Annotated in this window: 50 protein-coding genes and 2 pseudogenes (1 of these 52 only partly in view); 20 read left to right on the forward strand and 32 right to left on the reverse strand. The window is 67.6% G+C overall.

Translation table 11 applies throughout. The features are described 5' to 3' along the window. Nucleotides 1-638, forward strand: partial view of a tetratricopeptide repeat protein gene (locus ULB03_RS13395; RefSeq protein ID WP_322483586.1) — the 3' portion only. 496 nt of this gene lie to the left of the window's left edge; the window shows 638 of its 1,134 coding nt (coding positions 497-1,134); its start codon lies off the left edge, out of view; the stop codon is at nt 636-638. Between the two features lie 11 nt (nt 639-649). On the opposite strand, the gene cysS is transcribed toward ULB03_RS13395, so the two are convergent. The 3 genes and pseudogenes from cysS to ULB03_RS13410 form a co-directional block, all read right to left on the reverse strand. After that, nucleotides 650-2,023, reverse strand: coding sequence for a cysteine--tRNA ligase (gene cysS / locus ULB03_RS13400; RefSeq protein ID WP_322483587.1), 1,374 nt, complete (start codon nt 2,021-2,023; stop codon nt 650-652). A gap of 57 nt (nt 2,024-2,080) precedes the next feature. Further along, nucleotides 2,081-3,426 (reverse strand): annotated as a pseudogene (gene gltX, locus ULB03_RS13405) (glutamate--tRNA ligase). A gap of 167 nt (nt 3,427-3,593) precedes the next feature. Then, nucleotides 3,594-4,022: a hypothetical protein gene (locus tag ULB03_RS13410; protein ID WP_322483588.1), complete on the reverse strand. Its 429-nt coding sequence runs from the start codon at nt 4,020-4,022 to the stop codon at nt 3,594-3,596. Nucleotides 4,023-4,320: 298 nt separating this feature from the next. Here ULB03_RS13410 and ULB03_RS13415 point away from each other — a divergent pair, with 298 nt between their 5' ends. Together ULB03_RS13415 and ULB03_RS13420 are read left to right on the forward strand one after the other, a co-directional pair. Next, entirely contained in the window at nt 4,321-4,980 is a 660-nt protein-coding gene (locus ULB03_RS13415; RefSeq protein ID WP_322483589.1) for a DsbA family oxidoreductase, read from the forward strand. 53 nt (nt 4,981-5,033) lie between these two features. Next, nucleotides 5,034-5,960, forward strand: a complete 927-nt coding sequence (locus ULB03_RS13420) for an alpha/beta fold hydrolase (RefSeq protein WP_322483590.1) — start codon at nt 5,034-5,036, stop codon at nt 5,958-5,960. A 54-nt stretch (nt 5,961-6,014) separates the two neighbouring features. On the opposite strand, the gene ULB03_RS13425 is transcribed toward ULB03_RS13420, so the two are convergent. The 3 genes from ULB03_RS13425 to ULB03_RS13435 form a co-directional block, all read right to left on the reverse strand. Next, a complete protein-coding gene (locus ULB03_RS13425) occupies nt 6,015-6,815 on the reverse strand; it encodes a hypothetical protein (protein ID WP_322483591.1) in 801 nt (266 codons plus the stop codon). Between the two features lie 183 nt (nt 6,816-6,998). After that, on the reverse strand, nt 6,999-7,967 hold the full coding sequence (locus ULB03_RS13430; protein ID WP_322483592.1) for a 3-keto-disaccharide hydrolase: 969 nt from the start codon (nt 7,965-7,967) through the stop codon (nt 6,999-7,001). Between the two features lie 81 nt (nt 7,968-8,048). Further along, the gene (locus ULB03_RS13435) at nt 8,049-9,578 is read right to left on the reverse strand and encodes an alkaline phosphatase family protein (protein WP_322483593.1); all 1,530 of its coding nucleotides are present in this window, start codon (nt 9,576-9,578) and stop codon (nt 8,049-8,051) included. Nucleotides 9,579-9,801: 223 nt separating this feature from the next. Between ULB03_RS13435 and ULB03_RS13440 the strand changes: the two genes are divergently transcribed. From ULB03_RS13440 to ULB03_RS13460, 5 genes are all read left to right on the forward strand, one after another. After that, nucleotides 9,802-10,035, forward strand: a complete 234-nt coding sequence (locus ULB03_RS13440) for a FitA-like ribbon-helix-helix domain-containing protein (protein WP_322483594.1) — start codon at nt 9,802-9,804, stop codon at nt 10,033-10,035. Further along, nucleotides 10,032-10,466, forward strand: a complete 435-nt coding sequence (locus ULB03_RS13445; protein ID WP_322483595.1) for a type II toxin-antitoxin system VapC family toxin — start codon at nt 10,032-10,034, stop codon at nt 10,464-10,466. Before ULB03_RS13440 ends, ULB03_RS13445 begins: the two co-directional genes overlap by 4 nt. A gap of 148 nt (nt 10,467-10,614) precedes the next feature. Further along, entirely contained in the window at nt 10,615-11,655 is a 1,041-nt protein-coding gene (locus ULB03_RS13450) for a serine hydrolase domain-containing protein (RefSeq protein WP_322483596.1), read from the forward strand. Nucleotides 11,656-11,721: 66 nt separating this feature from the next. After that, nucleotides 11,722-12,138 (forward strand): thioesterase family protein, encoded by a 417-nt coding sequence (locus tag ULB03_RS13455; RefSeq protein ID WP_322483597.1) that lies wholly within the window; start codon nt 11,722-11,724, stop codon nt 12,136-12,138. A gap of 90 nt (nt 12,139-12,228) precedes the next feature. Beyond that, nucleotides 12,229-12,642, forward strand: a complete 414-nt coding sequence (locus ULB03_RS13460) for a VOC family protein (protein ID WP_322483598.1) — start codon at nt 12,229-12,231, stop codon at nt 12,640-12,642. 36 nt (nt 12,643-12,678) lie between these two features. On the opposite strand, the gene ULB03_RS13465 is transcribed toward ULB03_RS13460, so the two are convergent. From ULB03_RS13465 to ULB03_RS13480, 4 genes and pseudogenes are all read right to left on the reverse strand, one after another. After that, a complete protein-coding gene (locus ULB03_RS13465; RefSeq protein WP_322483599.1) occupies nt 12,679-13,971 on the reverse strand; it encodes an O-acetylhomoserine aminocarboxypropyltransferase/cysteine synthase family protein in 1,293 nt (430 codons plus the stop codon). 754 nt (nt 13,972-14,725) lie between these two features. Continuing rightward, nucleotides 14,726-15,436, reverse strand: coding sequence for a hypothetical protein (locus ULB03_RS13470; protein WP_322483600.1), 711 nt, complete (start codon nt 15,434-15,436; stop codon nt 14,726-14,728). Nucleotides 15,437-15,572: 136 nt separating this feature from the next. Further along, nucleotides 15,573-19,267 (reverse strand): annotated as a pseudogene (gene mfd, locus ULB03_RS13475) (transcription-repair coupling factor). A 35-nt stretch (nt 19,268-19,302) separates the two neighbouring features. Continuing rightward, a complete protein-coding gene (locus tag ULB03_RS13480; RefSeq protein WP_322483601.1) occupies nt 19,303-19,605 on the reverse strand; it encodes a succinate dehydrogenase assembly factor 2 in 303 nt (100 codons plus the stop codon). 252 nt (nt 19,606-19,857) lie between these two features. On the opposite strand from ULB03_RS13480, the gene recG reads away from it, so the two are divergent. Both recG and ULB03_RS13490 read left to right on the forward strand, forming a co-directional pair. Then, a complete protein-coding gene (gene recG, locus ULB03_RS13485; protein ID WP_322483602.1) occupies nt 19,858-21,939 on the forward strand; it encodes an ATP-dependent DNA helicase RecG in 2,082 nt (693 codons plus the stop codon). A gap of 94 nt (nt 21,940-22,033) precedes the next feature. Next, nucleotides 22,034-22,366 carry a hypothetical protein gene (locus ULB03_RS13490; RefSeq protein WP_322483603.1) on the forward strand — a complete coding sequence of 111 codons (333 nt, stop codon included), beginning with the start codon at nt 22,034-22,036 and terminating at the stop codon, nt 22,364-22,366. On the opposite strand, the gene ULB03_RS13495 is transcribed toward ULB03_RS13490, so the two are convergent. Further along, entirely contained in the window at nt 22,329-22,739 is a 411-nt protein-coding gene (locus ULB03_RS13495; protein ID WP_322483604.1) for a hypothetical protein, read from the reverse strand. The two genes, ULB03_RS13490 and ULB03_RS13495, sit on opposite strands and share 38 nt — an antisense overlap. Nucleotides 22,740-23,039: 300 nt before the next feature. Here ULB03_RS13495 and ULB03_RS13500 point away from each other — a divergent pair, with 300 nt between their 5' ends. The 4 genes from ULB03_RS13500 (at nt 23,040) to ULB03_RS13515 (ending at nt 32,208) form a co-directional block, all read left to right on the forward strand. Further along, the gene (locus ULB03_RS13500; RefSeq protein WP_322483605.1) at nt 23,040-24,137 is read left to right on the forward strand and encodes a type III polyketide synthase; all 1,098 of its coding nucleotides are present in this window, start codon (nt 23,040-23,042) and stop codon (nt 24,135-24,137) included. Between the two features lie 3 nt (nt 24,138-24,140). After that, nucleotides 24,141-24,671 carry an isoprenylcysteine carboxyl methyltransferase family protein gene (locus tag ULB03_RS13505; protein ID WP_322483606.1) on the forward strand — a complete coding sequence of 177 codons (531 nt, stop codon included), beginning with the start codon at nt 24,141-24,143 and terminating at the stop codon, nt 24,669-24,671. Nucleotides 24,672-24,869: 198 nt separating this feature from the next. Further along, nucleotides 24,870-25,562 (forward strand): Crp/Fnr family transcriptional regulator, encoded by a 693-nt coding sequence (locus tag ULB03_RS13510; RefSeq protein WP_322483607.1) that lies wholly within the window; start codon nt 24,870-24,872, stop codon nt 25,560-25,562. A 532-nt stretch (nt 25,563-26,094) separates the two neighbouring features. Beyond that, a complete protein-coding gene (locus tag ULB03_RS13515; protein WP_322483608.1) occupies nt 26,095-32,208 on the forward strand; it encodes a hypothetical protein in 6,114 nt (2,037 codons plus the stop codon). Between the two features lie 45 nt (nt 32,209-32,253). Here ULB03_RS13515 and ULB03_RS13520 read toward each other — a convergent pair whose 3' ends face one another. The 13 genes from ULB03_RS13520 to ccoN all read right to left on the reverse strand — a co-directional run bounded on the left by ULB03_RS13520 (nt 32,254) and on the right by ccoN (nt 43,763). Next, a complete protein-coding gene (locus tag ULB03_RS13520) occupies nt 32,254-32,691 on the reverse strand; it encodes a PaaI family thioesterase (protein WP_322483609.1) in 438 nt (145 codons plus the stop codon). 25 nt (nt 32,692-32,716) lie between these two features. After that, nucleotides 32,717-33,019 (reverse strand): flagellar motor switch protein FliN, encoded by a 303-nt coding sequence (fliN, locus tag ULB03_RS13525; RefSeq protein ID WP_322483610.1) that lies wholly within the window; start codon nt 33,017-33,019, stop codon nt 32,717-32,719. A 141-nt stretch (nt 33,020-33,160) separates the two neighbouring features. Continuing rightward, the gene (locus ULB03_RS13530) at nt 33,161-34,396 is read right to left on the reverse strand and encodes a GGDEF domain-containing protein (RefSeq protein ID WP_322483611.1); all 1,236 of its coding nucleotides are present in this window, start codon (nt 34,394-34,396) and stop codon (nt 33,161-33,163) included. Between the two features lie 184 nt (nt 34,397-34,580). Continuing rightward, nucleotides 34,581-35,087 carry a mismatch-specific DNA-glycosylase gene (locus ULB03_RS13535; RefSeq protein ID WP_322483612.1) on the reverse strand — a complete coding sequence of 169 codons (507 nt, stop codon included), beginning with the start codon at nt 35,085-35,087 and terminating at the stop codon, nt 34,581-34,583. Between the two features lie 74 nt (nt 35,088-35,161). Next, on the reverse strand, nt 35,162-35,377 hold the full coding sequence (locus tag ULB03_RS13540; protein ID WP_322483613.1) for a hypothetical protein: 216 nt from the start codon (nt 35,375-35,377) through the stop codon (nt 35,162-35,164). 43 nt (nt 35,378-35,420) lie between these two features. After that, nucleotides 35,421-35,585: a cbb3-type cytochrome oxidase assembly protein CcoS gene (gene ccoS, locus ULB03_RS13545; protein WP_322483614.1), complete on the reverse strand. Its 165-nt coding sequence runs from the start codon at nt 35,583-35,585 to the stop codon at nt 35,421-35,423. Then, nucleotides 35,585-37,999 carry a heavy metal translocating P-type ATPase metal-binding domain-containing protein gene (locus tag ULB03_RS13550; protein WP_322483615.1) on the reverse strand — a complete coding sequence of 805 codons (2,415 nt, stop codon included), beginning with the start codon at nt 37,997-37,999 and terminating at the stop codon, nt 35,585-35,587. The genes ccoS and ULB03_RS13550 overlap by 1 nt, the downstream gene beginning before the upstream one ends. 19 nt (nt 38,000-38,018) lie before the next feature. Next, nucleotides 38,019-38,543, reverse strand: coding sequence for a FixH family protein (locus ULB03_RS13555; protein ID WP_322483616.1), 525 nt, complete (start codon nt 38,541-38,543; stop codon nt 38,019-38,021). 30 nt (nt 38,544-38,573) lie between these two features. After that, nucleotides 38,574-40,124 carry a cytochrome c oxidase accessory protein CcoG gene (gene ccoG, locus ULB03_RS13560; protein WP_322483617.1) on the reverse strand — a complete coding sequence of 517 codons (1,551 nt, stop codon included), beginning with the start codon at nt 40,122-40,124 and terminating at the stop codon, nt 38,574-38,576. 315 nt (nt 40,125-40,439) lie between these two features. Next, complete coding sequence (ccoP, locus tag ULB03_RS13565) at nt 40,440-41,309, reverse strand: cytochrome-c oxidase, cbb3-type subunit III (RefSeq protein WP_322483618.1); 870 nt, start codon at nt 41,307-41,309, stop codon at nt 40,440-40,442. An 8-nt stretch (nt 41,310-41,317) separates the two neighbouring features. Further along, a complete protein-coding gene (locus ULB03_RS13570) occupies nt 41,318-41,533 on the reverse strand; it encodes a cbb3-type cytochrome oxidase subunit 3 (protein ID WP_322483619.1) in 216 nt (71 codons plus the stop codon). 7 nt (nt 41,534-41,540) lie between these two features. Then, on the reverse strand, nt 41,541-42,266 hold the full coding sequence (ccoO, locus tag ULB03_RS13575; RefSeq protein WP_322483620.1) for a cytochrome-c oxidase, cbb3-type subunit II: 726 nt from the start codon (nt 42,264-42,266) through the stop codon (nt 41,541-41,543). A 15-nt stretch (nt 42,267-42,281) separates the two neighbouring features. Next, nucleotides 42,282-43,763: a cytochrome-c oxidase, cbb3-type subunit I gene (ccoN, locus tag ULB03_RS13580; RefSeq protein WP_322483621.1), complete on the reverse strand. Its 1,482-nt coding sequence runs from the start codon at nt 43,761-43,763 to the stop codon at nt 42,282-42,284. 361 nt (nt 43,764-44,124) lie between these two features. Between ccoN and ULB03_RS13585 the strand changes: the two genes are divergently transcribed. Further along, nucleotides 44,125-44,949 (forward strand): DUF2189 domain-containing protein, encoded by an 825-nt coding sequence (locus ULB03_RS13585; protein ID WP_322483622.1) that lies wholly within the window; start codon nt 44,125-44,127, stop codon nt 44,947-44,949. On the opposite strand, the gene ULB03_RS13590 is transcribed toward ULB03_RS13585, so the two are convergent. Further along, nucleotides 44,942-45,445 (reverse strand): hypothetical protein, encoded by a 504-nt coding sequence (locus ULB03_RS13590; protein ID WP_145733733.1) that lies wholly within the window; start codon nt 45,443-45,445, stop codon nt 44,942-44,944. The two genes, ULB03_RS13585 and ULB03_RS13590, sit on opposite strands and share 8 nt — an antisense overlap. A 137-nt stretch (nt 45,446-45,582) precedes the next feature. Further along, a complete protein-coding gene (locus ULB03_RS13595; RefSeq protein ID WP_322483623.1) occupies nt 45,583-46,860 on the reverse strand; it encodes an FAD-dependent monooxygenase in 1,278 nt (425 codons plus the stop codon). A 270-nt stretch (nt 46,861-47,130) separates the two neighbouring features. Between ULB03_RS13595 and ULB03_RS13600 the strand changes: the two genes are divergently transcribed. Continuing rightward, a complete protein-coding gene (locus ULB03_RS13600; protein WP_322483624.1) occupies nt 47,131-47,595 on the forward strand; it encodes a hypothetical protein in 465 nt (154 codons plus the stop codon). Between the two features lie 66 nt (nt 47,596-47,661). Here ULB03_RS13600 and ULB03_RS13605 read toward each other — a convergent pair whose 3' ends face one another. From ULB03_RS13605 to ULB03_RS13615, 3 genes are all read right to left on the reverse strand, one after another. Continuing rightward, nucleotides 47,662-48,675, reverse strand: a complete 1,014-nt coding sequence (locus ULB03_RS13605) for a LysM peptidoglycan-binding domain-containing protein (protein WP_322483625.1) — start codon at nt 48,673-48,675, stop codon at nt 47,662-47,664. A gap of 133 nt (nt 48,676-48,808) precedes the next feature. After that, nucleotides 48,809-49,528, reverse strand: a complete 720-nt coding sequence (locus ULB03_RS13610) for a cytochrome b/b6 domain-containing protein (RefSeq protein ID WP_322483626.1) — start codon at nt 49,526-49,528, stop codon at nt 48,809-48,811. A gap of 7 nt (nt 49,529-49,535) precedes the next feature. Beyond that, nucleotides 49,536-50,024, reverse strand: coding sequence for a c-type cytochrome (locus ULB03_RS13615; protein WP_322483627.1), 489 nt, complete (start codon nt 50,022-50,024; stop codon nt 49,536-49,538). Nucleotides 50,025-50,247: 223 nt separating this feature from the next. On the opposite strand from ULB03_RS13615, the gene ULB03_RS13620 reads away from it, so the two are divergent. From ULB03_RS13620 to ULB03_RS13635, 4 genes are all read left to right on the forward strand, one after another. Beyond that, nucleotides 50,248-50,832 carry an LOG family protein gene (locus ULB03_RS13620; RefSeq protein ID WP_322483628.1) on the forward strand — a complete coding sequence of 195 codons (585 nt, stop codon included), beginning with the start codon at nt 50,248-50,250 and terminating at the stop codon, nt 50,830-50,832. A 208-nt stretch (nt 50,833-51,040) separates the two neighbouring features. Next, complete coding sequence (locus ULB03_RS13625) at nt 51,041-52,264, forward strand: NADP-dependent isocitrate dehydrogenase (protein WP_145733743.1); 1,224 nt, start codon at nt 51,041-51,043, stop codon at nt 52,262-52,264. 385 nt (nt 52,265-52,649) lie between these two features. Continuing rightward, nucleotides 52,650-53,420, forward strand: a complete 771-nt coding sequence (locus ULB03_RS13630) for a hypothetical protein (protein WP_322483629.1) — start codon at nt 52,650-52,652, stop codon at nt 53,418-53,420. 19 nt (nt 53,421-53,439) lie between these two features. Continuing rightward, a complete protein-coding gene (locus ULB03_RS13635; protein ID WP_322483630.1) occupies nt 53,440-53,826 on the forward strand; it encodes a hypothetical protein in 387 nt (128 codons plus the stop codon). A gap of 108 nt (nt 53,827-53,934) precedes the next feature. Here ULB03_RS13635 and ULB03_RS13640 read toward each other — a convergent pair whose 3' ends face one another. The 3 genes from ULB03_RS13640 to ULB03_RS13650 all read right to left on the reverse strand — a co-directional run bounded on the left by ULB03_RS13640 (nt 53,935) and on the right by ULB03_RS13650 (nt 57,339). Beyond that, nucleotides 53,935-54,885 carry an alpha/beta fold hydrolase gene (locus tag ULB03_RS13640; protein ID WP_322483631.1) on the reverse strand — a complete coding sequence of 317 codons (951 nt, stop codon included), beginning with the start codon at nt 54,883-54,885 and terminating at the stop codon, nt 53,935-53,937. 238 nt (nt 54,886-55,123) lie between these two features. Continuing rightward, nucleotides 55,124-55,483 carry a GcrA family cell cycle regulator gene (locus ULB03_RS13645; RefSeq protein ID WP_322483632.1) on the reverse strand — a complete coding sequence of 120 codons (360 nt, stop codon included), beginning with the start codon at nt 55,481-55,483 and terminating at the stop codon, nt 55,124-55,126. Between the two features lie 404 nt (nt 55,484-55,887). Next, nucleotides 55,888-57,339, reverse strand: a complete 1,452-nt coding sequence (locus ULB03_RS13650) for an NADP-dependent isocitrate dehydrogenase (protein WP_322483633.1) — start codon at nt 57,337-57,339, stop codon at nt 55,888-55,890. Between the last annotated feature and the right edge of the window lie 126 nt (nt 57,340-57,465).

Here is a 57,465-nt window from a genome sequence, read left to right on the forward strand (position 1 = left end):
ATCAGGTCGGCGCCTGCCTGGCCCGCCAAGGCCAGCCGGACGTGGCCCTGACCTGGCTGCAACAGGCGGTGGCGGCCAAGGAACAGGGCGGCGCCAGCCCCAACGCCGATCCCGCCCGCGCCGAGCCCAGCCGTATCGATCACGCCAGCCTGGGCGCCAGCCTGCATCTGGCCGCCGACTGCCTCTACGCCCTGGGCCTGGTGGAAGAGGCGCTGCTCTGGTTCCAGCGCAGCGTGGCGGCGCTGGAGCGCGGCGGGCCCCATGCGCCGGTCAACCATGACGATGTCGGCCGCGCCCGCCTGCGCATTGGCCAGTGCCTGATGGACTTGGCGCGCCCCGCCGACGCCCTGCCCTGGGCGCTGGCCGCCGTCACGGCGGTGGAGGACGGCGACGCCGCTGGCCGCGTGAACCTGCCGGGCCTGTGCCATGCCGTGCACGCCGTGGGCGACACCCTGGTGGCCATGGGCCGCTTCGATGACGCCATGGACTGGTACCGCCACGCCGCCGAAACCGCCGAGCACGGCGATCCCGCTGGCCTCGCCACCACGCTCACCGCCGGCGCCGCCTGCCTGCGTAAGCTGGGCCGCACCGACGAGGCCCGGGCGTGGGAGCTGCGGGCCCAGGCGCCGATGGGGTAGGCCTCGCCCCCTTACGCCCGCTTCCAGGTCGTGCCCTGGGGGCCGTCTTCCAGCACCACGCCCTGGTCCAGCAGATCCTTGCGGATGCGGTCGGCCTCGGCGAAGTTCTTGGCGGCGCGGGCGTCCTTGCGCGCCTGGATGGCGGCCTGGATGGCCGCTTCGTCCAGGCCGTCGGCGCCCTTGGGCGTCCAGCGGAACCAGGCCTCGGGGTCCTGGAACAGCAGGCCCATGAGGTTAGCGGCGGCCTTGAAGCCAGCGGCCACGGCCTGGCGGCCGACCTCATCGGTCTCCTTGTGGAAGCGGTTGGCCAGTTCATGTAGCAGGCTAAAGGCCAGCGGCGTGTTCAGGTCATCCTCCAGCGCCGCCAGCACATCCGTCGGCACATCGCCCGCAGGAACACCACCGGCGGCGCGCAGCACGCCGTACCAGCGGTCCAGCGTGGCCTTGGCCTGGCGCAGGCCCTCCTTGGAGAAGTCCAGCGGCTGGCGGTAGTGGGCCTGCAGCAGGGCCAGGCGCAGAGCCTCGCCCGGCACCTCGTCCAGCAGCTCGGCCACCGTGAAGATGTTGCCCAGCGACTTCGACATCTTGTCACCGGACATGGTCAGGAAGCCGGCGTGCACCCAGTAATTGGCCATGACCTGGGTGCCGTGGGCGCAGCGGCTCTGCGCGATCTCGTTCTCATGGTGGGGGAAGATCAGGTCCAGCCCGCCGCCATGCACGTCGAACACCGGGCCCAGGTGGGCGGCGGTCATGGCGCTGCACTCGATATGCCAGCCGGGCCGGCCGCGGCCCCAGGGGCTGTCCCAGCCGGGCTGGTCGTCGGCCGACGGCTTCCACAGGATGAAGTCGGCGGCACTCTTCTTGTAAGGCGCCACCTCCACCCGCGCGCCGGCGATCATCTCATCCTGGCTGCGGCGCGACAGGCGGCCGTAGTCGGGCATGGACGGCACGTTGAACAGCACATGCCCCTCGGCGGCATAGGCGTGGCCGGACGCTATCAGCCGCTCGATCATGGTGATCATGGCGCCGATGTGCCCGGTGGCGCGCGGCTCCACATCCGGGCGCAGCAGGTTCAGCGCGTCCATGTCGGCATGGAACTGCGCCGTCGTCGTCTCCGTCACCGTCTCGATGCTCTGGCCCAGAGCCTTGGCCCGGTCCATGATCTTGTCATCGACGTCGGTGATGTTCCGGGCGTAGGTCACCTTGGGGTACAGGTGCTTCATCACCCGGGCCAGCAGGTCGAAGGCGGTGAAGGTGCGGCCGTTGCCGATGTGGGCATAGCTGTAGACGGTGGGGCCGCAGCAATAGATCCGCACATGGCTGGCGTCGACGGGCACGAAGACTTCCTTCGCGCGGGTGAGCGTATTGTACAGCTGCAGTGCCATGACGGATTGACCTGGGATAAGAGGAAAAGACGATAATACGTTGAAGAGGGGCGTTATTTAAGCGGTTTGCCCCGACAGCCGGGCCAGCGCCCGCTCCCGCCCGATGAGGGGCAGCAGGGTCTTCAGCTCCGGCCCATGCTCCAGGCCGGTCAGGGCCAGACGCAGGGGCATGAACAGGGCCTTGCCCTTGGCGCCGGTGGCGGCCTTCACCGCGTCCACCCACTGGCCCCAGGTGTCGGGCCCCCAAGGGGCCGGTGGCAGAACCTGGGCGGCGGCGGCCAGGAAGGCGGCGTCGGTCACCACGGGCGCCAGGGGCGCGTGGGTGATATCCCACCAGCCTTTGGCCTCGGCGACGTGGGTGATGTTGGGCCGCACGGCCAGCCAGAAGGCCTCATCCGCGCCCGGCATGCCCAGGGCCGGCAGGCGGTCCGCCACCGCCGCATAGGGCATGTGGTGCAGAATCTGCGCGTTCAGGCGGTGCAGATCCTCCGCATCGAACTTGGGCGTGCCGCGCCCGACCTTGGCCAGGTCGAAATCGGCCACCAGGTCCTCCAGCGTGCCCTTGGCCTCCACCGCGTCGGAGGTGCCGATCTTGGCCAGCAGCGACAGGATGGACAGCGGCTCCAAACCTGAGTCCTCGCGCAGGCTTTTCAGGCTCAGGCTGCCCAGCCGTTTGGACAGGCCAGCACCGCTGGCGTCGGTGATCAGGGGGAAATGGCCGAAGGTGGGCACGCCCCCCCCAGCGCTTCATAGAGCTGAATCTGCACGGCGGTGTTGGCCACATGGTCCTCACCCCGGATGACGTGGGTGATACCCAGCTCGATATCGTCCACCACCGAGGCGAAGGTGTAGAGCGGCTGGCCATCCTCGCGGATCAGCACCGGGTCGCTGAGGTCCTGGCCCTGGAAACGCTGGGTGCCCCGCACCAGGTCGTTCCAGACGACGGGGGCATGCTCCAGCTTCAGGCGCCAGTGCGGGCGGCGGCCCTCCGCCTCCAGCCGGGCGCGGTCGGCGTCGGTCAGGCGCAGGGCGGCGCGGTCGTACAGCGGCGGGCGGTGCTGGGCCAACTGGGCCTTGCGCTTCAGGCCCAGCTCATCCGGCGTCTCATAGCAAGGGTACAGCCGGCCGGCGGCCTTCAGCCGCTCCGCGGCGGCGGTGTAGCGGTCCAGCCGGTCCGACTGGCGGGCGTAGCGGTCCCAGGTCAGGCCCAGCCAGCGCAGATCCTCCTCGATGCCGGCGGCGTACTCGGCCGTCGACCGCTCCCGGTCCGTGTCGTCCATGCGCAGCATGAAGCTGCCGCCTTGGCTGCGGGCGAACAGCCAGTTCATCACCGCCGCGCGGGCGTTGCCGATATGCAGGCGGCCGGTGGGACTGGGCGCGAAACGGACGGCGACTGGGCTCATGGGAAAAGCGGACCTTATGAAAAACGGGAGCAAAACCCGGACCGAAGCAAGGCCGCAGCGATACCATGAAGCGGCACAAAAGCAAAAGGCGGAGCCCAATGGACCCCGCCCCTTTCGCCGATGCCGGCATGACGGCGGATATGCCCCCGGTCAGGACTTCTTCCGGTTCAGAACTTCTTGCGGTGGAAGGCGGCGGCCAGGGCCTTGACGGAGGCCGCCTGTTTCACCGTGCCATCGGCCTTGGGCGGCGGGGCGCCGTTCAGGATGGGCGGTTGGTTGGCCAGGCGGGTGCCGCCCATGCGCGCGACGATGGCGTCCAACTGCGCCTGGCTCAGGCGTTGCGGCGCGGGCGCCCGGCGGGCGGTGGCGCCAGCGGCCGCGCTGGCCGGGGCCAGGGATGGCGCCGCGCCGGTGCCACGGTAGGCGCGTTCGATGGCAGCACCGGTGATGCCCTTGAGGAAGGGCTTGCACAGGCCGCGCATCAACTGCTCATCCGCCAGCGCCCAGGCCATCAGGATGCGCTGCGCCTGGGCGCGGCTGCCCTGGGCTTGGGCCATGGCCTCGCGGATCTTCATGGAGACGTAGGTTTCGCTCATGGAACGGGCCCCCACCGGCGGGCAGGTCCACGCCGGACCAGCCTATTGCGAAATCGCCGCGATATCACCGCCCGGCGCCATCGACCAAGGCCGACGGCATGCCCACATAAGGCAGAGATGCGAAAACTTTAGCGCAGGAGGCCGCCAACCGGAACGGAAAAGAAACACGACGCCGCCGGCGGGCGTCTCGCGGCCCTCCCCGTCCTTGGTGTATAAACCCTCGGATGAGACTCGGCAGGCCACCACCACCGCCGTATAGTCGCATGCCACCACCACGACCCGAACCACGCCCGCGCCCATGCTGATCGAGATCGTCGCCGACTTCGTGTGCCCGTGGTGTTACATCGGCAAGCGCCGGCTGGAGCGGGCGCTGGCGCAACGGCCGACGTTGCAGCCGGAGGTGCGCTGGATGCCCTTCCAGCTGGACCCGGACACGCCGCCCGGCGGCATCGACCGCACCATCGACCTGCTGGCCAAGTTCGGCAGCGCGGAGCGCATCCGCCAGGTCAACGCCCTGCTGGAACAGACGGCCGCGGCGGAAGGCTTGAGCCTGAACCTGGACCGTATCCGCCGCACGCCCAACACGCAGGACGCCCATCGCCTGCTGCGCCACGCCGACGCCACGGGCGCCGGTGGTCGCGCCCTGGACCTGGCCGGCGCCTTGCAAACCGCCTTCTTCCGCGACGGGCGTGACATCGGCGACCGCGCCGTGCTGGCGGCCATCGCGGGGGAGAGCGGATTGGATACCGACGCGGCCGCCGCCTTCCTGGCCAGCGACACCGACCGCGACGCCCTGCGCCAGTCCCTGGCCAGCGTGCGCCAACTGGGCATCCAGGCGGTGCCCTGCTTCATTTTCAACCGCCTCTACTCCCTGTCCGGCGCGCAGGAGCCAGGCGCCTTCCTGCCCTTGCTGGACCTGGCGGGCGCCGAGGGCGTGGTGGCCAGCGCGGCGGGCTGACGGAACACGGGGGCGGCGCGTCGGAACCGTCCGCTTTCAACCAGGTTGACATCATGCCCATGACGGAACCCGAGATGACGGAACCCGAGATCGACCACGTCACCACACCGTTGCTGGATATGGCCTATATCGCCGGTGGACCGGCCGATGGGCCGCCGGTGCTGTTGCTGCACGGCTGGCCGGACGACGCCCACACCTGGGACCCGGTGGCGCCCGCGCTGTGGGCGGCGGGGTATAAGACCGTGGCGCCCTGGTGGCGCGGCTTCGGCCCCACCCGCTTCCTGTCCAGCCAGACCACCCGGTCGGGCCAGATCGCCGCCCTGGCCCAGGATGCGCTGGACCTGGCCAACGCCCTGGACTGGCAGCGCTTCAGCGTCATCGGCCATGACTGGGGCGCCCGTGCCGCCTATTTCCTGGCGGCCGTGGCGCCCGACCGGATGTGTCGCATCGCCGCCCTGTCGGTGGGGTGGGAGCCGGGCAGCCTGCCCACCCCCGCTCTGCCCCAGGCCCAAAGCTATTGGTATCAGTGGTTCCTGACGACGGAGCGCGGAGCGGAAACCGTCTGCCACGACGGCAAGGCCTTCGCCCGCTACCAGTGGGACACTTGGGGCCCCGCCGGCTGGTACGAGGAGGAGGCGTTCGAGCGCACGGCAACGGCGTTCGACAACCCGGACTGGGCGGCCATCACCCTGCACTCCTATCGCGTGCGCTGGGACGAGGCGAAACCCGACCCCCGCTATGCCGAGTTGGAAAGGCGCCAGCGGGCCACCCGCACCCTTTCCGTGCCCACCCTGATGATACAGGGTGGCGACGATCGCTGCACCCTGCCCACCACCACCGAGAAGGCCGCCGGCCACTTCACCGGCCCCTACCGCCGGGAGGTGCTGCCCGGCGTCGGGCATTTCCCCCAGCGCGAAGCGCCGGAGGTGGTAAGCCGCCTGCTGTTGGATTTCCTGGCCGGCCCCACGCTGGGGAATTGATGGGCACCTAGGCGCGCGGTCGCTTTCGCAAGCGCCGATTTCCATGCCGTGCCTTCAGCCCCCGAAAACGGTCAGTTGCACGTAATCCAGCAGGGGCGGATCAAAACCCGCGCCATCCAGGGCGTAGGTCATCCCGCCGACCCTGACGCGATGCATGACCGTCGTGTCCACCAAGGTCTCGACGGTCAGATTATCGCGCATCTGCCTGAAATTGACGTTCGCGTTGAAGAAGTCCTTCGTTATCCGGGCCCAAAACCCCGTGCTCTCGCCCCAGAATGCGACGCCGACGCCTTCCCGACGCGCGGCGCTCAACGTCTGTTCAGGATTGGATTCCAAGGCAGCATCCAGTGCCGCGCCGTGAAGCGTCGCGGGCCCGATGAAGGAACCGACAAAGTTGTCCATGTCGCTGGTGAGCGGCCACCCCTTGTTGTTGAAGCTTCCGTCCACCGGTATCGACCCAAGTTCCACATAAAGGGTCGTGCTCGGAGGAATGGCGCCGATGCGGTGGTCGGTCACCGCGCCCTCGATACCGGTGACGGTTTTACCCGAGATGCTTTTGATTTTCTGGTGAATCGCGGAGCCCGTGTAGTAGGCGGTCTTGAGGATCAGGGTCGCCAGGCTGGTCGACAGCGGCGCCAGACCGGCCTTGATGATGGATGCGGCCGGCGAGTTCCGGGCGCGCTGATAGGTGGAAAGCACGGAGGTCTGATAGCCGTAGGCGCGCATCGGCTGGCCGAAGGCATCGGTGACAGATCTGAAATCATAAAGCAGCGTTCTATTGCTGCTGTTGTTGATAACTATGCAAACAGGAGCATATCCGTCGCCGGCTTTATATTCGGGTTTGAACGTCGTCACTGATCATCTCCATCTTGATGGAGCCTCAAACCTAGCGCATCCGATGCACGGAAAACTACATTAATAACAGCTAATATGTCTCAAAAAGGGCATAATAAACCAACCAACCCTCTTAAGGGAGTTAAAATCACCCGCGAGTTCATCTACTCAGGGTGCGCCATCAAGAGGCGAAAGCGTCACCGCTCAATCCACCTCGCCCTCAAGCACCACCCCGGGCAGGCGCGTGATGGGCTCCAGCGTGATGCGGCGGAAATACGTCTCGGCCCCTTCCGACTGTAGCTGGATGCGGCCGTGGGTCAGGGGCACCCAGGCGCCGCCCTCCCGCATGCGCAGATCGCGCACCACCATGACCGGCACGCCGTTCACCACATGCACGGCCTGATCGCCCAGCACGTAAAGGTCCAGCACATTCCACTGGCCCGCCGGCTTCTCGGCATTGCTGGCGGCCTCCACGTTCCAGGCGGGGGGCGTCACCACCACGGCGCGGCCGCCCCTCATGTAGCGCCGCTGCGGATCGATCAGCGTGGGGTCGCGCCCAATCTCCGTCGTCGCCGTCACGTCGGGCCCCACCGGCACGATCATACCGACGGAACCCTGCATGATCTCGAACTCCGCCGCCGCCATCCAGGTGCCATAGACGGCGCCGGGGGCGCCGTGGCTGTGGTACAGCAGGCCGTTGTTCGGCGGCAGGGCCAGGCGCGGGGCGTAACGCGCCCGGCCCCACTTATATTCCAGGCGCAGGTGATAGTTGGCGTGGTCGCCCCGGTTGACGATGCCGCCCCAGATCTGCCCGGTGATGAAAATCGCCGGCTCCCCCTCCTCCGTCACCACATGGACTATCTGGGCGATGGCGGCGGGGTCGGCACCGATGGGGGTCTGGCCGGGCTGCGCCAGGTAGGTGCGCGCCGGGTCGGGATAGCCCAGCCAGGCGTCCCAAACGTCCAGGTCATGGCCGTTGAACAGGCTGACCGCCGGCCCCGCCGGGGCCGGCACGTCCACCAGGCGCAAGCGCTGCGCGCGGAAGGGCGGATCGTCCGCCAGTAACGCCGCCAACGCGGCGTTTGCCGGGGCCGTCTCCGCCGCCCCGGCGAGCCCCCAGCCCAGCCCCATTCCTACCGTCAGAACCAGCCCCAACGCCGCCCGTGCCGCCATGCCGCCGCTCTCGATGTTATCGATTTCATCGCGACAGTTTCATAGCAGCATCGGGCAGCGGACGACAGATGACGCGGCGCATCAACCGGCCGCCGGCGTCTCCGCCTCCACCGGCGCGTCCTGGTCAGCCGGCAGGACCGTGGGCAACGGCGCGCGCGGGGTGGCCATCAGCGGCCCCGCCTGGCGCCGGGCCTTGTGATGCTGCCAGGCGGCGGTGCGGGCGCGGATGTAATCGGCCACGGCGGCGGCGGTCGACAGGTCCGGCGGATCATGGTCGAAGGTGCCATAGGCGTTGGCCACCGGCAGGTCGGCCAGGCGCTGGGCGTGCACCAGTTCCAGGGCGGAGGGCTTGCCCGGCCCGGGATGCACCATGCCGGAGGTGGGCACCACCACGCCCGCCAGCGGATCGTCGGTGCGCGGCTCCTCCCGCGTCAGCACGTCACCCAGGCTGGGCGCCGCGGCGTCGCGCCGGGTCAGCGGGGGGACGTTCCAGCGCTCCTCGATGGTCTTGAGCACGGAGGTATGGTCGATGGTGCCGTGATCGGCGCGGTATACCGTCCCCGGCTCGATCAGGGGGGAGATCAGGACCGCCGGCACGCGCACGCCAAAGCGGCGGAAATCGAAATCATCGAATTCCCCCACCGTGTCGTCGGGCGGCGTGGCGCCATAGGGCGGCGGCACATGGTCGTAGCAGCCGCCGTGCTCGTCGTAGGTGATCAACAGCAATGTCTCGTTCCAGCCCGGGCTGTCGCGCAGGGTGTAATAAACGTCGTGGATCAGCTGTTCGCCCAGGGCCACGTCGTAATTCGGGTGCTGGCTGTTGCCGGTGTAGGAGAAGTCCGGCTCCAGGAAGGTGTAGGCCGGCAGGGTGCCGGCCCGCGCCCGCGCCTGGAAATCGCTGAACAGCCCGAAATGACTGTCAGGCGCGTTGCGGGTGTCGGGATAGTCCAGGCGGGTCATCGGCGGCTGGTTGTAGCCGAAGATGGCCCAGTCCACGCCGAAGCGGGACAACTGGCCGAAGATGCTGGGACAGGTGAAGGTCTTGACCTTGTTGTCCAGGTGCCCTTGCGAGGTGGCGGCGGCGGCGAAGCAGCGGTTGGGAATGGTCTGCGTCGGCACCGAGGCGAACCAGCGGTCGCACACCGCATAGCCGCGCGCCAGGCCCGATAGGACCGGCAGCAGGTCCGGCGTGAACATGCCCATGATGTCATTGGGCGCGGTGCCGGGCAGCACATGCATGTATTGCTGCCCGTTGTCGTAGTTGATGGCGCTGCGGAAATTCACCACGAAGCCCCGGTTCTCCGGCCGCGCCCGGTCCGGCGGGTTCTCGGTGGAGAACAGCTGGACGTTGGTGTTGAAGAAGCCCTCGCCCGGATCGCCGCCCGGCATGAAATAGGGGCTGGGCTGCGCCTCCCGCCCGATCTTGTAGACCCGCACCTCATGGCCGGCGCCGTCGGGATTGGTCTCCCGCCCGGTCAGCCCCTCGAAAGGGTGGCCGGCGGGGGAGCGGTTGCCGCTGTCCTCGTAGAGGAAGCCCAGCATCTGGTCGAACGACCGGTTCTCCAGCATCAGCTGGACCACATGCTTGATCGACGACAAGCGGTTTCCCATGGTTCCCCCCTGCATGCGCGCACAGCGTAGGCGCCCGCCCCCGCCATGCCGAATTCCGCCGCATAGTTCCAGATCGAAACTACCTGGGCAACGGATAGAATGTGGGAAATTCTTTCATAGATTGCAGCCCTGTGTGACAACGGGGCTGATCGGGTTGGGGTTGAAGGGACCGATAGCACGCGCTATCATTTTTCCTTGTAATCCCCTTGTGGAGTTGCCCGCGATGGCCCAGCTGCTGGTACGCCAGGTCGATGAGGATATCGTCGTGGCCCTGAAAGCGCGGGCCAGCGCCCACGGCCGGTCGGTGGAGGCGGAACACCGCGCCATCCTGGAACAGGCGCTACGCCCAGCCGCCGGAGACTTCGCCCAGCGGGCCGCGGAGTTTCGGCGCCAGACCGCCGGCCGGACGCCCGTCGACACGACCGCCCTGATCCGTGCCGCGCGGGACGAGAGATGAGCCTGACCATCGTCGACGCCTCGGTCGCGTTGAAATGGGTCTGGGACGAGGCGGACAGCGCGGCGGCGGCGGCGCTGCTGGACGGGCGCCCCCTGGCAGCCCCCACCCTGTGGCTGACGGAGGCCGCGAACGCCTTGTGGAAGCTGACGCAGCGGCAAGCGCTCAGTTCGGCCGAGGCTGAGGAACGGCTGGCTTTCCTGATACGGGCGCCCGTACGCCTGATCGATACCCCGCCGCTTCTGCCGGCGGCCTTGCGCATCGCCCATACCTTGCAGCACCCGCTCTACGACTGCCTGTACCTGGCGGCGGCCTTGCATCTCTCCGGCCAGGTCGTCACAGCCGACCGGCGGTTCCATAACGCCGCCGCCGCCCACCCGGTTTATGCGGATGCGATCACGACGCTGGACGGGGCGGGTCCGGTCCTACTCTAAGCCATTCGGAAAGTGGCCCCACATCTCCGCGCGCTGGTGGCCGTTGCCCCCACCGTCGATCACGGCAAGGCTGGGCATCATGGCCAGCGGGGAGGAGACGGCGGTGGACAGGGATGGCCCACGCGGATGGCCGTGGAACCGGCGGAGAATGATGGGCGGCTTGGTGGGAGCGGGCTTCACCAGCCTGCTGCCTGCGATGGCAAGGTCGACCGAAACGTCAGCACCCGCCCTGCCCCGGCTGACCGCCCTGCTCGAAACCTGGCGCGGCGACCCCCACCCCGACCTCAAGGGCGTGGTGGTGATGCGCCACGGGCGGCGCATCGCCGAGGCCTATTACAACGGTGAAGGCCCCGCCACGCTGCATGACATCCGCTCCGCCACCAAAAGCCTGACCAGCCTGCTGATGGGCATCGCCATCGACCGGGTCCGGGTGACGGGCGTGGACGCTCCCATCACCCGCTATCTGCCGGGCCCCCTGCCGCCGGGATGGGAGACGATCACCATCCGCGACCTGCTCAGCATGCGCTCCGGCTTGGCGGCGGACGATACCGACCCCGCCTCCCCCGGCAATGAGGACACGCTGGACGCGGAGGGGGAGAAGAACGGCGACTGGGCCACCGCCGCCCTGGCCGTGCCGGTGCGCGAACCGCCGGGCCGCCGCTACCAATACTGTTCCCTCAACGCCTTCCTCGCGGGCCTGATCGTGGAGCGCGCCACCGGTCAAAGCCTGGACGCCCTGGCGCGGGAGGCCCTGTTCGCCCCATTGGGCATCGGCCCCCATAGCTGGCGCACCCTGGCCGGTGGCCACGGCACCGGCCAGGGCAACCTGTCGATCACCGCCTGCGACGCCGCCCTCATCGGCCAGATGGTCCTGAACCACGGGACGCACAACGGTCGCCGCGTCGTCAGCGCACACTGGCTCCGCGACAGCTTGGCCCGCCTCCACCCCATCGCCGCCAGCGACCCCTATGCCGATTTCTACGGGTACATGTGGTACGCCAAGGATGAGCCCGTGGGCGGTGATCGGACCGTGCCCGTCCATTTCGCCTCCGGCAATGGCGGCAACAAAATCTATGTGGTGCCGTCGCTGGACCTGGTGGTGGCCATCACCTCCAGCGCCTATGGCAAGGGCTATGGCCAGCGGCGGTCGCAGGATATCCTGCTAGCCATCCTGGCGACCCTGTCCTGACGCCCCTGGGCCTGATACCCCAGGGGCCTGAAGGACGGCGGCCGCCCAACAGAGGAGGCCGCCCCCGTGAAATCCTGCCTGCAGCCTGGCCTGCGCCACAGCGAAAGCCTGACCGTCGACGCCAGCATGCTGGTGCCCGCCCTGCCCGCCGCCTTCGGCGGCTTCCATGACATGCCGCCGGTCTTCGCCACCGCGCAGATGGTGGCCTTCATCGAATGGACCTGCGTGCAGGCGCTGGCACCCTATCTGGAACCGGGGGAGCGCACCGTGGGCACCCATGTCGACGTCAGCCACGTGGCCGCCACGCCGGTGGGCATGACCGTCACCGCCACCGTGGAACTGATCTCCTTCGACGGCCGCGCCCTGCGCTTCAAGGTCGCCGCGCGCGACGCCACCGGCCTGATCGGCGAAGGCTTCCACAGCCGGGGCGTGATCGACTACGCCCGCTTCATGGCGCGGGTGGAGAAAAAGGCGGCGTGCTGAGCATCTCGGCCGAGAAAATTTTCGGGGCCCCTGTCGGTTCCGGGCGGGGTGGGGCGTCCTCTGCGCACCGCCCCTTGAAAGGAGAGGACAATGGCCAAGCAAATCTTCATCAACCTGCCGGTGCGCGACCTGCCCAAGGCGATGGCGTTTTATACCGCCATCGGCGCGGTGAACAATCCGCGGTTCACCGATGAGACCGCCGCCTGCATGGTGTTCTCCGACACCATCTTCGTCATGCTGCTGACCCACGATAAATGGCGGGTGTTCACCCAGAAGCCCATCACCGACACCCATGCCAGCGGCGCGTTGATGCTGGCCCTGACCTGCGACGACCGCGCCGCCGTGGACACCATGACCGAGGCCGCCAGCCGGCACGGCGGCAAGGCCGATGTGAACCCTCGCCAAGACCTCGGCTTCATGTACGGCCGCAGCTTTGAAGACCCGGACGGCCATGTCTGGGAGCCGCTGTTCCTGGACGCCACTCAACTGCCGCCGCAGGGCTAGCCGGCGGCACCACGCCGTCTAGCCCCTCCTGCCCCGTCAGGCGGCGGCCAAGGCCTGGCTCAGGTCGGCCAGGATGTCGTCGATATGCTCGATGCCGATGGACAGGCGGACATAGCCGGGGGTGACGCCGGTGGCCGCCTGGTCCTCGACCGACAGCTGGGAATGGGTGGTGCTGGCCGGGTGGATGGCCAGGCTGCGCGCGTCGCCGATGTTGGCGACGTGGTAGAACAGCTTCAGCGCGTCGATGAAGCGGCGCCCGGCGTCGGCCCCGTCCTTCAGCTCGAAGCCCACCAGGGCGCCATGGCCGCCCTTCAGCACCGCGTCGGCGCGGCGGCGCAGCTCGCCCGTCTGGCGGCTGGGGTGGATGACGTCGGCCACCTTGGGGTGCTCCGCCAGGAAGGCGGCGACGGCGCTGGCGTTGCGGTTATGCTCCCGCATGCGCAGCGGCAGGGTTTCCAGCCCCTGGATGGCCTGGAAGGCGTTGAACGGGCTAAGCGCCGCGCCAATGTCGCGCAGCAGGGTCACGCGGGCGCGCAGGATATAGGCGATGGGGCCCAGCGGCTTAACCGCCTGCGTCCACACCGCGCCGTGATAGCTGGGGTCCGGCTGGTTCAGCAGGGGGAAGCGGTCGGCGTGCGCCTCCCAATCAAAGTTGCCGCCATCGATGAGGGCGCCGCCGATGCTGGTGCCATGGCCACCGATATACTTGGTGGTGGAATAGACGACGACGGCCGCCCCATGGTCCAGCGGGCGGGCGATGATGGGGGTGGCCGTGTTGTCCACGATCAACGGCACGCCCAACTCCCGCCCGATGGCCGCCACCTCAGCGATGGGGAAGACGCGAAGCTTGGGGTTGGGCAGCGTCTCGGCGTAATAGGCGCGGGTGCGGTCGTCGGTGGCGCGGCGGAAATTCTCCGGATCCGACGGATCGACGAAGCGCGCCTCGATGCCCAACTGCTTGAAGGTGTTGGCGAACAGATTCCAGGTCCCGCCGTAGAGGTCGGTGGAGGTGACGAAGTTGTCGCCCGCGCTAGCCACGTTCAGGATGGCGAAGGTGCTGGCCGCCTGGCCCGACGCCACCGCCAGGGCCGCCACCCCGCCCTCCAGCGCCGCCAGGCGCTGTTCCAGCACGTCGGTGGTGGGGTTCATGATGCGGGTGTAGATGTTTCCCAGTTCCTTGAGCGCGAACAGGTTGGCGGCATGCTCCGTGCTTTGGAACTGATAGGACGTCGTCTGATAGATGGGCACGGCCACGGCGCCGGTGGCGGGGTCGGCGCGATAGCCGGCGTGCAGGGCCAGGGTTTCAGGGTGCTTGCTGTCGACGGCCATGGCGGCGTTCTCCCATCTCTTATTGGACTGGCGCCGATTGTTGCCCGAGCCGACTGGAAATTGCATCCACCGATCCTCGCTTATTAAATTATTTCATTTATGGCGGGAAACGAGGAGGCGCCAGCACTATGCCGCCGCTTTTTCATAAGCCGATCCGGCAACAGGGCCCACCGATTCGCGATACCGGCGATGCCCTTTTCCGGCCACAGACCGTCTCTACCATTTCTTGCAATATTAAGGCAGTTCAGCTGTCTTAGCGTGAAAATGCCCAAGGTTACCCCGGTGAAGATCGGCCTGTTCGCCAGCCTGCTTATCCTGGCGGGCGGCGCCCACGCCGAAGAGATGATCGAGCCCGTGTTCGGCCTGATCTACGATCCACAGACCGTGGTGTTCGAACCGGCGCCGGACACCTTGCCCAGCCGCTGCCCCGGTCCGGCCCAGGCCGACCTGGGAGATCACATTCGCGTCTTCGGCCGCACGGAGGTGGATGGTACCCAGTACTGGGCGCTGGGGGCGAGGGGTGGTGCGGCGCAAGGACCAAGCCATCGTGGTGCCCAAAGGCGCGTCGTGGCCCTGGCGGCCGACGCCGTTTCCCGCCTGGCGGACGAGGTGGTGGAACGCTACCAGTCCGCCTACGGCAGCGCGCCCGCCTTCACCGCTGTGCTGAACGAGCAGGGCGCCGTGCCGCAAGCGCCCATGAAGGGCCTGCTGCGCGCGGCGCTGGAACGGCACGGGATTGAGCGGATTAGACGCTTCACCCCTTCCAGTCGTTCAGCAACCGGATCAGAAGCAACATCAACTGGTCCAGCTGCGGAAGCGCCTTCGGTGGAATTCTCAGCCTGCCGTACAAACCGAAATCCACCAATTCCAACCGTCCGGTACAGGAGGGATTGGGTGCGTCATCCAGGATGCATTCCACAAGCATGCTGTACTGGTCAGTTCGGCGGTAGTGGGCATGCCACGGCGCTCCAGGACCCCGGCGTCTCGATTGCCGAAAGTCCATCTGCCGACCATCAGCGCCTCTGGAAAACTCACCTTCGGATAATATGCCGATCACCCTCGTCAGCATGGCTTCATTCGAAATATCCACGTCCAGCGGCCGAAGCGTTAAGGACGCCTGGACAATCCAATCGTCATCCCCCGGATCCGGATGCGCAGCCTCGGCCTGATGCGCCCATGGATCACTGGTCAACCATCGCTCAGTTGGCCGGCCGTCGGGCAACCAAAAGGCAATCTCCAGCCCACGATCCTGGAGTTGACTAGGTGTGACGCGCGCTTTTGGCCGCCCCGCCAGCTCTGAGCCGCTGGAGAAATAGGCGGACGGCACCGTGAATTTATGATCGCCAAGAATAATCACCACACTAGGCGTTTCCGCGACCTCATGCGCCTTCCATTCGGCTTGAGCCGCTGCCGTGTCGGTAGCGATGTCAGCATGAGCCGCCGTAAACGTCAGGAAAATCGCCATCCCTGTTAAGACGCTTATGGCACCTTTCCCAAACCGAAGACGCATCGTACACCCCGTGCCGCCCTAAGGCTCTGGAGCGGTACGGTAGCCAAAGAAGACAGGCCTTGAAAGAGGGCCGCGCTTCTGGCGCGAAAGCCTACCGCCTGCTGCGCGGCGGGGCGGAAAAACCCGGGCGGTTCAGCTTGGAGGCCGGCAGCGGCGGCTTGTGGCCCCAGGCGGAGACGGGCTTGCCCTGGGGCTTGGGCGGCGGGGGTGGCGGCGGTGGCGGGGGCGGGTCGGTCTTGACCGTCTCACCGGCCGCCATCTTCGCCAGGTCGCTCATCAGCTTGCGCACGCCGTCCATGCGCGTCTCGGCGCTGTCCCAGGGGCGCAGCAGCACCAGCTTGTGGTCCGGCCGGATCTTGGCGGTGCCGGCCTGTTGCTGGATGAATCCCACCAGGGCGGCGGGGTTCTTGAACTCATTGTTGCGGAAGCCGATGACGGCGCCCTTGGGCCCCGCGTCCAGGGTCTGCACCCCGGCGTCGCGGCACAGGCGCTTGATCTCAACCAGGCGCAGCAGGTTCTCCACCTCCCCCGGCAGGGTGCCGAAGCGGTCCACCATCTCGGCGGCGAAGGCGTCGATCTCCGCCCGGTCCACCAGGTCGGCCACGCGGCGGTAGAGCGACAGGCGGATGCCGAGGTCGGCGACGTAGTCTTCCGGGATCAGCACCGGCATGCCCAACTGGATCTGCGGCGTCCACTGCTCTTCCGCCGCCTGCGCCTCCGTCAGGCCGCCACGCGCGGCGGCCACCGCCTCCTCCAGCATCTGCTGGTAGAGTTCCACGCCCACCTCGCGGATCTGGCCGGACTGCTCCTCACCCAAGAGGTTGCCCGCCCCGCGGATGTCCATGTCGTGACTGGCCAGCTGGAAGCCCGCGCCTAAGCTGTCCAGCGTCTCGATGACGTGCAGGCGCTGCTGCGCCGTCTGCGACAGCACCGTCTTGGGCTGGTAGGTCAGGTAGGCGTAACCGCGCACCTTGGACCGGCCCACGCGGCCGCGCACCTGGTACAGCTGCGCCAGGCCGAACATGTCGGCGCGGTGGACGATCAGGGTGTTGGCGCTGGGGATGTCCAGGCCGCTTTCGATAATGTTGGTGGCCAGCAGCAGGTCGTACTTGCCCTCGTCGAAGGCGGTCATCACCTCCTCCAACTGTGCCGCCGGCATCTGGCCGTGGGCGGTGATCATCTTCACCTCCGGCACCAGCTCCGCCAGCCGTTCCTGCAGCTTGGGCAGATCCTCGATGCGCGGGCAGACGTAGAAGCTCTGCCCACCCCGGTAATGCTCCCGCAGGATGGCCTCGCGGATCACCACCGGGTCATAGGGCAGCACGAAGGTGCGCACGGCCAGGCGGTCCACCGGCGGCGTGGCGATCAGCGACAGCTCGCGCACGCCGCTCAACGCCAGTTGCAGGGTGCGGGGGATGGGCGTGGCGGTCAGGGTCAGGACGTGCACATCGGTGCGCAGTTCCTTCAGCCGCTCCTTCTGCTTCACGCCGAAATGCTGTTCCTCGTCCACGATGACCAGGCCCAGGCGGTTGAACTGGATGCTCTTGGCCAGCAGGGCGTGGGTGCCGACGACGATGTCGATGGTGCCGTCGGCCAGGCCGGCCTTGGTCTGGGCGGATTCCTTGGCCGTCACCAGGCGCGACAGGTGCCCCAGGCGCACGGGCAGCCCGGCGAAGCGTTTCTCGAAGGTGCGGGTGTGTTGGCGGGCCAACAGGGTGGTGGGCACCACCACCGCCACCTGCAGGCCGCTCATGGCCGCGACGAAGGCGGCGCGCAGGGCGACCTCGGTCTTGCCGAAGCCGACGTCGCCGCAGACCAGGCGGTCCATGGGCTGGCCGGAGTTCAAATCCTCCAGCACATCCTCGATGGCCTTCAACTGGTCATCCGTCTCGGCATAGGGGAAGCGGGCGGCGAACTCGTCATAGACGCCGTCCGGCACCTCGATGGGCGGGGCCTTGCGCAGGGCGCGCTCGGCGGCGATGCGCAGCAGCGCGTCCGCCATGTCCTTCAGCCGCTTTTTCACCCGGGCCTTGCGCGACTGCCAGCCCACACCGCCCAGCTTGTCCAACTGCGCGCCCGATTCCTCCGAGCCGAAGCGGGACAGCACCTCGATGTTCTCGACCGGCACGTACAGCTTGTCGCCGCCATCGTAGAGGATGCGCAGGCAGTCATGCGGGGCGCCGGTGACGGTCAGCGTCTCCAGCCCATCGTACCGCCCGATGCCATGGTCGACGTGCACCACCAGGTCGCCGGGCGAGAGGCTGGCGGCCTCGGCGATGAAGTTGGCGGCGCGGCGCTTCTTCTGCGATGGGCGGGCCAGGCGGTCGCCCAGGATGTCCTGCTCGGTGATGACCGCCAGGTCGCCGGTGGTGAAGCCGGTGTCGATGCCCAGCACGATGACGGCGGTGGCCCGCGCCTCCTGCGCCCCCACCTCCGCCCAGGTGTCGGCGGTCAGGGCCGGATCGATGCCGTGTTCCTTCAGCATCTTGGCCAGGCGGTCGCGGGCGCCCTGGCTGTAGCCGGCGACCACCGCGCGGCGGCCGTCGGCGCGCAACTGGTCGATATGCTGGCCCAGCGCCTTGAAGACGTTCACATCCGGGTTGGCGCGGGCGTCGGCGAAGTCCCGCCCCCGGCGGCCACCGGCATCCACCAGGTTGGGGTTGGCGCCCCCCTTCTCGTCCTCACGGGCCACAGCGGCAAACGCCGACAGCTGGGCGACGCAGCGCAGGGCCAAGTGCCGGTCCCAGGCGTCACCGTCCAGGAACAGGCTGGCCGTCGGCACCGGCTTGTACACCGGCGTGCCGGACTTCTTCTCCACCTCCTGGAAGGTGCGGCGGGCCTCATAGAAGTCCGCCACCTGGGACAGGCGGGCGTCGCGCGCCTCCTCCGCCTGCGCGTCCAGGCTGACCATGGCGGCGGGGACATAGTCGAACAGCGTGTCCAGCCCGGCGTGGAACAGGGGCAGCCAATGCTCCATGCCCGGCATCTTGCGGCCAGCGCTGATGCCCTCATACAGCGGGTCGCTGTCGGTGACCGCGCCGAACAGCTCGCGGTAGCCGGTGCGGAAACGCTGGACTGAGGGTTCGTCCAGGAACACCTCCGACATGGGCTTGAGGTCCACGCCCGACCGCTTTTCCGTGGTCATCTGGGTCATGGGGTCGAAGGCGCGCACGCCTTCCAGCTCATCCCCGAACAGGTCCAGGCGCAGGGGTTCCGCCGTCGCGGGGGGAACAGGTCGATGATGCCGCCGCGCACGGCGTACTCACCCGGCTCACGCACCGTCTGGGCGCGGGTATAGCCGTTGTTGGCCAGGAAGCGCTGCAACTCGTCGATGTTGAGGCGGCCGCCCACCTTGGCGCCGAAGGTGGCGTTGCGGAAGGCCAGGCGCGGCGGCACCTTCTGCAAGGCGGCGTTCAGGGTGGTCAGGACGACGAAGGGTCCTTTCGGACGGGCGCCCAGCAGGGTGGTCAGCGTCTCAATGCGCCGGGCGACAATGTCGCCGTTGGGCGAGACGCGGTCATAGGGCAGGCAGTCCCACGCCGGGAAGGGCAGCACCGCCACGTCGGGCGCGAAGAAGGCCAAGGCCTCCTGCACCCGGGCCATGCGCGTGTCGTCCAGCGCCACGTGCAGCAGGCCCGAGGCCCCCGCCCGCCGCGCCAGGTCGGCCAGCACGCGCGCGTCATGCCCCTCCGGCGCGCCGGCCACCAGCAGGCGGCGCGGCGTGTCGGGGTTCAGACTGGAAAGCAGGGCGGACGGCAGCACAGTGTCGGGCGCGGTGTGGGGCATGGGGGAAAGCCAGGCGTTAGGCGGTGACGGAAAAATCAGGCGACGCGGTGGGCCTGCAGCAAGGCCATCAGGTCCGCGTCCAGGTCATCCGGGAAGGGTGCCCGCCCCAGCAGCCAATCGAAGACGTCCGGATCGTTCAGATCCAGCAAATGCTCATACCGATCGAGCTGTTCCACGGTGAAGGTGGGCACATGCTTTTCGGCGAAGGTGCCCATCAGCAGGTCCATCTCCTTCATCCCGCGATGCCAGCTGCGGAAGATCAGGCGCTTGCGCCGCACGGCGAGGGCATCCCCGGGAGCGTCCTTCGCGGCAACTTCGGAAGAGGTGTCGGTGGGCATGGGCACGGCCTTATCAAAACGGAAGCCAATGGGGGCTCGGCGGCCTAACCATCAAGCCGCGCATCCGCCACTGGAGTAACGGCAGACTCAGGCGCTGTCACGTCTTCAATGGCTGCGGCGTGGCATGACGGCACCATATATGGGTCGGAACATATCATAAACAAATCCCACCACACGGGATAGCCCGTCGACAGGGCGGGCCGCTAGGATATAGGCATATGCCCACGGTTTTGCGTCCTGGAGCCTGCCCCGTTGCGTCCGCCCGTCCTCTATCCCCTGTTCGCGCCCATCACCAGCCTGCCCGGCCTGGGGCCCCGCCTGGGCAAGCTGGCGGAGCGGCTGACCGGCCCGCATGTGGCGGACATCCTGTGGCACCTGCCCACCGGCGTGCTGGACCGTGCCAACGCCCCCAGCATCAATGAGGCGCCGGAGGGCCGCATCGTCACCCTGACGGTGCGGGTGGACGGGCACATGCCGCCGGTGCAGCGCCACCGCCCCTACCGCGTGCGCTGTACCGACCACACCGGGGAGATGGAGCTGGTGTTCTTCCATGTGAAGGGCGACTGGCTGGAAAAGAAGCTGCCCCAGGGGACCATGGTGGTGGTCAGCGGCAAGGTGGAGCGGTTCAACGGCCTGCTGCAGATGCCCCACCCCGACCATTTCGCCCCCGTGGAGGAAGGCGCCCCGCCGCAGGAGGTGGAGGCGGTCTATCCCCTGACCGGCGGCTTGAACCCCAAGCCGCTGCGCACCGCCATCCAGGCTGCCCTGGCCCGCACGCCCGAGCTGGAGGAATGGCAGGACCCGGCGTGGCTGGAGCGCCAGGGCTGGCCCACGTGGAAGGCGGCGCTGACGGCGGCGCACGACCCCAAGGGCGAGAAGGACGTCAACCCGCTGAGCCCCCTGCGCCAGCGCCTGGCCTATGACGAGTTGCTGGCCAACCAGCTGGCCCTGGCCCTGGTGCGCTGGCACCAGCGGCGGCTGGCCGGCCGCGCCACGGTGGGCGATGGCCGCCTGCGCGCCCGCATCCAGGCCGCCTTGCCCTATCAGTTGACCGGCGCGCAGGCCCAGGCGCTGGTGGAGATCGACACCGACATGGGCAAGGCGGAGCGCATGCTGCGCCTGCTGCAGGGCGACGTGGGCAGCGGCAAGACCATTGTGGCGCTGATGGCCATGGCGACGGCGGTGGAGGCCGGGGCCCAGGCGGCCCTGATGGCGCCCACGGAAATCCTGGCGCGCCAGCACGCCGAAAGCCTGGCCGACCTGGCCGACGCCGCCGGCATCCGCCTGGCCCTGCTGACCGGCCGCGACAAGGGCAAGGCGCGCCAGCAGGTGCTGGACCGCCTGGTGTCGGGGGAGATCGACATCCTGATCGGCACCCACGCCCTGTTCCAGGAGGACGTGGCCTTCCGCGACCTGGCGCTGGCCATCATCGATGAACAGCACAAGTTCGGCGTGCACCAGCGCCTGGCCCTGGCGGCCAAGGGACGCGGCGTCGATACCCTGGTCATGACCGCCACCCCCATCCCCCGCACCCTGACCCTGACCGCCTATGGCGACATGGACGTCAGCCGCCTGACGGAGAAGCCGCCGGGGCGCAAGCCGGTGGTGACCCGCGCCGCCGCCGCCGATCGCCTTGAGGAGGTGGTGGAGCGCGTGGCCGCCGCCATCAAGACCGGCCAGCGCGTCTATTGGGTCTGCCCCCTGGTGGACGAGTCGGAAACCGTGGATCTCGCCAACGCCACCCTGCGCCATGCCACCCTGCTGGAACGGCTGGGCGATTGCGTCGGCCTGGTGCACGGCAAGATGAAGGGCGCCGAGAAGGACGCCGTCATGGCCCGCTTCGCCGCCGGCGAGCTGTCCGTGCTGGTGGCCACCACCGTCATCGAAGTGGGCGTGAACGTGCCGGAGGCCACCATCATGGTGGTGGAGCATGCCGAGCGCTTCGGCCTGGCCCAGCTGCACCAGTTGCGCGGCCGCGTGGGGCGCGGCGAGCGCGCTTCCGCCTGCCTGCTGCTGTACACCGCCCCCCTGGGCGAAACCGCCCGCGCCCGCCTGGACGTCATGACCTCCACCGAGGATGGCTTCCTCATCGCTGAGAAGGACCTGGAGTTGCGCGGCGCCGGCGAGGTACTGGGCACCCGCCAGTCGGGATTGCCGGAGTTCCGCATGGCCGACATCACCGTGCATGCCGACCTGCTGGCCACCGCCCGCGACGATGCCAGCCTGATGGTGGCCCGCGACCCCGACCTGGAAACCCCGCGCGGCCAGGCCCTGCGCGTGCTGCTCTACCTGTTCCAGCGGGACGAGGCGGTGCGCACGCTGCGCTCGGGGTGAGGCCCGTCCGCCGGGCTACATCCTTCGGCCAGTTGCGCGAAAGAGGGTGGGACATATTTCGCGTCCCGTCACTTTCCCCTGAAAGGTCGTTCCCATGTCCGACATTTCAACCACCGCGCCATCTGACAAGGTCAGCCTGCGGACGCTGACGGTCATCAGGCACGCCCTGTTAGGTCTTGGGTTCGGCTTGATACCGATGATGATTCCCATCCTGAGACATGAGCTGCCAACCAGCCGCAGTGCCCTGGTCGGCTCCATCATTGGCGGGGCGTTGGGCGGCATGGCGATCATGATCTTGCTCGGCGTGTATCGTGCTCGCTCCATTCCGCCCGACCAGCCCAGCCGCATCGGCCGGCTGCGCCTTACCCTGGGCCTGACGCCGCTGGCCCTCATCCTCGTGGGCCTGCTGGTCCTGGCGGTGATTTGAAGATCATCGCCAACACCCTCAGCCAATAGCCCAGCCCGAGGGTGAGCGCCTTGGCCCACCCTCGAATGGGCGTGGCCGACACGATGCCGTAGGGGCTGAGCCGTTGGACCGAACGCCCCTCGCCCCGCAAATGCTCCATGGCCTGGCGGACCAGGGGGTGGAACAGGTCGACCGCCCCCACGGGGTCGCGGGTGCCGTCCGGATTTTCCCACGCCTTTAAAGTGGCGTCCGTTTCATCATCATAGCCCCGCACGATCAGGACACGCGGCCCCCCATCGGAAAATCTCCAGATCGTGTAGGCATAATAATAGTCGTAATAGCCGTCCGGCCCGATGTCGGAACAGTCGACATGGTGTGAGGCTTGCACGTCCATGGGATGCCCTCCGTCGCAGGGGTGACCTGCTGTGGGGTGACCCGCAATAGGGTGACCGGCAGTGACATAGGGGCGGGCCGCGATCCTGACAGGTCGCGTCCCGCCACCCCGCACCTGACGAAGCCGGGCCCGGGTTTATTCCAACCGCTGCCGGACGGCCCACCCCGCCAAAGTGGCGTATGTTGGCGGGGGCCCTTGCCCTTAGCATGGTTGGACTACGGGGAATGCCGCCGGCGGCGGCTCATGAACCATCGCCGGTCGCTGGCCGTACTACAGGCTGACAAAAACGAAAGGATGACCATGGCCAGCGCCCTCCCTGGACCGACGACGCCCTCGGCCCCCGCCCGGTTGCTGTCCATCGCCACCGCCCTGCCCCCCTATCGCCTGACGCAGGAGCAGGCGCTGGCCGGCGCCCGCCAGGTCTTCGCCCATCGGCTGCGCGATTTCGACCGGCTGGCCCCCGTCTTCACCCATGCCGGTATCGAGGGCCGCGCCTCTTGCGTGCCGCTGGAGTGGTATCTGGAGCCGCACGGCTGGGCGGAGCGCAACGCCCTATACCTGGAGCATGCCGTCGATGTGCTGGCCCGCGCCACCACCCAGGCGCTGGACCAGGCGGGCCTCAAGCCCACCGACGTGGACGCCATCGTCGCCGTCTCCTCCACCGGCATCGCCACGCCCAGCCTGGACGCCCTGATCATGCAGCGCCTGGGCATGCGGCCGGATGTGGAGCGCATGCCCCTGTTCGGCCTGGGCTGCGCCGGCGGCGTGCTGGGCCTGGCGCGGGCCGCCACCTGGGCCACCGCCCGGCCCGGCGCCAACGTCCTGCTGCTGGTGGTGGAGCTGTGCGCCCTCAGCTTCCGCCGGGGCGACTTGTCCAAGGCCAACGTCATCGCGACCGCCCTGTTCGGCGACGGCGGTGCCGCGGCCATCCTGCGCGCGGACCCGGCAGGCCGCGACGCGGGCCAGGAAGGGGCCCCCGCCTTCCTGGCGTCGGCCGAGCATCGCTGGCCCGACAGCCTGGGCATCATGGGCTGGCAGGTGGAGGATGACGGCATGGGCGTCATCTTCGCCCAGAGCATCCCCACCCTGACGCGGGAGAAAATGCCCGAGGTGGTGGGCCGCTTCCTGGACCGCCAGCGGCTGACCTTGTCCGACTTGGCTGGAACCATCTGCCATCCCGGCGGCACCAAGGTGCTGGACGCGTTGGAGGAGGTCCTGGCCCCGGCCACCGACGGGCTGGCGGACGCCCGCGACGTGCTGCGCCAGCATGGCAACATGTCGGCCGCGACCGTACTGTTCGTGCTGGAACGCCGTGTGCGCCAGGGCGCGCGGGGCCTGCACCTGCTGTCCGCCCTGGGGCCCGGCTTCATCGCCGCCCTGGGCCTGATGCGGTTCTGAGCCATGAGCCCCGACATTCCTTTCGGCCCACCGCAAATCGTGGTCCTGCTGCTCGCCGTGCAGCGCCTGGCGGAACTGCGGGTGGCCAACCGCAACACCCGCCGCCTGCTGGCCCAGGGCGGCCAGGAGGTGGGGCGGGCGCACTACCCGCTGTTCATCGTGCTGCACAGCGCCTGGCTGGCCGCGCTGTTCCTGTTCATCCCGGCCGACGCGCCCATCGTCTGGCCCCTGGTGGCCCTGCTGGTCCCGCTGCAACTGGCGCGCTATTGGGTCATCCGCACCCTGGGCCCTTACTGGACCACCCGCATCATCACCCTGCCCCAGGCGCCCCTTGTCCAGGGCGGCCCCTTCCGCTGGGTCCGCCACCCCAATTACTGCGTGGTGGTGGCGGAGATCGCCACCGTCCCGCTGGCGTTCGGCGCCTGGCACCTGGCCCTGATCTTCTCCATCGCCAACGCCCTGCTGCTGGCCCACCGCATCCGGGTGGAGGAGTCGGCGCTGGCCCCGCGGAGGGAGGCGCCGTCGCGATCCTGAGCAACTCGCCGGCCGGGGGCTGCGACCTCTCTTTGGTTAACAGCCACCACCAAAGGGCGTGGGGCCGTTTACGGCGGGCGCGCGGATCGTTATTGTCCGGCCAGCCCATGTGAAAGGCCCCCGGATCTGTGCGGGGGCCGGGCGCGGATGCCGAACCGGCAGCCACGCCCCAAAACGCCCCTATCCGGAGCCCACCCCGTGATCGAAGCCGCGTCCCTCGACAGCATCGAACTGCTGGCCCCCCTGACGGCGGACCAGCGCGCCAGCCTGGCCAAGCAATGCAGCTGGCGCCATTTCCACCCCCAGGAACAGGTGATCGACCGCGCATCGGACAGCCGTGATGTCTGCTTCATCGTCGAGGGCCGGGTGCGGGTGGTGAACTATTCCCTGTCCGGCCGCGAGGTCACCTTCGACGATGTCGAGGCCGGCGGCTATCTGGGCGAACTGTCGGCCATCGACGGCGAGGCGCGGTCCGCCAGCATCGTGGCGCTGAGCGAGGTCATGGTCGCCTTCATGTCGCCGCGCCTGTTCCAACAGGTGGTGACCCAGAACCCCACCATCGCCTGGGGCGTCATGACCCGGCTGGCCAGCATCGTTCGTTCCGCCACCGGAAGAATCATGGATTTGTCGACGCTGGGCGCCAACAACCGGGTGCATGCCGAACTGCTGCGCCTGGCCAAGCCCACCCTGAAATCCGACAACACCGCCGCCATCTCCCCCATCCCCATCCACAGCGACATCGCGGCGCGCGTCAGCACCACCCGCGAGACGGTCGCCCGGGTGCTGGGCGACCTGTCGCGCGACAAGCTGGTGGTCCGCCAGGACAATTCCCTCCTGGTCCGCGACTTCGCCCGCTTGGAGGAGATGGTGGAGGAGGTCCGGGGCGATTGAGCCTTTGGGATTAACCACGAGGTCTTTTTTGAAGTGTGACACGCTTGCCACGGTTTTTTAACTTTTCATCAATCCGCGTCGGAGCTATATAAGAGGGGCTTGACCGTGACGGATTTGACACTCTCAAGCCTTCAACCTCCTTATGAGGCTCCCTTCATCTTCGCCGGCTGTCTTCGAGACAGCCGGCGTTTTTTTTGACCGCGGCCAGACACCGGCGGCCGCGACAGTTCCCGCGGGGCGGCCTTCCGTCGGGCACAAAGCCGCACCGTGCATTCGTGGGTGCTAAACACCACGAAAACGGATACATTCATTGTCCGAATGCAATCTTGCGATTGGCATCGCGCCGCCCAATTCATGGCGATCCAAAGGGACGTCCGGGCGTCGTGTGTCTCAATACCTTAATCCGACGCCTCCATGAGGGAGCGCGGGGGAAGGCGGACGTCAAGCCACGCTACCGTGGCGACACCCAAAAGGGGTGCGGGTTAATACGCCGAACACGCGGCATCTCAAAGAGATGCGGTCGGGGGTGGGTATGGTTTCGCAGATCAGTTATCTGACGCCGGCGCAGTTCGCCGCCGTCACCACCGCCAACATCCAGCGGTTGACGACCCAGGATGTCCAGGCGCTGACCACCGCGCAGATCAAGGCGATGACGACGGCGCAGGCCATCGCCTTCCAGGTCAGCCAGATGGTCTTCACCGCGTCCCAGCTGCAGGCGTTCAGCGAGGCGGATCTGGCCGCGCTGGAGACGGATGACCTCAAGGCCCTGAAGGCCACCCAGATCTCCGCCCTCACCTCCAACCAAATCCAGGCGCTGACCACCGCCCAACTGGCGGCGCTGACCACCGCCGACATCCAGGAATTCACCAAGGCGCAGGTAGGGTCCTTCACCACCGACCAGTTGGCGGCCCTATCCACCGCCGACATCCGCGCCCTGACGGTCACCCAGGTGAGCGGCTTGACCAGTGCCCAGGTGGCGGGGCTGGGGACCGACAACCTGTCGGCGCTGAGCAGCGCCCAGACGGCCAGCCTGTCCTCCGCCCAGGTCGCGGCGCTGACCACCGACCAGTTGGCCGCGCTGACCACCGCCGACATCCGGGAATTCACCGCCGCCCAGGTCGCCTTCCTGACCACCAGCCAGACGGCGGGCCTGACCACGGGCGCCGTCAGCGCGCTCAGCACCTCCCAGGTGGCGAGCCTGACCACGGCACAGATCCGCGCCCTGACCTCGGACCAGCTGGCGGCCCTGTCGACGGTGGACGCCAAGGCGCTGACGGCGACGCAACTGTCGGCGCTGGGCACGGGCCAGGTATCCGTTCTGACCAGCGGCGTGCTGTCGACGCTGAACTCCCTCCAGGTCGCGGCGTTCTCCACCGCCCAGGTCCGGGCGCTGGGGTCGGACCAGTTGAACGCCCTGACCACGACGGATATCCGCGAGTTCACCAGCTTGCAGGTCGCGGCCCTCACCACCGATCAGGTGGCGGCCCTCAACACCGGCAGCCTGGCCGCCCTCACCTCCCTGCAGACAGCCGCCCTGACCACCGCCCAAGTGGCGGCGCTCGGCACCGACCAGGTGGGCGGCCTGACCACGGCGCAGGTTGCCGGCCTGTCCGTCAACCAGCTCAAGGCACTGTCGACCGACCAGCTGGGCGCCCTGGGCACCGCCACGGTGCAGAAGCTGACCAGCATCCAGGTGGCGGCCCTGACGACGGCGCAGGTCGCCGGCCTGACCACCGCCAACCTGTCCGCCCTGACCAGCGCCCAGGTCCAGCGGCTGGGCAGCGCCCAGATTCGCGCCCTGACCACCGACCAGTTGAACGGCCTGACCACGGCCGACATGCGGGAATTCGCCGCCAGCCAACTGACGGCGCTGGGCACGGACCAGGTCGCGGCCCTGGACACCGCCAACCTGACGGCGCTGACCACCGCGCAACTGACGGGCCTGACCTCCACCCAATTGTCGGCGCTGACCACCGACCAGGTGGCGGCGTTGACCACGGCGCAACTGGCCAGCCTGACCGCCGTCCAGATGAAGGGCCTGGACGCGGAGCAGCTGGGCGCGCTGGGCACGGCGACGGTGCAGAACCTGACGGCGGCGCAGATCGCGGCGCTGACCACGGCGCAAATCGCGGCCATGTCCACCGCCAACCTGTCGGCGCTGAACAGCGCCCAGGTGGCGGTGCTGGGCAGCCTGCAAATCCAGGCGCTGACCAGCGACCAGTTGAACGCGCTCAATTCCGCCGACATGCGGGAGTTCACGGTTACCCAGATCGCGTCACTCAGCACGACCCAGGTCGCGGCCCTGGGCAGCGGCGCCCTGTCCGCCCTCAGCACCTCGCAGGTGGCCAGCCTGACGGTGGCCCAGCTGCGCACGCTGGGCTCCGACCAGGTGGCGGCGCTGTCCACGGCGGATATCCGCGCCCTCAGCGCGGTTCAGGTCCAGGGCCTAACGACGGCGCAGGTCGCCACGCTGGGCACCGACGCCCTGTCCGCCCTGGCCAGCACCCAGGTGCAGAGCCTGACCAACACGCAGGTGCAGTCGCTGACGACCGACCAGCTGAACGCGCTGGCCAGTTCCGACCTGCGGGAATTCACGCCCGGCCAGATCGCCGCCCTGACCACGGACCAGGTGGCCGGCCTGCAAACCGCCACCCTGGCGGGGCTCAGCACCGCCCAGGTCGCCGCCCTGACCACCAAGCAAATCCGCGCCCTGACCTCCGACCAGTTGGCCGGCCTAACCACCGCCGACGCCCGCGCCCTGACGGCGACCCAATTGGCGGCGATATCCACCAACCAGGTGCCCGAACTGGGCACCGACGCCCTGTCGGCCTTGAGCGCCAGCCAGGTCACCGGCCTGAACAGCGCCCAAATCCAGGCGCTGGGCACGGACCAACTGAACAGCCTGACCACGGCGGACATCCGTGAATTCTCCGCCACCCAGGTGTCGTTCCTGACGACGGACCAGCTTTCGTCGCTCAGCACCGCCAACCTGTCCGCGCTCAGCAGCACGCAGGTACCCAGCCTGGGCAGCGGCCAGATTCGCGCGCTGACCACCGACCAGTTGAACGCGCTGTCCACCGCCGACGCGCGTGAATTCACCGCCACCCAGGTGGGGGCGCTGAGCGCGGACCAATTGTCGGCCCTGGGCACCACCCAGCTGACGGCGTTGACCTCCCCGCAATTGGCCGGGCTGTCCACCGCCCAGGTGACGGTGCTGACCACCGATCAGGTGGCGGCCCTCACCACCGCGCAACTGACCACCCTGTCCGCCGGCCAGGTGGCGGCGCTATCGACGGATCAGTTGGCGGCCCTGCCCACCGCGAGCCTGCAGAAGCTGACGGCCACCCAGGTGGCGGCGCTGACCACCGCCCAGGTGGCGGGGCTGGGCACCGACACCCTGGCCGCCCTGACCACGGCCCAGGTCACCAGCCTGACCTCGCTGCAGGTCCGGGCGTTGACCTCTGACCAGTTGAACGCCTTGACCACGGCCGAGACACGGGCCCTGTCGGCGGCGCAGCTGACCAGCCTGGGCACCGACCAGGTGGCCAGCCTGGGCAGCGACTTCCTGGCGGCCCTCAGCTCCACCCAGGTGGCCAGCCTCTCGGCCACGCAGATCAAGGCGCTGACATCGGACCAGTTGGGCACGCTGCCCACCGCCGACGCCCGCGCGCTGACCGCGACCCAGGTCACGGCGTTGACCACCGACCAGGTGGCCAGCCTGGGCAGCGACGCCCTGTCCGCCCTGGGCGCGACCCAGGTGGCCAGCCTGACCTCCGCCCAGGTCCGGTCGCTGACCACCGATCAGTTGAACAGCCTGACCACCGCCGACGTGCGGGAGCTTTCCGGCACCCAGGTGAGCTATCTGACGACGGAGCAGCTGTCGGCCCTGGGGACGACCAACCTGTCGGCCTTGAGCAGCGCGCAGGTGCCCAGCCTGACCAGCGCCCAGGTCCAATCCCTGACCACGGACCAGCTGAACGGCCTGACCAGCGCCGACATCCGGGAATTCAGCGCCACCCAGGTGGGGGTGCTGACCACCGGCCAGCTGTCCGCCCTGGGCACCGACCAGCTGACGGCCCTCACCACCCCCCAGATCGCCGGGCTGGGCACGGGCCAGATCAGCACCCTGGGCACCGGCCAGGTGGCGGCCCTGACCACGGCGCAGGTGGCCAGCCTGTCCGCCACGCAGGTCAAGGCCCTGACCACCGGCCAGTTGGACGCGCTGGCCAGCGATACCGTTCAGAAGTTGAGCGCGACCCAGGTCGCCGCCCTGACCACGGACCAGATCGGCGGCTTGGCCACCAGTGTCCTCGCGGCCCTGACGACCAGCCAGGTGACCAGCCTGACCGCCAGCCAGGTCCCGGCGCTGACCTCGGACCAGTTGAACACTCTTTCCAGCGACGAAGCCCAGGCCCTGACCGCGTCCCAGATCCAGGCCCTGACGACCGCCCAGATCTCCCAGCTCGCCACCGGGTTCCTGGTGACGCTGAGCACCGGCCAGATCAGCAGCCTGTCGACCGCGCAGGTCGCGGCCCTGACCTCCAGCCAGTTGGGCGCCCTGCCCACCGCCGACGCCCGCGCCTTGACCGCCGCGCAGGTGGCGGCATTGACCACCGATCAGGTCGCCACCCTGAACACGGGCGCCCTCTCGGCCCTCAGCGCCACCCAGGTGGGCACCCTGACCAGCGCGCAGGTTGAGGCGCTGTCCAGCAGCCAGTTGAACAGCCTGACCAGCGCCGACATCCAGGAGTTCACGGCGGCCCAGGTGGGCGCCTTGACCACCGACCAGTTGTCCGCCTTGGGCACCGACCAGTTGACGGCCCTCACCACCACCCAAGTGGGCGGCCTGACCACGGCGCAGGTCGCCAGCCTGCGCACCGACCAGGTGGCCGCGCTGTCCACCGCCCAGGTGACCAGCCTGTCGACCGCGCAGGTCGCGGCGCTGTCCACCGCCCAGGTCGGCGCGTTCAGCAGCAGCACGGTGCAGAGCCTGACGGGTGGCCAGGTCGCCGCCCTGACGACGGACCAGGTCAGTGAATTGGGCACGCCCTTCCTCTCAACCCTGACCACCGCCCAGGTGGCCAGCCTGACCACCCAGCAACTGAACGCGCTGGCGACCGACCAGTTGAACGCCTTGCCCACAGCGGACATCGCCGCCCTGACGACCAAGCAGGTGGCGGGGCTCGGCACCGGCCAGGTCGCCGGCCTGGCCAGCACCGTCCTGCAGGCCCTGAGCACGGCGCAGGTGGCCAGCCTGACTACCGCGCAGGCCGGGGCGCTGTCCACCAGCCAATTGAACGCCCTGAGCACCGACGACGCCCGCGCCCTGACGACCGCCCAGGTGGCGGCCCTGTCCACCGATCAGGTTTCGGGCTTGGGCTCGGACAATCTGTCGGCCTTGAGCGCCACGCAGGTGGCCAGCCTGACCAGCGCCCAGGTGCAATCGCTGGGCACCGGGCAGTTGAACGCCCTGACCACGGCGGACGTGACCGAATTCACCGCGGCGCAGGTGGCCCTGCTGACCACCGACCAGGTGACGGCCCTGGACACCGCCCATATTTCGGCCCTGACCAGCCAGCAGGCCGCAGCCCTGACCACCACCCAGGTCCAGGCGCTGACCACCACCCAGGTAGCCGCCTTGACCACCTCCCAGGTGGCCAGCCTGTCCGCCGCGCAGGTCAAGGTTCTCGACACCGACCAACTGGCGGCCCTGGCCACCGCCGACGTCCGCGCCCTGACCGCGACGCAGGTGCAGGCCTTCAGCACGACGCAGGTCGCGGGCTTCGGCACGGCGCTGCTGGCGGCCTTGAGCAACACGCAATTGAGCAGCCTGTCGGTCCCGCAGTTCCAGACACTCAGCACCGACCAGTTGAATGCGCTCAGCACGGCGCAGGTGCGGGGCCTGTCGGCCACCCTGGTGGCCGCGCTCACCACCGACCAGATATCGGGCCTGCGCACCGACAACCTGTCGGCGCTCAGCGGGCCGCAAACGACGGTGCTGACCACCGCGCAAATCCGGGCGCTGACCACCGGCCAGTTGGCGGCGCTGACCACCGCCGATATCCGCGAATTTTCCGCCACCCAGGTGGGTGTGCTGACCACCAGCCAAGTCGCGGCCCTGACCACCACCGAAGTGTCGATCCTGTCCGCGACCCAGTTGGCCGCGTTCAGCACGACCCAGGTGGGCGCCCTGACCACGGACCAGGCCGCCGCCCTGACGGCGACCCAGGTGGCCGGCCTGTCGCTGACCCAGGTGAAGTCGTTCAGCACCGACCAACTGGACGCCCTGGCCACGGACCGCATCCAAAGCCTGACGCCGGCGCAGGTGACCGCCCTGACCACGGCGCAGATCGCGGGACTCAGCACCATCAACCTGTCCGCACTGACCGGCACGCAGGTTTCGCTGTTGGGCAGTGCCCAGATCGACGCGCTAACGACGCAGCAATTGATCGCGCTGAGCACGGACGATATCCGCGAATTCACGGTCAGCCAGGTGCCGATGTTCACCACCGACCAGATCCCGGGCCTCAGCCCCACCCAGATCCAGTCGATGACATCGGACCAGGCCAACGCCTTCACCGGCGACCAGCTGGGGGTGTTCACCACCGACCAGACCAACGCCTGGCAGACGGCCCGCTCGTCATAAGCGGCGTGTCGCGCAACAGTTGGGTTTGGCGAAAGCGGTTACCGCTCAGGCGCCGGCCAGGCTCCACAGCGCGCTGCCCGCCACCAGGGGGCGGTCGCCGTCGTGGATGCGAACCTCGGTCACCAGTTGTGACCAATTGCGCCGGATCAGCCGCGCCTCACCCTGGACCAAGGTGCCGCGCGGGCCGCTGCCCAGATGGTTGAGCGACAGGTTCAGCAGCACCGCCTCGCCGTCCGGCACGCCCTCATCGCTGATGGCGCGCAGGCAAACCAGCTCAGCGAACGCGGCGAGGACGGATGTGTGGATTTGGCCGCCGGCGGCGAGGTGGCGTTCATCGGCCACGAAGGCGCGAACCCAGCCGCCGTAGCCGCCACCCCGGGCCGGCCGGCCCTCCCAAAAGGGGCCGATGTGGGCGACGAAGCCGGGTGTCACCGGGCACAGCGCCCACCCCTCGGTAGTCGTTTCAGCCGCGCCATCCACCATTACGCCCGGGCCCCATGGGTATGAGTCAGCCGTTCACCCGCGTGAACTCGCGGAAGGTGACGGCGATCTTGTCCTCGACGATGGTGACCTCTCCCCGGCCCACGGTGCGGCCGGAAACGATGATATCGGACAGGTCGTCGATCTTGCGGTCCAGTTCCACGATGGCGCCGCGGCCCAGCTTCAGCAGGTCGCGCACCCGGATGGTGGAGGTTCCCAGCACCACCGACACCTCGACCACCGTGTCATAGATGGCCGAAAGCTCCGTCGACGCGCCCATCGTGGCGCCGCCGCCGCCGAACATGGCATCGATATCGTCCTGGTTGCTCATGTCGTCGGACCCGTATTCGCCAATCCCACCCGTGAGATGCCGAATGACATTACCATGACCCGACGGCGCGGGGGGAGCGATTTGGCGCTAGAGTTATCCGCCCGGGCCCGCTCACGGTGATGCCCACCGTCACCCGCGTGGTCATATCATGCAGGCGGCGGCCAGGCCGGGGGCCTCGGGGGCCGCCACCGCCTGCTGCCCCATGCCATCCCAGACGTAGGCCTCGACCCGGTTCCGGCCGCCGGTCTTGGCACGGTAGAGCGCCTGGTCGGCGGCATCGACCAGGGCATCCCAGCCGACATCCGGGGCGATATTGGCGCGGCCGACGCTGATGGTGCACTGGATCGCCGTCCCGGGAACGATCACCAATTGCTCCACCGCCCGGCGTATCCGTTCCGCCACTGTGCCCACGGTGATTCCGTCAGCCTCCGGCAGGACGACGGCGAACTCCTCGCCACCGACGCGGCCCACCACATCGGTGGCGCGGATGACCCCGGCGATGGTTTCCGCCACGCGCCGGATCACCATGTCGCCCCCGCTGTGCCCCCAGCGGTCGTTGATGGCCTTGAAATGGTCGATGTCGATCATCAGCACGCCCAGAGGCTGCTTGTTCTGGTGGGCCCGCTCGACCATGCGGGCGCCCTTCTCCCACAGCACGCGCCGGTTGGCGATGCCCGTCAGGGGATCCTGGTCGGCCAGGGTGACCAGGCGCGCCTGCAAACGCTGGCCCACCATCCAGAGATAGCCCAGGGTCAACGTGAAGGTGACCCCGACCCGCAGCAGCAGGGCCATCGAAGTGGTGGGCTCACGCAGGTCGCCGATCACGACACCACCATGGGGCAGGACTTGGAACGCCTCCCACACCATCCGGGTCAGCAGGACGGCCGCCCACGCCAAGTTGAAGCCGGCCATGGTCCAGGCCGCGATCCGCACATCACGCTCCGCATGACGGATCAGAAGCCAGGCTGTGCCCGAGGCCAGCAGAAGGCGGCATCCGCATCCGAGGATGACGTTGATGGGCATATGCAGCCCGACCCCGAGAAAAACGCCAATCTTGGCGCAGGATAAAATCCCCGCCGGCGCCAGAAGCCACAGCGACCGTCGCGGCAGGCCCAAAAATGACTGGACGCCGACAAACGCCAGCATCGTGCCCCAGTCGATTTGCAGATTGCCGATCAGGCTGGAAATAGGCGGGGGCTTGCCAGGACCGGCATGGGGCGACACCACAATCAGCAGGCCCGCCGCGTGCACCAAATTCGACAGGACCCAGAACCAAACCGCCGGGCCAGCCTTCAGGGTGCGGCCAACGGGAACCAGACAGAAGGCGGCGACGACATGAAGGAGAATATTGACGATCAGAAGTGTCAGGATGTTCATCTCGCCCCACCATCCCCGCGCGCGGAAATGATCAATCTGCCCGGACGAACGATTAGGATACCAATGCCCCTTGTCGCGCATTAATCCATTAGTCGGACACCGAACCGTGCGCGCTTTATATCATAAAAACTGTTAACGGGGCGTTCAGGGCAGGCGCATTACCTGTAAATGCAGATCTGCAAAATTAAGCGTTTTTGGTTTGCATCCGCCGCGCGGCGACGAAGGCCGCCGCCGCCCGCCAGGGGTCCAGCGTGAAGAAGCGCCGCGCCTGGCCGGACGGGGAGGTCAGGACGAACAGCGCTGTTCCTTCAAAATCAAGGGCTTGGCGCCCATAGTCGGGGCTTCCGGTCAGGCCGAAATGGCCGGCCAGGAACACCGACGCCGCCGTCTTGCTGGTGAAGGCGACGGCGGCGGGACGGTGACGACGCATCTTGTCCACGAAGGCCGCCACGTCATAGGCGGACGGGTCCAGGTCTACGTCATTGCCGAACTGGGTCTTGTTCAGGTCCGTCAATCCCAGGCCCAGCGTCGGCAGGGTGGGATAATCCTGTGGCCTCAGCCGCGTTGGCGTGAAACCGGCAGCGTGCAGGCTGGGCCAGAAGGCATTGCCGGGCTTGGCGTAATAGGCCTTGGCCGCCATGGAGGCGCGGCTGGGCGCCGTGCCGCAGAACACCAAATCGAGACCAGGCACGAGGACGTCGGGGATCAGCATGGCGCAAAGATAGGGACGTCCCCCATCCCGCGCCAGTGCCTACCCGCTTGGCCTCACTCCGCCGGCTGCTGCGCCAGCTCATCCGGGTGGCCGCCGATGGTGCGGGCGATGGTGAAGAAGTTCACCAGCACGCCGAAGGCGACGAACAGCAAGCCGTCAATGTAGCCCGCCAGATCGGTGGACCCGGCGGCGAAGAACAGGCCCAGCACGGCCACGATGATGCCCATGCCATGAACGAAGATCGCCGGCAGGGTGTTGGACGCTTTCATGACTCACTCCATCAGACTAAACGGATCAGGCAGACTAAACGGATCAGGTGCGCCGCTTGGGCAGCGGCGTTTCATCCTCGTACAGGATGCGGGTGGCGGAGCCGTCGAGATCCTCGAACTGGCCATCGCGCACCGCCCAGAGGAAAGCGCAAAGCCCCAGCCCGCCCAGCAGCAGGGCGGCGGGAATAAGGAAAAGCAGGCTGTTCATCAGTGACCTCCATCGCGGGGTTTCCTGCCCCCCAGGCGCAGGGCGTTGGCCATAACCGCCAGGGACGAGCCCGACATGGCGGCGGCGGCCACGAAGGGTGTCGCCAGACCGGCCATGGCCACCGGCACGGCGCACAAATTGTACAGCAGGGTGAAAAGCAGGTTCTGGCGCACCAGCGTGCGCGCGCGCCGCGCCACGGCCAGCGTCTCCGCCACGGCGGCCAGGCCATCGCCCTGGAACACCACGTCGGCCGCCGTCTGGGTCACGTCCACGGCGCTGGCCGGGCTCAGCGACACGTCGGCGGCGGCCAGGGCCGCGGCGTCGTTCAGGCCATCGCCCACCATCAGCACCTGGCGCCCCTGCGCCCGCAGCGCCGCCAGGTGGGCGCATTTGTCCGCCGGCCGGGCATCGGCCCGCACGATGTCGATGCCGACATCGGCCGCCAGGGCCTGGGCGGTGACCGCCCGGTCACCTGACAGCAGTTCCACGCGATAGCCCTGGACCTTGAGATCGGCCACAACGGCGGCGGCATCGCGGCGCGGACGATCGGCGAAGCTGAGCCGGCGGGGCGGGTGGCCGCAGCGGGCCAGCCATAACTCGGGGCCCGGCCGCTCCGAGCCCACCTGGCCCACCCCCGCGTCGGTCACGCCGCAGAAGCCGCGTGAGCCCAGCCGAACGAAGCCATCGGGGCCCTGCCAGCGCAGCCCGCCGCCCGGCACCTCGACCACGCCGTCGGCCACGGGGCCGGGGCCGGCGGCACGGGCCAGCGCCCGCGACAGGGGATGGCGGGAGGCGCGGGCCAAGGTGGCCGCCAGCTCCAGCTCCGCCGCGGTCAGGGTGGGGTCGGGCAGCAGGTCGGGCCGGCCCAGGGTCAGGGTCCCCGTCTTGTCGAACACCACGGTATCAACCGGCGCCAGACGTTCCAGGGCGGAGGCGGATTTCAACAGGATGCCCTGGCGCATCAGCCGGCCGCTGGCCGCCACCTGCACCGCCGGCACGGCCAACGCCAGAGCGCAGGGGCAGGTGATGATCAGGACGGACACAGCGGTCAGCAGGGCCTGGTACCAGGCGGCCCCGCCCAGGAACACCCAGGCCAGGAAGGTGGCCAGCGCCGTCAGGTGGACCACGGGGGTGTAGGCGCGGGCGATACGGTCGGCCAGCAGGACATGGCGCGCCCGCCCCTGCTCCGCCGCCTCCAGCAGGCGCACCATCTCCGCCAGCAGCGTGCCCTCGCCACTGGCGGTGGCGGTCAGGCGCAAGGGGGCGGTGCGGTTGATCATGCCGGCGAAGACCTGGGCGCCGGGCGCCACCGCCAGGGGCAGCGTCTCCCCCGTCACCAGGCTGGCGTCCAGGTCGGACACGCCCTCGGCCACGGTTCCGTCCACGCCGATGCGCTCACCCGCCGCCACCAGCACCGTGGCGCCCAGGGGCACGCGGGCGGGGGGCAGGACCTGGGGCAGGCCGTCGGCGCCCAGCACCGTCACCGGTGCCTGGTTCAGGGCCAGCAGGTGGGCGGCGGCGGACCGGGCGCGTCCCCGGGCGCGGCTGTCCAGGTAACGGCCGACCAGGAGGAAGAACAGCAGCATGACGGCGCCGTCGAAATAGGCATGCTCGCCATGGTGGGCCGTCATCACCACGCTCATGCCCGTGGTCAGCAGCACGCCCACCGAAATGGGCACGTCCATGTTGGTGCGGCCGGCGCGCAACGCCGTCAGCGCCGACTGGAAAAACGGCTGCCCGGCGATGGCCACCGTGGGCAGGGCGATCAGGGCCGACACCCAGTGCAGCAGCGTGCGGGTGGCGTCGCCCATGGCGTCGGCACCGGCCCAGACCGACACGGACAGCAGCATGACATTGGCCGCGGCGAAGCCGGCCAGGGCCAGACGGCGCAACAGCGCGCGCTCGTGCGCCGCCGCCGGGTCGGCACCCGCCGCCGTGCCACCGGCGCCAAAGGGGGCGACGCGATAGCCCAGGCCGGTGACCAGCCGGGCATACTCCACCGCCTTGGCCGGCGCGCCGGTCCAGCGCAGGGTCAGGCAGCGGGTCGTCAGGTTGGCGCGGGCGGACTGCACCTCGGGGTGGTGCTTGGTCACCGCCGCCTCGATCAGCCACAGGCAAGCGCCGCAATGCAGGCCATCGACGCTGAGACGCAGCAGACAGGTGCCGTCCGGCGCCGTCGCCACCGCCTCGGGCAGGCCCAGCAGGGGGTCGGCGCCCTCGCCCTCCTCCACCGTGGCCGCCGGCGCGGCCGCGTCCAGCGGACGGCGATCATAATAGGCGTCCAGGCCCAGGTCATGGATCAGGGTATAGGCGCCGGCGCACCCCTGGCAGCAGAAGGCGCCCCGCTCCGTCGCCGCCCCCAGCAGGGGCTGGCCGCAATGCCGGCAGTGCGTCGTCAGGCTGTCCAAGGGCATGGCCGTCGTTCCCCGCGCCTTACTTCTTCACGAACAGCCGGCGGGTCAGGTGGTACCAGTCGGCCCCCTTTTCCGCCTTCAGCTTGAGATCCCATTGCCCATGCTTGGGCAGGGTAACGCTGGCCGTGTAGCGGCCGTTGCCGGCGGCGGTGAAGGTCAGCGGCACGTCGGGCATGATGTCGATGGGGCGCACCAGGCGGCCGGTCAGGGTCATGCCGTCTAGGGCGGCACCGTCCGGACCCGTGACACGCACGGTCAGCACGCCCATCCCCTGGGGGCCATTGGCCACCGGCTCGATATCCGCGTCGAACACCCAACCCAGGGCGTCCTGCTGGGCCTGGGCCTCCAGCACCTTGTTGTATTCGATGCCGCGTTCATAGGGCTTGGCGGTCGCCATGCCGGTCCAGCTGTGCAGGGCGTAGTAGATCAGGATGCTGTTCACCACGATCACCACACCCATGCCGCCCACGAAGATCCAGGGGATCAGGGAGCGCTTGGCCTGGGTGGGCGGCGGCGACCGGCGGGGCAGATCAATGACGGTCATGGCGGTCCTTTCCTGCAAGTCGGGTTGAGATCAGGGCTTGGCGCCGGGGCCCATGAACACACCCTCGTAGAAGGTGCTATGGGTGGGGGTCACCCCCTGCTCCGTGAGGCTGAACACCAGGGGGATGGAACCCTGGGCGCCGCCGTCGCGCGTCATCGACTGGCGCGGCAGGCTGACGAAGACGCGGAAGGTGGCGACCGCATCGCCGTGCACCGGCAGGACCACGCCCTCGGTGCCGTGGGCATCGCCCACATCCTGGACGATCAAGGTCGCGCCCGGCTGACCCACCACGCCCAATTGGAAGGCGCTTTCGCCCCGCCGCTTGTTGATGATCTTGACGGTATAGCCGTTGCGCAGGGAGCCATCCGACAGGGTGACATAAAGGGGGGCCCGGTCGCGCAGCACGCTGATGCCCATGGTGGCGCGTGTTTCCAGGGCGACCAGCATGACCCCCGCCACGATCGCCAAGACCAGGGTATAGATCACCACGCGCGGCCGCAGCAGGCGATAGCGGTTGGCCTGCCCACCGGCCTTGGTCTCCTGGTTGGCCAGGGTGTCGAAGCGGATCAGGTTGGGCGGACGGCCCACCTTGGCCATGATGTCGTTGCAGCTGTCGATGCACAGGCCACAGCCGATGCATTCCAACTGCTGGCCGTCGCGGATGTCGATGCCGGTGGGGCAGACGGCGATGCACTGGCCGCAGTCGATGCAATCGCCCCGGCCTTCCCAACTGGTGCCGGCCTTATGCGGGCCGCGCCGCTCACCGCGCCAGGCCTCATAGGTCACGACCAGGGAATGGACGTCCAGCATGGACCCCTGGAAGCGCGGCCACGGGCACATATAAGTGCACACCTGCTCCCGCGCCCATCCCGCCAGAACATAAGTGGTGGTGGTGAAGAGGCCGACGAAGAAATACTCCCGCATGGTGGCGTGGCCGGTTAGCAGCGCCTTGAAGGCCGTGGGGGCATCGTCGAAGTACAACACCCAGGCCCCGCCGGTGGCGACGGAAATGGCCAGCCAAGCGGCGTGCTTGGCGGCCTTGCGCAGGACCTTTTCCCGGCTCAGCGGCTGGCTGTCCAGGCGGATGCGAGCCCCCCGGTCGCCCTCGATCCACCGCTCCACCGCCATGAACAGATCGGTCCACACCGTCTGCGGACACGTGTAGCCGCACCAGACACGACCGGCCAGCGAGGTGACCAGGAAGAGGCCAACCGCCCCCAGCACCAGCAGGCCGGTGATGTAGTAGACCTCCTGCGGCCATATCTCGATGCCGAAGAAGTAGGCGCGCGGGGCGGCGAGGTCGATGAGGATCGCTTGGTTGGGCGCGCCGGGCCCACGGTCCCACCGCAGCCAGGGAACGGTGTAATAGACAGCCAGGCACAAGACCAGAATTGTCCATTTCAGCGTGCGGAAGGGCCCGGAAACCGCCTTGGGATACACCTTGACCCGCTCGGCATACAGGCCGCCTTCCTGGCTGTCCCGGCTAGCCTTGATCGACTGCGGGCGGCCGTCACGCGGCGGCGCTTTGCGTTGTTCGACCGGGCGTTCCAGCAGGCTGTCGTCCTGGGGATTGGTTTCCATGGGATCCATCCTAGTAACCATACGCGGGCCAGCCCCAACGGTTGGGCCACCAACGCGGATATGGGGGAAGCTATGCCCGGGCCGTTTCTCTCGCCTTGCGATAGATCAACCCGGCATGGCCCGCCCCCGCCCGCGACAGCAGGTCACGGGCGTAAAAACAACCGCTTGCAAAGCGCGCGAACTGTGATCCGGGCAAAGAAAAACCCCCGCCGGATGGGGACGCGGCGGGGGTCGACGTGCAATACCTGGGGTAGTGGTCTACGAAAGTAGGATATCGGGGGATGGGGGAAGGCGGGAAAACCATCCCCCGATCATTTACTTCCCGCCACCCAAGCTATGCACGTAAGCGGCCAGCAACTTGACGGTGGCCGGGTCCAGGCGCTCGCTCCACGCCGGCATGCTGCCACGCCGGGCGTAGGTGATGGTCTGGACGACCGTGGCCTTGTCGCCACCGTAGAGCCAGATGGCGTCGTTCAGGCGGGGGGCGCCCACGTCGGGGTTGCCCTCACCCTTTTCGCCATGACAGGCGGCGCAGTTGTCCGCGAACACCTGGGCGCCGCGGCCGGCGGCCGCCTTGTCCGTTCCGGTGTTCGACAGGCTCAGCACGTACTCCGCCACGTCGTTGATCTGCTCCTTGGTCAGCAGGCCATCGGCGCCGAAGCGCGGCATGTCCGACACGCGGGAGTCCGGGTTGGAATTGCGGACACCGTAGGTGACGGTCTGCAGGATCTGCTCCGGCGAGCCGCCCCACAGCCAATCGTCGTCGGCCAGGTTGGGGAAGCCCTTGCCGCCGGCGCCACCGGCGCCGTGGCAAGCGGCGCAGTTCTCGGCGAAGGCGATGTGGCCGGCGGCCTGCACGTAGTTGCGCAGGTCCGGATCCTTCTCGACGTCGCCGATGGGCGTGGCCAGCAACTTGGCCTTCAAGGGCGCCAGCGCCTGCTGGCGGGTGTCCAGCTCCGACTTCACCGTGTCGCGCCGGGTCCAACCCAGCACGCCCTTGGTGTGGGAGTGCAGGCTGGGCCAGGCGGGATACAGCACGGTGTAGACCAGGGCGAAGGCGATACAGGCATAGAAGGTGTACAGCCACCACTTCGGCAGCGGCGTGTTCAGTTCCTTGATACCGTCCCATTCATGGCCGGTGGTCTCCCGGCCCGTGTGGGCGTCTTTTTCGATGTGGGTCGACATGGGGGACCTCAGCCTTTCATTGTCGGCGCCGGCCGCCGCGCGGGCCCATGGGGCTTAGCCCTGACAGGCAGCGGGTGATCGGCGTCATCCAGCAGCGGGATACGGGCGCAGGCGTCCAGGCGGCGGCGGTGGGAGGGCCAGTAGACCCAGATGCCGATGCCGCTGAACAAGGCCACGAACCACAGCAACCAAACCTGCGAGATCAGGGCGTGGAATTCTTCCATGATCGCCTCACTGGTGCAGGTCTTCGGGCTGCAGCTTGCTGAACTCGACCAGAGTGCCCAGCATCTGCAGGTAGGCCACCAGGGCGTCCATCTCCGTCAGCTCGGGGCTTTCGGTGTTGAACTTGCCCACCACCGCCTTCGGATACCGCTTCAGCAAGCCGCTGGTGTCGGCGTCCGGGTCGGCCTGGGCCTTCAGGTCGGCGGCGGCGTTGGCGATCATGTCGTCCGTGTAGGGAACGCCCACAGTGCGCAGGGTCTTCAGGTGATCCTGGATGTTGGGCACCGACAGCGGCCGGCTGGCCAGGAAGGCGTAGGTCGGCATGATCAATTCCGGCACCACGGCGCGCGGGTTCTTCAGGTGGGCGACGTGCCAGTCGTTGGAATACTTGCCGCCGACGCGGGCCAGATCCGGACCGATACGCTTGGACCCCCACTGGAAGGGATGGTCGTACATGCTTTCCGCCGCCAGGCTGTAGGGGCCATAGCGCTCCACCTCATCGCGGAAGGTGCGGATCTGCTGGCTATGGCAGACGTAGCAGCCTTCACGGATGTAGATGTTGCGGCCCATCTGCTCCAGCGGGGTGTAGGGGCGCACGCCACCCACCCGCTCGATCGTGGTTTCGATGGAGAACAGGGGCACGATCTGCACCAGGCCACCGATGGACACGGTGATCAGGGTCAGCAGCGCCAGGATGACGACGTTCTTTTCGACGATGGCGTGAGAGAATTTCATTTTTCGTCCCTCCGCTCACTCGGCCGCGACCAGGCCCGCGGGCCGGTCTTCCGCCAGCGGCTGGCCGTTCTTCACGGTGCGGATCAGGTTGAAGGCCATGATGATGGCGCCGGTCAGGAACAGGACGCCGCCCATGCCGCGGATGATGTAGTAGGGGTGCATGGCGGCCACCGTCTCGACGAACGAGTACTGCAGGAAGCCCATGTCGTCGTAGGCGCGCCACATCAGGCCCTGCATGATGCCCGACACCCACATGGAGGTGATGTAGAGCACGATGCCCAGGGTGGCGGTCCAGAAGTGCCATTCGACCAGCGCCTGGCTCCACAGCCCCTTACGCCGCCACAGCACCGGCACCAGGTAGTACAGGGCGCCGAAGGTGACGAAGGCGACCCAGCCCAGGGCACCGGAGTGCACGTGGCCGATGGTCCAGTCGGTGTAGTGGCTGAGCGCGTTCACCGGCTTGATCGACATGACCGGACCTTCGAAGGTGCTCATGCCGTAGAAGGCGACGGCGGTGACCGTGAAGCGCAGGGACGGGTTGGTGCGCAGTTTGTCCCAGGCGCCCGACAGGGTCATGATGCCGTTGATCATGCCGCCCCAGCTGGGCATCCACAGCATGATGGAGAACACCATGCCCAGGGTCTGCGTCCAGTCCGGCAGGGCCGTGTAGTGCAGGTGGTGCGGGCCGGCCCAGATGTACAGGAAGATCAGGGCCCAGAAGTGGATGATGGACAGGCGGTAGGAATAAACCGGCCGCTCCGCCGCCTTGGGGATGAAGTAGTACATCATGCCCAGGAAGCCGGCGGTCAGGAAGAAGCCCACCGCGTTATGGCCGTACCACCACTGGATCATCGCGTCCTGCACGCCGGCGAAGGCGCCGTAGCTCTTCGTGCCGGTGAAGCTGACAGGCACCGCCAGGTTGTTGACGATGTGCAGCATGGCGATGGTGATGATGAACGCCAGGTAGAACCAATTGGCCACGTAGATGTGCGGCTCACGCCGCTTGATCAGCGTGCCGGCGAACACGATCAGGTAGGCCACCCAGACGATGGTCAGCCACAGGTCGGTGTACCACTCGGGCTCGGCATATTCCTTGCCCTGGGTGATGCCCATCAGGTAGCCCGTGCCAGCCAGCACGATGAACAGCTGATAGCCCCAGAAGATGAACCAGGCCGGCAGGGCGCCACCGAACAGGGGCGCGCGGCAGGTGCGCTGGACCACGAAGAAGGAGGTGCCCAGCAGCGCGTTGCCGCCAAAGGCGAAAATGGCCGCGGACGTGTGCAGCGGCCGCACGCGGCCGAAGCTGGTCCATTCCAATCCGAAATTCAGCGCGGGAAACGCCAATTGAAAGGCAATGAGGACACCGACCGTGAAGGCGGCGATACCCCAGAACATGGTCGCGATGGTGAACGCGCGGACCACATCCTCCACATAGGCTTCCCGGCTGGCGGGTTGGGCCGCCGTTATGGGCACCCCCCCGGAAACCGCTACACTCATGACACCCCCCGAATATGGGCTCAAGCGGCAGGGACCCGGGTTGACCCCCGGACCTCGTCTCTTAAGACAACGATTGCGGGCATCGGCCGCCCTGGTTTCCCAGATATCCGTCGGGCGACGGGACCGATGCTCCTCAGCGTCGGCACTGTGATGGTGGGCACACTCAGACGCATTGACCTGCGTCAAGCCGCCACCCTTCCACCTGGCGTACTGTTGGGTGAGTGACGGATAGGCGTGGCGCGGCCAAGACAGCCGCGCCAAGATGGCGACGAAAGATCAAAAAGCCTTATCCGGGCGGTTGGCGTTGCAACTTCTGGGCGTTACCATGGGAACGCCATAAGGAAGAAAGGGGCGCGCGGCGATGACGGCGACGACGAACGGGACGCTGATCCCGGTATTCACCCACCCCTCCCCCGCCGTGCGGCGCGTGCCCATGGACAGGCCCTGGCTATGGCTGCGCCTGGGCGCGGCCGACATGGCGGCCACGCCGTCCATCAGCCTGGGCTATGGCCTGATCCTGGCATCGGTGGGCTTCTTCGCGACGGCGCTGATCCTCCTGGGTGGCTGGCTGGCCCTGCTGCTGCCGCTGACCGGCGGCTTCATGCTGCTGGCCCCCCTGCTGTCCGTCACCTTTTACGAGGCGTCGCGGCGGCGGGAACAGGGCTTGCCGCCCGACGCGGGCGCGTGTCTCAACGCCTGGCGCGGCAACCTGCCGGCCATCGGCGCCTTTGGAGTCGTGCTGCTGCTGCTGCATCTGTTCTGGGTGCGCCTGGCCACCCTGCTCTACGCCCTCATGCTGGGCGACGTGCATGTGGCGCCGGAAAGCGTGGCGGCGACGCTGCTGACGCCGGAGGCCCTGCCTTTCCTGATCGTGGGCACCGTCCTGGGCGCCGCCCTGGCCCTGGCCACCTTCACCATCAGCGTCGTGACCCTGCCCCTGTTGATGGACCGGGATGTCGGCGTCTTCATGGCCGTGGCCACCAGCATCATGGCCGTGCGCGCCAGCCCACGGGCCATGCTGTTGTGGGCCGCCCTGATCGCGGGGTCGGTGGCGCTGGGCATGGCGACGCTGTTCATCGGCCTGGTGCCGCTGCTGCCCCTGATCGGGCATGCCAGCTGGCATGCCTATCGCGACGTGGTGCGCCTGCCGGCGGATGGGACGGCGACCCGTTCGGCGATCAACTGAACTGCAGCATGGACGGCGCCTTGTCGATGATCTCTTCCAGGATCATCTCCGCCGTCTCCAGCTCACCGCGGATGGATTCGTTCAGGCGGCTGGCGTATTCCGGCTTGCGCAGCTTTTCGCTGGCCTCGTAAAGGCTGCGCAGCTCGGTCACGAAGATTTCGCGCGCGCCCAGCGGCAGCACGGTCTTGGCCGACAGCACGAAGAAGAATCGCATGCTGGCGCGCACCAGCAGGCTCAGCATCAGGGTGTCCAACTGGGCATAGCGCTCGCGCACGTCGTCCGCCGGGCCATCCATGCTGCGCAGGCGCCCTTCCACCAGGATGCACAGGGCGCGGAATTCCCCCACCTTGTTGCGGAAGGCGTTGTAGGCCTCGAAGCTGTCGCGGGCGGCCGCGGCCTCCGCCTGCTTGGCCAATTGCGTGGATTCCCGCGCCTGACGCTCCAGCGCGTCGAGCAGACCCACCACCTCCTTGCGGGCGTAAACGCGTCTGACCACGGGGTTTATCCTGTCTGGGCTGCCACCACACCCTGTATACCCAGGCCACCCGACGGATCAAAGCGGCGCCAATGGCGGGCGGGCATGCGCGAAAGACTGGGCAGAGGGGCGCCCGCCCGGTTGTCCTGGCGCCCGTGTTACTGGCCTATGCCCAGCGCCTCCAGCCGCACCGGCCGTTCCTGGCGAGACACCGGCAGTTGCGACAGGGTCAACGCGATGCGCCGCCGCAGAAAGGGGGTGCCAATGACCAGGGGCAGGATGTGGCGGCGCAGTAACCGGCCCCACCAGCCCCCCGCCAGCAACCCGACCCGCGAGATGAGGTCGGTGCCGCGCAGCACGCCCTGCGCCACGGGCAGCCGGTCACTGGCGTAGCGGTCCAGCACGCCCTCCACCTTGTCCGGCCCGGCCCGGCGCAACGCCTCTGTCAAGCGCGCGCCGAGGTTGAGGGCGTCCTGAATGCCGGTGTTCATACCCTGGCCACCGGCCGGGCTGTGGATATGAGCGGCATCACCCGCCAGGAACACGCGGCCATGGCGCAGCCGCTTCACCATGCGGTGATGGATGGTGAAGCGGGTCAGCCACGTCGCCTCGCCCAGCGCCAGGGGCAGGCCGGATACGGCCCGAGCCAGGGTGGCGAAGGTGGCCAGGTCGATCTCCGCCCCCGTCCCCGGCGTTTCCTCCTTGGGAATCACGACCAGGCGGCAGAGGGTGGGGCCGAGGGCGGCGTGACCCGGGTCCTTCAAGGGAAAAAAGGCCATGGCGCCCGCCTCGGTGCTGAAGAAGCGGACGGAGTCGTGGCCCCAATCCGCCTGTCCCGGCCCCCAATCCAGGGTGATGTCGGCCAGCAGGAAAGTGCCGGGATAGGAGCCGCCGGCGAACCGGGCGCCGACCTGGTGGCGCACCACGCTGTGGGCACCGTCGCAGCCCACGACATAGGCGGCGCGCACCAGCTCGACGCCGCCGTCGGGGCGCCGCACCTCGCACTGCACGCCGTCGCGGTCCTGCCGCAGGCCGGTCAGTTCGTGGCTCCAGTCAACGGCCACGTCGAACGCCGCCGCCTGCTCCGCCAGCAAACGCTCCGTCTCCCCCTGCGGCAGCACCAGCACGAAGTTGTAGGGGCTGGGCAGGCCGCCCAGGTCCACCGCGATGGGCCGCCGCTGTCCGAGATGGAAATGGACGGTGCGCACCGGCTGGCCCGTGGACACCATGCGGGCCGGCAAGCCTATGCCGAACACGTCGGACAAGGCCTCCAGCGTACCGGCGTGCACACCCAGGGCTTTGGACTTCCGCGACCGATCCGCCGCCTTGTCGATCACCCGCACGGCGATGCCAGTACGCCCCAGCATGGCGGCCAGCGCCAGGCCCGTGGGGCCGGCCCCGACCACCAGGACCTCCACATCCTTATCTTCGCTCAAGATCGCGTCCTCCCACCCCATTCACAGGTCCTGGATCGCTTACTTCTTGTTAGTTCTTTGCCGTTATGCTGCCTGCGCGTGCGCTTCCGTGTGCGCACGTTGGCCATAAGGCGCCGTTATATCAGGGAACCTTTATGTCAGGGGAAATTGTCCCGGGATTAAGGTGGACGGCCAACGGCACCTAAGGGTAAGCATGCATCTGGTTTGTTCTGCTGCCGAACCGGCAGTACGGGGGAACCGGCGTTAAGGGATTGAAAGGGCGTTCAGTCGATGGAACAGGCGATCGTCACCGTCCAGAACCTCGCGGGCCTGGCGCAAAGCGCCCAGGCGGGCCTGCCGCTGGGCAAGGACGCCCTGCTGTTCGGTGAGGACGGCACCGTCCGGGTGAACAGCGACCGTTCCCCCTCCCGCCACCATTTCTACTTGGACGGCCTGCTGTTCCACGTCTCCATCACCCCGCGGGCCGACAGCACGCTGTTCCAGATCTGGGCCGAAGTGGGCTTCATGCCCTACACCATCGAGGCGCCGGAGAAGCGCGCCAAGCTGCAGGCCATCCTGCGCGCCACCGCCAGCCTGCGCACCGCCCGCTTCATCGTCGACGAACAGCAGAAGGTGCTGGTGCTGAGCCAGCAGGACGTGCCGGGCCATGTCAGCCTGACCGACCTGATGTATGAAACGGTGCAGTTCATCCAGGAGGCGCGGCCGTACCTGCGGATTTTCGGCAGCTATCTTTGACGCCATCGCGCCCAAACAAAAACGCCCCGGAGATCGCTCCCCGGGGCGTTTTTGTTTCTGACGCGCTCAGTGATGCCCGCCCGCACCACCCACCTGAGCCCCACCCGCCTGGCCTGTCGTGGTCGGTAGGATGAAGATCTGCCCCGGATAGATCAGGTTGGGGTCGCGGATCTGGTCCTGGTTGGCGTCGAAGATGGTGGTGTACTGGATGCCCTCGCCATAGAGGTGGCGGGCCAGGGTCCACAGGTTGTTGCCGGCCACCACCACCACGGCGCGGCTGTCGCTGTCGGCGATGGGCTGGCGCTCGAACGTCACCTCGGCGCGGGCTGCAACCTTGCCATCGGCCCCCACCTGGTCGACGCGCAGGGTATAGCGGCCGGGGTCGACCAGGCGTTCCGGCGTGATGGACCAGCGGCCAGACAGGTCGGCAGTGGCGCGGCCCACCAGGGTGTTGTCCAGGTACAGTTGCACCTCCGCCTTGGGCGGGGCGTCGCCGCCCACGGTGACGGCGCCGGCGCGGTTATAGTCGATGGTGTCGATGGCCACGGCCAGCGACTTGTCGGTCTTGCCCGGGGCCTGCAGCACGCGGCTGCCGCCCTGGCGCGGGGTGACGACGGCCAGGGCGCCGCCCGTCTCGTTCTGCTTGCGTCCGGCCACGTCGCGCTTGGCGTCCGGCACGACCAGGGTCACCGTCTCATCCGCCGCGACCTCGGTCCCCTCGGCGGTCTTCATCTTCAGGGACAGGGTGCGGGAACCGGGGGCCAGCGGCTGCGTGGGCGTCAACGCCCACTCGCCCCGCTTGTCGGCGGTGACGGTGCCCAATTCCTTGTCGCCATCGGAAATGGTGACGGTGGCGCCAGGCATGGCGCGCCCGGCAATGACCGCCGTGCCGTCGGGGCTGACCCGCACCACGTCGAAGGTGGGAACCGCGCTGGGGCCGGACGGGGCCTCGGCCGTGGCCGGGGCGGGGGCCTGCGTCGTGCCCGCGGTGCGGTCGGCCTGCATGTGGGACAAGCCCCAAACCAGCAGCGCCAGCGCGCCCACGCCGACAACGGCGGCAATGACCTTGTTTTGCGTCACAGTCGGTTCCTTTTGCCATTCTTCCGGCGACGTAGCCCCCGCCGCCGGTTTATGAGCCCCCCCAGGTCGAACGGGGTTCACCCCCGGAATAGCCCGGTGGCGCCCACGCGATCAAGCGCGGATGAGCGCCAGGTCAGGCGAAAGCGACCAAGCCCGACACCAGGCCGGCGGCCAGCGCGGCCAGCAGCGCCGCCCGCCACCAGGGCGCCCAGCCCCGGTGGGTCTCCCCGCCACTCACCGCCGCAGCGGTGTCCGACGGCAGGAAGGTAAGCCGCTTCCAGCCGGTGACCATGGGGCGCACCAAGTTCTCCCGCTTGACCACCAGGTAGAACAGCACCGCCACGACATGGACGGCAACCACCCCCTGGACCAGGGTGAAGTTGGCATGGTGCAGGCGGCGGGCCAGCTTCGCGGCCGCCCCGCTGACCCGGTGGGCCAGCGGCCCCTCCTCCATCCCGTCATCATCCACGGCGAACAGGCCGGTGCCCACCTGGGCCAGCAGCACCAACAGCAGGACGACGACCGCCCAGCCGCCCAGGGCGTTATGCCCCCGCTCCAGCGGCAGGGGACCGGGCGCCACCATGTGGCGCACGTGGCGCACCACCGCCGCCGGCCCCTTCAGGAAGCGGGCGAACCGGGCTTGGTCGCTGCCCGCCACGCCCCAGAACAGGCGGAACAGCAGCAGCGCCAGGGCGGCGTAGCCCAGCTTGAAATGCAGGGCCAGGTCATCGTGCGTGGCCGTCCACCACAGGCCGGCCAGGTCGGCGACCAGCAGCCAGTGGAACAGCCGGATGGGCAGGTCCCAGACGGGGATGCGTCCCCCCAGGGCCCCGCCCTGCTCCGCGGGCGTCATGCCCGGCTTACTTCTTCTGGCGATAGGTTTCGTGGCACTGCTTGCAGGTGCCGCCGACCGCCTGCACCGCCTGGCCGATGGCGGCCTTGTCGGCGGTGACAGGCAGGGCCAGGACCTTGTCCAGCGCCTGGGCCATGTCGGTGAAGCCCTGGCGGAACTTGGCGTTGTCCTGCCAGACGGCGGGCAGCGCTTCGCTCTCGCCCACCCCCACGGCGGTGCCTTCGGTGAACTGGTCGGGCAGGCCCTTGGTCACGGCGGCCATGGCGGCGGCGGCGGCGGCCACGTCCTGGGACGTGCCCTTGTCGTCCTTGAGATAGCCCATGAACACCTTCATGCCGCCACCCAGCTTCTTCATGTCCTGCTGGCGGGCCTTCACGATCTCGGTCGGATCCAGGGCCGCATGGGCGACGCTGCCGCCCAGCAGGGCCGCGGCCATGGCCAGGCCGGCGGCCAGGCGCACGGTACGGAAGGTGACATCACGAAAAGCACGCGGCATTCTTTTCTCCATGCCCTGATTGTAACCACGTATCCTATGGTCCTGACCGTTTTACGCCGGCCGGATGGCTTGCAGTCGGTGCGCAAGGATGGTGTAACGGGCCGTCACCCGTCCGGCAAGCCCCGGTGGCGATAAGCGCCAAGGGCGGACGGCGGCATCCCGGGTCGGATGCGGAATGGTTCCAGCGACCATCCAACCGATCCGTTCCATAAGGATGAGAGGAATGTCCAAGGTGCGTAGCGTCTGTGTCTATTGCGGGTCCTCGGGCCAGGTGTCGGAGGAATACAAGAAGGCCGCCCACGAGCTGGGCACGCTGATCGGCCGGACCGGCCTGCGGCTGGTCTATGGCGGCGGCCGCGTCGGCCTGATGGGCATCACGGCGGATGCCGCCCTGGCGGCGGGCGGCGAGGTGGTGGGCATCATCCCCGACCACATCCAGGCCCGCGAGGTCGACCATACCGGCCTGACCGAACTGCACGTGGTCGACAGCATGCACACCCGCAAGCGCATGATGGTGGAGAAGTCCGACGCCTTCGTCATCATGCCCGGCGGCCTGGGCACCCTGGACGAAGCGTTCGAGATCATCACCTGGCGCCAGCTGCGGCTGCATGACAAGCCGGTGGTCGTCGCCAACATCGGCGGCTATTGGGACCCGCTGCGGGCCCTGCTGACCCATATCCGCGACACCGGGTTCGGCCGGGGCGAGATCGAGACCTATTTCACCTTCGTCGACACGGTGGACGCCATCCTGCCGGCGCTGCGGCAGGCGCCGGACTCCGTGCAGAAGATCGCGGTGGAGCGGCTGTAGGCTGTCGCAAGAGCGGGACACCGTTGCGGGGACCGCACGCCGGTTCCCCGCCCCGCTTGCTTGATCACCGGGCCCGAATGGGCTCTTATACCGGCCGTCCGATAAAGACGATCGTTTCTTACCCGGGAAACGGTTCTGGCGTATCGAGGCGCGCGAGGATGCGGCGCCGGCTGTCATAAAAATTACCTATACGCAGAAGGCATTGAGAATGCAGAAGATCAAGGTTGCCAATCCCGTCGTCGAGCTTGATGGCGATGAGATGACCCGCATCATTTGGCAGTTCATCAAAGACAAGCTGATCCTGCCCTACCTCGACATCGACCTGAAGTACTTCGACCTGGGGATCGAGCACCGCGACGCCACCAACGACCAGGTGACCGTGGACGCGGCCGAGGCCATCAAGAAGTACGGCGTGGGCGTGAAGTGCGCCACCATCACCCCGGACGAGGCCCGCGTGGCCGAGTTCAGCCTGAAGAAGATGTGGAAGTCGCCCAACGGCACCATCCGCAACATCCTGGGCGGCACCGTCTTCCGTGAGCCCATCATCTGCAAGAACGTGCCACGCCTGGTGCCGGGCTGGACCAAGCCCATCGTCATCGGCCGCCACGCCTTCGGCGACCAGTACCGCGCCACCGACTTCAAGGTGCCCGGCGCCGGCAAGCTGACCATGACCTTCACGCCCGACGACGGCGGCGAGGCCATCACCTACGACGTGTTCAAGTTCCCCGAGGCCGGCGTGGCCATGGGCATGTACAACCTGGACGAATCGATCGCCGGCTTCGCCCGCGCCTGCTTCAACTACGGCCTGCAGCGCGGCTATCCGGTGTACCTGTCCACGAAGAACACGATCCTCAAGGCCTATGACGGCCGCTTCAAGGACATCTTCCAGGAAATCTTCGACGCCGAGTTCGCCGAGCGTTTCAAGGCCAAGGGCATCGTCTACGAGCACCGCCTGATCGACGACATGGTCGCCTCCGCCCTGAAGTGGGACGGCGCCTTCGTCTGGGCCTGCAAGAACTACGATGGCGACGTGCAGTCCGACACCGTGGCGCAGGGCTTCGGCTCGCTGGGCCTGATGACCTCGGTGCTGCTGACCCCCGACGGCAAGACCGTGGAGGCCGAGGCCGCCCACGGCACGGTGACCCGCCACTATCGTGAGCACCAGAAGGGCCGCCCCACCTCCACCAACCCCATCGCCTCCATCTTCGCCTGGACGCAGGGCCTGTCCTACCGCGGCCAGTTCGACGGCACGCCGGAGGTCACCAACTTCGCCAAGACGCTGGAGAAGGTGTGCGTGGAGACGGTCGAGTCCGGCTTCATGACCAAGGACCTGGCCATCCTGATCGGCCCGGACCAGCCCTGGCTAACCACCCAGGACTTCCTGGCCAAGCTGGACGAGAACCTGCGCAAGGCCATGGGCTTCGACGCCTGAGGCGCCTTGACGGTTCCGATGTGACAGAGACGCCGGGCGGTTCCCACCGCCCGGCGTTTTGTTTTGGGGCTGAGGCAGATGGGGCTCAGCCGGCGGCCATGGCCTGTAATACGGTGTACGGTGGCCGCGATGGCGTCGGCCTGCAGGAAGCCTCGATGGCCAGCTCCAGCAGGCTACTTTCCGGCGGCGTCCCGGTACAATGGGGACCGGATAGCGCGGATGAGATCCCGTTCTCGGCCCTATAACGATGGGAGAACATTGCTGAGTTTTACATCCTTTCGAGAGGCAGGGCTTGTTTGAAATTGGGGAGAAGCAATTTCTTCCTTCTGGCGGACAAGGGTATGGAAACACGCAGCCGCCGAGCACGGGCTTTCGGAGGGAAGATATGGACGGTGACAGCCCCCATTCGGAAGTAAAGTACAGCTATGCCATTCAGGCCAAGACATCGCTGGACATAACAATTGGTGGCGCAGTTGACTACACATGGAACAGCTTCCGTCGCCTCAGCTATGAGAGGATTGGAGCAGCTATCCAGCGGCAGGCAAATGCTTTACTGGATCGAGGGAACGTAACATTCCAGGAAGCGAGGGAGCTTGTTGAGGTTCAAAGAAATGGACTTTTAATTTCCGTGCGCGAGGATCTGACACCGTATGGAAAATATTATTCGGAAATCCTTAAGCCCACAGCCAGCTTGAAGTCATTGGATCAATTTCTGGCGGAGAAAGGTTCCATTGAGGCTGTTCTTCGTAGCGTTGGAAAATCCCGACAGGCGGTAAACCGCGTAGCGTTCATAGCTCGTCGTGCTGGGCCAAGCCTTATTGTGATTGATGTCGTTCTGACGATGGTCATCATAGAACAAGCTCCAGCAGAGCAGCGGGCACTGATAGCCGCAGGCGAGGCAGGCGGGATCGCCGGTTCGGTTGTTGGCGCCCGTTATGGCGGCTTGGCTGGAGCTTGGGCGGGTGCGACCACTTTTGCCGCTCTCGGCTCTCCCAGTCTGGCAATTCCTCTGGTCGGGGAAATCACCGAGGGAGGAGCTGTCGTCATCGGCGGCTTCGTTGGCTTCTTCTTTGGGGGTTTACTGGGCTGGAGCGCGGGGCACGCCGGAGGCACCATGCTTTGGCAACAACTCCCCACGTCATGGAAAACTCCATGAGTTCAGTTAGGAAAATACGATGTTTCTTGATCGGCTGAACCGATGGACCACCAATCGGCTGCGGCACCTGCGGGACCAGCGGCGCGGGAAGATGGCCGTGTCATCGACAGGCCTCATCATTCAGAACAACGGGCATGAACACACCGTCCCATGGGCGGAGATTGAAAGCATCGTCGCGTCGCGAACGGACAACCATATGGCTGGCGATATCATCAGCCTCTCCATAACCACACGGGATAAGCTGACCGCCCAGGCGACCGAGCATGACGCCGAATGGTCCGCCTTGGTAGCGGGCATCTCGGAGCATTTGGCCGGTAGTCTGCCTTATGCCCGCTGGGCCTTGGCTGTCGCGACGGGAAAAACCGTCGTACCGGTCTATCGTCGCGGCGAATTTCCCGAACTTTAGAGTCTGTCTAGCCAATAGGTTCAATCACATCCCAAGCGCCCTGGGGATCGCCCCCTCAGCGATTCCAACTAAATCAAAGCGACTTTAGGGCGGACCGGTCGACCGATATCACCGGCCCTCTGGATGCTCAGCCCCCATGACACGGTCAATGAACGGCCTGGCCTGCTCCAGGGCGGCATCACCGCAGTCCAATGGCAGCATGTGGCCGCATCCTGGCATCACGATCAACTGCTTGTCGGTGCCGGGGATGAGCGCCAGGCCCTTCCGGGCATGCTCCGCGACGCTGACCTCACGGTCATCCGCGCCCCACAGCAGCAGTGTCGGCATATGGATGCCCCGCAAATCGTCGGCCGTCCGGTCGACCAGGGTGGGCGGTTCATGGGGCATGCGCAGGACGCGGTTGTTGAGGTCCGTCCACTCCCGCACCAGATCGTCGGTGACTTTGGCCGTGTCGTCGATGTTGTAGAGCAAAATCTGTCGCCAGAAATTGGGCGTGTGGAAGTCCTTGTGCGTCGCATCCTCCGCCAGGGCTTCGCGCAGGGCCGGCGTCAGCGCAGCGGGGTCCAAGTGCAGAGGGCCAACCGCGGCATCGCCAAAAATCATCCCGATCACCCGGTCGGGATGCAGCGCGGCATAGGCGACGGCAGGCACGCTGCCGCTGGAGGTGGAGACCAGCAAGAAGCGGTCAGCGCCCAACCGTCGGGTCAGCGTGTCGATGACACGCAGGGTAAGGTCGACCCCATAGTCTGCGCTCGGCGATGGCCCGGACAAGCCCGCCGGCGGCTGGTCAAAACGGATGACGCGATAGCGCCGCCTCAGAATGTCCGCCCAGTTGTTCCACTGTCGCAAACTGGCGTAAGAGCCGTGGACCAGAACGATGACGGGACCTTGCCCCTCATCCACATAATGGATGGGCGTGCCGTCGATATCCATGAAACGCGAGGCGGGCAACCCATAGCGCGCCCGCAAGGCCTGCTCATCCAACCGCGGCTCACCCGCAGGCGCGGAAGATCGCGCGGCCGCCGCGCCCGCAACCGCAATCGCCAGGAACAAGCCCAACGCCATTTCCCGCCACCGACCGATCATGCCCGCCCCTCCTGATGGTATTTCTGGAAGGATCGGCCTCGCCGGATTTCCCTCAACGCAAATGCCGGCGCGCGTCCGTAGCGTGGTGCGATGGGGCCCCGTTATTGAAGCGGAATGAGATCATGACTAACCGCATCTTGCTCTCAGCCCCAAAAGCGAAACCCCCGCCGTCGCCGGCGGGGGTTCGCTTAATTCCGTATGCGGAACGGCCTCAGGCCATGACCAGCTTACGCTCGTCATCCCGCTTCTTGGCGGGCTGGTAGGCCATCTGCGCGTGTTCGCGGCAGTAGGGCAAGCCGGGCAGCGAAGGGCAGCCGCAGAAATGGAAATCGGCGTGCTTGGGATCGCCCACCGGCCATTTGCACATGCGCTCATTCAGCGACAGGATGGTGGCACCCCGCGTGGGCTTCTTCTTGATCGGCGACGGCCGGCCCGACAGGCCCAGCCGGTGCGCCTTGCCGATCACCGCGTTGCGGGTGACATTGCCCAGCACGTCAGCGATCTCGCTGGCACTCATGCCCTGGCCCCACAACTGGCGCAGGCGCTCGATCCGCTCGTCCGTCCAACTCATCGACGCTTTTTCTTCTTCCATCGAAAGCCCTCGCTCCTTAGCCCCCGAGATCGGCGGGCGCAACAGTATGCTGTCACCGCCGAGCGCCCCGCTCCAGCAGTCGATACCGGGAAATTCCCATCAACAAGATTTGGTATCGAGATGCGAGGGAGACTACCAAACTTGCCAAAGCCTGAACAGGTGATTCCAACTCGTTTTTGGTCCGCGAAGACAGAATCCGGCAGCCCGGTACGGCGCCAGCCTTTCCATTCCCGCATTCCTCTCCTTAGTGGGTATATCCCCGGGACAGACACCATCGCTGGTATACAAGGATAAGCCCACCCCATTGAACGGGGATTAACGGAGCACGGCAACCCAGGCCGGCGGACGCGGGAATCGCCGCCGCCGGCCTGGACGCCATTCCCTTACTGGCCGGCGGCGGCGGAGAAGCCGTTGGCGCCGTCGAAGGTGTAGAGGTTGGAGCTCTGGACGAAGTCCAAGCCTTCCTTGGCGACGCGGGCCAGCAGCTCGGCCACCTGGCCGTGCTTCAGCTCCTCGGCACCGTCGGCCATGACGCGGCAGCGCCAATGGTCGGTGCAGAAGGTCTCCGGCGCGCCGTCCGGCCACACCTTCTGGCCGCGGTTGGACACCATCACCAGCTTCAGGCCGGCGGGGATCAGCGGCTGGAACAGCGCGGCCATGTCGTCACCGGTGCCGCCCTTGCGCTCCAGGAACACATCCACGCCCACCAGCTTCTTGGTCTGCGCCGGGGCACCCTTCAGGGCGATGCCGCTGAAGCTGCTGGCGACGCCGGCGGGATAGCTGGCGGGCACCAGGGTGGCCGGGCGCTCGCCCAGGCGGTCGATCAGGTTGGCGGCGAAGTCGCGCGTGCCGATGCGGGCCTTGCTGACGCCGCGCTTGAAGATGTCGACGGTGTGGATGCCGTCCTCGATCATCTTCAGCCAGGCGTTATGGATGCGCTCGGCCGCTTCCGACTGGCCGATGTGGACCAGCATCATGACCGAGGCCAGCAGCAGGCCCGACGGGTTGGCGATGCCCTTGCCGGCGATGGTGGGGGCGGAGCCGTGGATGGCCTCGAACATGGCGCACTGGTCACCGATGTTGGAGGAGCCGGCCAGGCCGACCGAGCCGGTGATCTGCGCGGCGATGTCGGAGATGATGTCGCCGTACAGGTTCAGGGTGACGATGACGTCGAAGTGCTCCGGCGTGTCCGCCAGGCGGGCGGCGCCGATGTCGACGATCATGCTCTCCGCCTCGATGTCCGGGTACTCGGCGGCGATCTCGTCGAAGACCCGATGGAACAGGCCATCGGAGATCTTCATGATGTTGTCCTTCACGAAGGCCGTCACCTTGCGGCGATGGTTGGCCCGCGCGTATTCGAAGGCGTAGCGGATGATCTTTTCCGAACCGGGGCGGGAGATCAGCTTCACCGCCTGGGTCACGTCCTGCGTCTGGCGGTATTCGATGCCGGCGTACAGGTCTTCCTCGTTCTCACGCACGATGACCACGTCCATGGACGGGTGCTTGGTGGCGACGAAGGGGGAGTAGGAGACGCAGGGGCGGATGTTGGCGTACAGGCCCAGGGCGCCGCGGATGGTCACGTTCAGCGACTTGTAGCCACCGCCCTGCGGGGTGGTGATGGGGGCCTTCAGGAACACCTTGGTGCGGCGCAGGCTGTCCCAGGCGCTGGGCTCCATGCCGTTCATGATGCCCCGGCGATAGACGCTCTCGCCGATCTGGATTTCCTCATACTCGAGGTTGGCGCCGCTGGCGGCCAACACCTCGAGGGTGGCGTCCATGATCTCGGGGCCGATACCGTCGCCACGGGCGATGGTGATCTTGGTCGGAGAATTCATCTTCTCTTTCATCCTTGGCACTGGCGCCTTTCCCCAACCATCGGGGGACATGGCGCGGTTTGGGGCCGCCCCCGCGACAGGCCGCGGCATCCCGGGTCAAAAATTTTGACCCGGGCGGGACACTAT

The sequence above is a fragment of the Nitrospirillum goiasense genome, from assembly GCF_034427435.1.
Taxonomy (GTDB): domain Bacteria; phylum Pseudomonadota; class Alphaproteobacteria; order Azospirillales; family Azospirillaceae; genus Nitrospirillum.

Bases quoted from the DNA above. Each gene is read 5' to 3' on its own strand.
- ULB03_RS13625 (WP_145733743.1), top strand. From the start codon at position 51,041: ATGCAGAAGATCAAGGTTGCCAATCCCGTCGTCGAGCTTGATGGCGAT.
- ULB03_RS13450 (WP_322483596.1), top strand. From the start codon at position 10,615: ATGATGGGCGGCTTGGTGGGAGCGGGCTTCACCAGCCTGCTGCCTGCG.
- ULB03_RS13620 (WP_322483628.1), top strand. From the start codon at position 50,248: ATGTCCAAGGTGCGTAGCGTCTGTGTCTATTGCGGGTCCTCGGGCCAG.
- ULB03_RS13440 (WP_322483594.1), top strand. From the start codon at position 9,802: ATGGCCCAGCTGCTGGTACGCCAGGTCGATGAGGATATCGTCGTGGCC.
- ULB03_RS13650 (WP_322483633.1), bottom strand. From the start codon at position 57,339: ATGAATTCTCCGACCAAGATCACCATCGCCCGTGGCGACGGTATCGGC.
- ULB03_RS13540 (WP_322483613.1), bottom strand. From the start codon at position 35,377: ATGAAAGCGTCCAACACCCTGCCGGCGATCTTCGTTCATGGCATGGGC.
- ULB03_RS13635 (WP_322483630.1), top strand. From the start codon at position 53,440: ATGTTTCTTGATCGGCTGAACCGATGGACCACCAATCGGCTGCGGCAC.
- ULB03_RS13610 (WP_322483626.1), bottom strand. From the start codon at position 49,528: ATGACGCCCGCGGAGCAGGGCGGGGCCCTGGGGGGACGCATCCCCGTC.
- ULB03_RS13600 (WP_322483624.1), top strand. From the start codon at position 47,131: ATGGAACAGGCGATCGTCACCGTCCAGAACCTCGCGGGCCTGGCGCAA.
- ULB03_RS13645 (WP_322483632.1), bottom strand. From the start codon at position 55,483: ATGAGTTGGACGGACGAGCGGATCGAGCGCCTGCGCCAGTTGTGGGGC.
- ULB03_RS13550 (WP_322483615.1), bottom strand. From the start codon at position 37,999: ATGCCCTTGGACAGCCTGACGACGCACTGCCGGCATTGCGGCCAGCCC.
- ULB03_RS13480 (WP_322483601.1), bottom strand. From the start codon at position 19,605: ATGCCCACCGACACCTCTTCCGAAGTTGCCGCGAAGGACGCTCCCGGG.
- ULB03_RS13460 (WP_322483598.1), top strand. From the start codon at position 12,229: ATGGCCAAGCAAATCTTCATCAACCTGCCGGTGCGCGACCTGCCCAAG.
- ULB03_RS13630 (WP_322483629.1), top strand. From the start codon at position 52,650: ATGGACGGTGACAGCCCCCATTCGGAAGTAAAGTACAGCTATGCCATT.
- ULB03_RS13465 (WP_322483599.1), bottom strand. From the start codon at position 13,971: ATGGCCGTCGACAGCAAGCACCCTGAAACCCTGGCCCTGCACGCCGGC.
- ccoG (WP_322483617.1), bottom strand. From the start codon at position 40,124: ATGGAAACCAATCCCCAGGACGACAGCCTGCTGGAACGCCCGGTCGAA.
- ULB03_RS13500 (WP_322483605.1), top strand. From the start codon at position 23,040: ATGGCCAGCGCCCTCCCTGGACCGACGACGCCCTCGGCCCCCGCCCGG.
- ccoO (WP_322483620.1), bottom strand. From the start codon at position 42,266: ATGAAATTCTCTCACGCCATCGTCGAAAAGAACGTCGTCATCCTGGCG.
- ULB03_RS13555 (WP_322483616.1), bottom strand. From the start codon at position 38,543: ATGACCGTCATTGATCTGCCCCGCCGGTCGCCGCCGCCCACCCAGGCC.
- ULB03_RS13530 (WP_322483611.1), bottom strand. From the start codon at position 34,396: ATGAACATCCTGACACTTCTGATCGTCAATATTCTCCTTCATGTCGTC.
- ccoN (WP_322483621.1), bottom strand. From the start codon at position 43,763: ATGAGTGTAGCGGTTTCCGGGGGGGTGCCCATAACGGCGGCCCAACCC.
- ULB03_RS13495 (WP_322483604.1), bottom strand. From the start codon at position 22,739: ATGGACGTGCAAGCCTCACACCATGTCGACTGTTCCGACATCGGGCCG.
- ULB03_RS13445 (WP_322483595.1), top strand. From the start codon at position 10,032: ATGAGCCTGACCATCGTCGACGCCTCGGTCGCGTTGAAATGGGTCTGG.
- fliN (WP_322483610.1), bottom strand. From the start codon at position 33,019: ATGAGCAACCAGGACGATATCGATGCCATGTTCGGCGGCGGCGGCGCC.
- ULB03_RS13515 (WP_322483608.1), top strand. From the start codon at position 26,095: ATGGTTTCGCAGATCAGTTATCTGACGCCGGCGCAGTTCGCCGCCGTC.
- ULB03_RS13490 (WP_322483603.1), top strand. From the start codon at position 22,034: ATGTCCGACATTTCAACCACCGCGCCATCTGACAAGGTCAGCCTGCGG.
- ccoP (WP_322483618.1), bottom strand. From the start codon at position 41,309: ATGTCGACCCACATCGAAAAAGACGCCCACACGGGCCGGGAGACCACC.
- ULB03_RS13430 (WP_322483592.1), bottom strand. From the start codon at position 7,967: ATGGCGGCACGGGCGGCGTTGGGGCTGGTTCTGACGGTAGGAATGGGG.
- ULB03_RS13520 (WP_322483609.1), bottom strand. From the start codon at position 32,691: ATGGTGGATGGCGCGGCTGAAACGACTACCGAGGGGTGGGCGCTGTGC.
- ULB03_RS13435 (WP_322483593.1), bottom strand. From the start codon at position 9,578: ATGGGAAACCGCTTGTCGTCGATCAAGCATGTGGTCCAGCTGATGCTG.
- ULB03_RS13415 (WP_322483589.1), top strand. From the start codon at position 4,321: ATGCTGATCGAGATCGTCGCCGACTTCGTGTGCCCGTGGTGTTACATC.
- ULB03_RS13470 (WP_322483600.1), bottom strand. From the start codon at position 15,436: ATGGCGATTTTCCTGACGTTTACGGCGGCTCATGCTGACATCGCTACC.
- ccoS (WP_322483614.1), bottom strand. From the start codon at position 35,585: ATGAACAGCCTGCTTTTCCTTATTCCCGCCGCCCTGCTGCTGGGCGGG.
- ULB03_RS13420 (WP_322483590.1), top strand. From the start codon at position 5,034: ATGCCCATGACGGAACCCGAGATGACGGAACCCGAGATCGACCACGTC.
- cysS (WP_322483587.1), bottom strand. From the start codon at position 2,023: ATGGCACTGCAGCTGTACAATACGCTCACCCGCGCGAAGGAAGTCTTC.
- ULB03_RS13585 (WP_322483622.1), top strand. From the start codon at position 44,125: ATGACGGCGACGACGAACGGGACGCTGATCCCGGTATTCACCCACCCC.
- ULB03_RS13410 (WP_322483588.1), bottom strand. From the start codon at position 4,022: ATGAGCGAAACCTACGTCTCCATGAAGATCCGCGAGGCCATGGCCCAA.
- ULB03_RS13570 (WP_322483619.1), bottom strand. From the start codon at position 41,533: ATGGAAGAATTCCACGCCCTGATCTCGCAGGTTTGGTTGCTGTGGTTC.
- ULB03_RS13615 (WP_322483627.1), bottom strand. From the start codon at position 50,024: ATGCCGCGTGCTTTTCGTGATGTCACCTTCCGTACCGTGCGCCTGGCC.
- ULB03_RS13505 (WP_322483606.1), top strand. From the start codon at position 24,141: ATGAGCCCCGACATTCCTTTCGGCCCACCGCAAATCGTGGTCCTGCTG.